Genomic DNA, 47,814 nt, shown 5'->3' on the forward strand with positions numbered 1-47,814 from the left:
AATCAGCGGGGGATAAGGAAAACCCCCACTGATTGAAGTTTCACTTTATATTTTTTCATTCTGGAAAGTGAGTGGTTAAGGTGGAAGAAAAAAATCGGCTGCAGAAAGTCTCTCCCATTTTAAAACATTATTCATTAGAGCCGCATTTTGTAGAGGATTTTGGGAGAGTTCAGAAGATTTACAGCAGCAAAGGCGTATTTGCTTTGAAGAAAATAAAGCCTCAGCGTGGAGCAGATTTTATCAGGCATGTACAAACACTCTTTCAAAAAGGCTATAACAGAATAGTGCCTATTTACCCAACGGTGGACGGAAGATATGCGGTTCTCCATCAAAATGAATTATTTTATTTAATGCCCTGGATGTCTAATGAAGAAAAGGAGGACAGATTTGAGCGGCATCAGCAGATGATTAGGGAATTGGCAAGACTCCACACATTGTCCTCACGGGAAGTTACTATAAAAAAAGAAGACCGTACTGAACATTACGAAAACACCCTTCAGGAATGGGGGAAGGAAGAGGAGTTTTTGGAGGGATTCATCGAGGCCTGCGAAAGAAAAGAGTATATGTCACCTTTTGAGCTAATGTTTTCTCTATACTACCATGATGTCAGCCAGGCACTGAAATTCTCCACAAACAAATTTAAGGATTGGTATGAAAAAACAAAGGAAAGTGAAAAAGCACGTACGGTCATTATTCATGGAAAAGTTTCCACCGAACATTTTTTATACGATGATAGGGGATATGGCTACTTCACAAATTTCGAGAATGCAAGACAGGGATCGCCGCTCCATGATTTACTCCCGTTTTTATCAAGGACACTGAAAACATATCCAAAAAGATCGGAGGAGTGTGTAGAATGGATTTATACTTATATGAAATACTTTCCCTTCAGGGACGACGAGATGCTGCTGTTTCTAAGCTACTTTGCTCATCCGGGTCCGATTATCAAAGCTTGCGAACAATATTATAAAGGGGAAGGAAAGAGAGGAGAAAGAAAGGCGGTTCAGCATCTGCAAAGGCAGTACTGGCTTTTAAAAAATATTGAATATGCCGTTATGAGAATTGATGAGATTGAGAGGCAAAAGCAGGAAGCAAAAGCGGCAGCAGAAGCTCAGGCACAGGAAGGAGCCCAAAGCTGAAGAATGCGGGCTCCTAAACCAATTTTAGATGAAAGGCGATAGCGATCAGGATGAACAGCGAGAGCAGCAGTACGTCGAAGGTAGTAGGCAATAATATGGTTCTTATGCCTTGAAAAACACAGAACGGGATAATGAATTGTGCACATATATTCCTGAAAGTTCTTAACCATGGAGGCAGTGTGTATGGATTATATTTTCTTCTCATTTATGCATACCCCTTTTTACAATGTTCTTATATATATCCTATGATTTTCTTTTCCGTAAAGTGCCTATTTTCATTTTTTCCCCCTGTAACGTTCACGCACCCGGCAATGAATAAGGGCAGATTGATCATCACTTCAATGGAGACAGTGAATAATATATAAAAAACTGGGATATCCTTATTGACTATAACAGTCTTTTTTCGGTAGTATATTTTATATATAACTTTATATCGATGCTAAGACAGGGAAGAGTACAATGGCCATTTGCCTTTTAGAGAGGAAAACCAGCAGCTGAAAGGTTATCCAGGCAGAACCGTTGGAAGGTCGCCCCAGAGCATCTTTTGCGAAAGGCTTAAGCCAAGTAGTAAAAGACGGGAAATCCGTTATCTGCATAAGTGTCAATCACTATACGAATGTCTTTTGGGCTTTTCTTTAGTGATTGAAAAAAAGGTGGTACCGCGAAACAAACTCCATTCGTCCTTTTATGGCGAGTGGAGTTTTTTATTTTTGCTGATTGCTTTTAGAAAGGAAGAATGACATATGGATAACAATGAATTAACAATGCCGACGAAATATGATCCGCTGGCGATTGAAAAAGGTAGATATGACTGGTGGCTGGAAGGGAAATTCTTTGAAGCAAAAGATGACGAAACGAAGCAGCCGTATACAATTGTAATCCCGCCTCCGAACGTAACAGGAAAGCTTCATCTCGGCCATGCATGGGATACGACCCTGCAGGATATCCTCACCCGTATGAAGCGTATGCAAGGGTACGATGTTTTGTGGCTTCCTGGAATGGACCATGCAGGTATCGCCACGCAGGCAAAGGTTGAAGAAAAACTTCGCAATGATGGAAAAAGCCGCTATGATCTGGGCCGTGAAAAATTTGTGGAAGAAACATGGAAATGGAAAGAGGAATATGCCAGCCATATTCGCCAGCAATGGTCAAAGCTTGGATTAGGGCTTGATTACAGCCGTGAACGCTTTACTCTGGATGAAGGCCTTTCAAAAGCTGTCAGAGAGGTTTTCGTTTCACTTTATAATAAAGGACTGATTTACCGCGGAGAGTACATCATCAACTGGGATCCGTCTACGAAAACAGCCCTTTCTGATATAGAAGTTATATATAAGGATGTTCAAGGCGCATTCTACCATATGAGATATCCACTGACAGACGGTTCGGGACATATCGAAATTGCCACCACTCGCCCTGAAACGATGCTTGGGGATACTGCTGTTGCAGTACATCCGGAAGACGAGCGATATAAGCATTTAATCGGCAAGACAGTTAAATTGCCGATCACAGGAAGGGAAATTCCGATTGTTGCGGATGATTATGTAGAAATGGATTTCGGATCAGGTGCAGTAAAAATTACACCGGCTCATGACCCAAATGATTTCGAAATCGGAAACCGCCACAATCTTGAAAGAATCCTTGTCATGAATGAAGACGGCACGATGAACACGAGAGCAGGTATTTACCAGGGTATGGACCGCTTTGAATGCCGCAAGCAGATCGTAAAGGATCTTCAGGAAGAAGGAGTTCTTTTCAAAATTGAAGAGCATATGCATTCTGTGGGCCATTCAGAGCGCAGCGGTGCAGTAGTTGAACCATACCTTTCAACACAATGGTTTGTAAAAATGCAGCCTCTTGCAGATGAAGCCATCGCACTTCAAAATAAAGAAGAAAAAGTGAACTTTGTTCCGGACCGATTTGAAAAAACTTATCTGCGCTGGATGGAAAATATCCGCGACTGGTGTATTTCACGCCAGCTTTGGTGGGGACACCGGATCCCGGCCTGGTATCACAAGGAGACTGGTGAGGTTTACGTAGGTCATGAAGCTCCTGAAGATAGTGAAAACTGGGAACAGGATAAAGATGTATTAGACACATGGTTCAGTTCTGCATTATGGCCGTTTTCAACGATGGGCTGGCCGGATACTGACTCTGCTGACTTTAAGAGATACTATCCGACAGCAGCTCTTGTAACAGGCTATGACATCATTTTCTTCTGGGTATCACGAATGATTTTCCAAGGTCTCGAATTTACAGGAGAGCGTCCATTTCAGGATGTATTAATTCATGGTCTTGTTCGTGATTCACAGGGACGCAAGATGAGTAAGTCCCTTGGAAATGGCGTTGATCCAATGGATGTTATCGACCAGTATGGTGCCGATTCACTCCGTTATTTCCTTTCTACAGGAAGTTCGCCGGGACAGGATCTTCGTTTCAGTATGGAAAAAGTAGAGGCAACCTGGAACTTTGCCAATAAAATCTGGAATGCATCCCGCTTTGCCTTAATGAATATGGATGGATTAACATTCGAAGAAATTGATTTAAGCGGTGAAAAGTCTGTTGCTGATAAGTGGATATTAACCCGTTTGAATGAAACAATCGAGACTGTTACAAGATTGTCTGACCGCTATGAGTTTGGAGAGGTTGGCCGGGTGCTGTATAACTTCATCTGGGATGATTTCTGCGACTGGTATATCGAAATGGCGAAGCTGCCGCTTTATGGAGAAGATGAAGCTGCCAAGAAAACGACGCGCTCCATTCTGGCATATGTTCTGGATAACACAATGCGCCTGCTTCATCCATTTATGCCATTCATTACGGAGGAAATCTGGCAGAACCTTCCTCATTCAGGTGAATCGATTACGGTTGCCCAGTGGCCGGCAGTAAAGGATGAATACACAGACAACCAGGCTGCAAATGAAATGAAGCTGCTTGTTGAAATCATCCGTTCTGTCCGCAACAGCCGTGCTGAAGTGAACACGCCAATGAGCAAGAAGATTAAAATGATGGTTAGGACGAAAGACCAGGAAATTCTTTCTACACTGGAAAATAACCGTGGCTATATTGAACGCTTCTGTAACCCTGAGGAACTGGTGCTGGCTTTAGAGGTTGAGACACCTGATAAGGCGATGACAGCAGTTGTGAGTGGAGCAGAAATTATCCTGCCGCTTGAGGGTCTGATTAATATTGAAGAAGAAGTGGCCAGACTGCAGAAAGAATGGGATAAATTAAATAAAGAAGTAGAACGTGTTCAAAAGAAACTTTCAAACGAAGGCTTTATTAAAAAAGCGCCGGAAAAAGTAATTGAAGAAGAAAAAGCAAAAGAACAAGACTACAGCGAGAAGAGAGCAGCTGTAGAAGCTCGCATTAGAGAGCTAAAAGGAGAATAATTAAAGTTTGGGAAGGCGGGTCCATATCAAGGATTCGTCTTCCTTCCTGTATAACGGAGGTGCATATATATGTTTACTGCTTATGAGGAAGCCCTGGAGTGGATTCATTCAAGGCTGAGGCTGGGAATGAAGCCTGGACTGCAGAGAATGGAATGGATGATGGAAAAACTCGGCCATCCTGAGAGAAGAATTAAGTCTGTTCATATTGGCGGAACGAACGGAAAAGGCTCAACAGTTACGTTTTTAAGATCCATTCTTCAAGAGGCGGGTTATTCAGTCGGGACCTTTACATCGCCCTATTTTGAGAATTTTAATGAACGTATTTCTCTCAACGGAACCCCAATTGGGGATAAGGATCTCATTCAGCTTGCCAATGATATATATCCGCTGGCTGTTGAATTGGAACAGACCGAACTTGGCGGTCCAACTGAGTTTGAAATCATTACCGCCATGGCTTTTCAATATTTTGGTCATATAAAACCAGTGGATCTTGTATTGTTTGAAGTGGGGCTTGGCGGCAGATATGACTCCACTAATATCATTTATCCCGTGTTATCAATCATAACAAGCATCGGGCTCGATCATACAGCCATACTTGGGGATACTTATGAGAAAATCGCTTATGAAAAAGCGGGAATCATTAAACCTGGGATCAGTGTTATTACAGCTGTCAAACAGGAAGAAGCACTCGCAGTTATCCATGATAAAGCTTCAGGCTTAAAGTCCCCGGTTTATCAGCTGGGGAAGGAATTTGCTATTTTGGATCATAAACCCCTGGTTCAGGGTGAGTTTTTCTCCCTTGAGACAGTCTTTCAGGAGTTCTGTGATCTTGAGACAGGAATGAGCGGGAAACATCAGACTGAAAATGCATCCCTGGCTGTAATGGCAGCAGAGCTATTAAATAAGTTTTATTCTTTCTTAATAGAGGAGAAACACATAAGAACCGGATTGAAAACAGCCTTCTGGCCTGGCAGATTTGAAATTGTATCTCATGACCCGCTGGTGGTAATAGATGGAGCCCATAATGAAGAAGGGATATCTGCTTTAACTGCTGAGCTGGAGAAGCGTTTTGGAGATCGAAGCAAAAAGATTATATTTGCTGCGCTGGCTGATAAAAAGCTTGATAAAATGATCAATAAGCTTGACTCTGCAGCAGACTCCATCACTTTTACAGAATTTCACTTTCCGAGAGCAGCATCAGCTGAAGATTTATATAATCTCAGTGAAAACAGCAGGAAACTATTTAATACAGATTGGAAAGAGCTATTGAAGACAGAAGTGTGCGAATCAGGAAAAAATAGCGTCCTTGTCATAACCGGATCCCTTTACTTCCTATCAGAAGTGAAGCCAGCTCTTTTGAAACTTTTGGAAAACAGACAATGAAAAAATGACAAAAGTTAGAAAATTTGATAAAATATTTTTATTATCAGACTATTTTCCTGAATAAATTGGAGGAGGGGGAAAAAGATAGTTAGTTCACGAGCCAAAAATTCAATATGGTTATTATGGATACTGTTATTTCCCGCAGGTTTCATGCTAACCTATCATTTTTACCCTCCCGATCTTTCAGGACAGGGAATCAGTTTATTTGCCTTTTTTATTTTAATGTTTCTCGTTTCTTCCATGCCGATGGTTGTCAATAATACACCAATTTTTTTGATACAATGGGTTTCCATGGCAGTCTTCTTAACTTTTGGTCTTCTTGCTGAAATAATTATGGTTCAGGTGGGTGTCCTGGTACTTCTCATAAGACTTAAAGTACAAAAAGACCAGCTGTTCCGTCTGCCGCTTAACTCACTTTTATTCTTTACGGTCTCTTTATTGAGCGGGCTGGCTTATTTTGCAATGGGAGGCAAAACAGGAATAGATTTGATTGCTGAACCCCGGTATTTCTGGGTTGCTGCCGCCTATCCGGTCATTCATTTTACACTAAATCAGATATTAATCAGTGTAATTCAGGCTGCATTGTACGGCAGAAGAATCTCCTTTCTGGAAAAAGACCTGATTTGGGAAACAGTCACTTCACTCATAACATTCCCGATTGGCCTTATCCTTTACATTCTTTATGCTGAAGTGGGAATTCTTGCACTCCTGATTGTAGGTGTGCCATTTGTAAGTCTTTCAATCATACTTCATCTTTATTACTCCAGTGAGAAGGTGATTGATTACCTTCAAAAAGCCTCAGAAATTAGTCATAAAATGGCTGAGCACCTTGATGTTAATGAGGTTATGGAGCTTTTTATTTTGAAATTGAGCGAAATGGTTCCTGTTGATTATGCCTATATCCTTGATATCAAAGACAATGATGAACTTCACTCCCTTTACCGGAAAGAGCATGAACTAATTAAGCCGAATGATCTTATGCCAACAAATAAAAATGAGGGAATCAGCGGATTGGTTTTAGAGACCAGAAAATCGGTCCTTTTTCATTCGAAAAAGAAATGGAAAGGCATTGCTAAGGAATTTTTGCCGGAAGATGCGGAGAGCATCATTTGTGTTCCAATAGTCCGAAGTAATGAAATATTGGGGATTCTGCTGCTTTCATCCACGAAAAAGAGGGTATATGAAAAGTCGCAGCTCATGATTGTCGATATATTATGTTCGCATTTTGCAATAGCCATTGAGAATGCCAGGCACTATGAAGAAACAAAAGCCAAAAGCGAGCGCTGTGCGCTAACGAAACTATATAATTACCGCTATATAGAAGAGAAACTAAATGAAGAATTCAGCAGATTGCAAAATGGTTCAAGGCATCTCCTCTCGCTCATCATACTCGATATCGATCATTTTAAAAAAGTGAACGATACGTATGGACATCAGAGCGGAAATGAAATCCTCTGCGAACTGGCTGATCGGCTGACAAATCTGATTGATACGGCTGGAATTGCTGCCCGATATGGCGGCGAGGAATTTATTGTCCTAATGCCTGATACCAGCAAAGAAGATGCAATAGGCTGGGCCGAGCTTATCAGACAGACCATTGCCAATCGGCCTTTCATACTCAAACAGACCATCGATGGAAGAAGTAGCAGCAGTACAAAAGTTTATATTACCGCTTCTATTGGGGTAGCTGCTGCACCAGAAGATGCCGATGATTCTCTGGCCCTCATACGCCATGCTGACAGAGCTTTATATGTTGGAGCTAAGCAGGCTGGGAGGAATAGGGTTGCGGAATATGTGAAGTGAAATCCTTTTGCCTGTCAAAAGGATTTTTTTATGAAAAAAACAAATCTTTGGACCTATAAAATATATAGTTTTTATAGGTAAATTGGTATAATGGGAGTAATGCATAATACTGGTAAAGGAGGGATTTAACTATATGGCAAAGAAAATACTGCTTAGTTTACTAACCGCTCTTATTATATGCTCCCTATCTATTCAACCTTCAATGGCATCTAAATTGAATGATGCCAAGTTAAACTTCACCGTGCAGCCTTCCCAGAATATAATCGTTAAACCAGCCGGCAAGCCGGCAGCAGCCAATCTGGATTTCAGAGTAAAGCAGAGCGGAACTGCGTCTGATAGTAATAGAGAACCAATGGATGTTGTCTTTATTATGGATATTTCCGGTTCAATGAATGATGCCGGTAAACTTGACAGCGCTAAAGCCGCAATGAAAAATGCTCTCGACCATTTTTTAGAGACTGCAAATTCCAAAGACCGATACTATTTAATCCCCTTCAATAAAAAAATCAGCGAGCAAGAGGGATTCTTTTACCCAACTGGAAATGCACTAAATGATCTTGGAATGATAAAAGAAAAAGTCAGGACTCTGTCAGCAATCAATGGAACAAATTATAAGGATCCGATAAAAAAAGCGGAAGAGCTTTTAAAAGGCGGGAATACGAATAATAATATTATCTTCCTGACTGATGGTGTGCCTACATATTCTGAGAATAAACAAATAAGAACTTTTAATAAAAAATCCTGTTTTTTAATATTTTGTGAGACAAATAAAGTAACAGAAGAAGTAACGTATATCGAAGAACTTCTAACGAAAGGCTACACAAAAAATGGGACTTTCTATCCTTATATCCCTTATCAATACTTGGCCGATGAATATTTTCTAGATAATAATAATAGGAGTTATTATCTGAAAAATAATAATGAAAACTATGCATCGACTCAAACCTCTATTAGAAAAGCAATTATTGATGAAGTAAGAAAACTTACTGTTAGTAATATAAAGCTATATTCGATCGGATTTGGCAGTGATAATGATATCGATATGACCTTTCTAAACGAGATGTCCAACTATACTGGAGAAACAGCCATTCAGGCAGGCACAGGAAATATTGGGGATATACTCGAACGAATTTCAAGCAGTGTCCTGAAACCTTCAATTACTGCAGAGATACAAATTGACTTAAATCGCTTTAATGGAAAGGTTTCTCTGGCAGAAGGCTCGAATGCCATCCAAACTGAAAATAACATTATAACCAAACAGGTCAATTTCAAATATGATATTGGGAAAGAAACAATAAGCGAACTGGATTTCAGTATTCCACTAAATTTTGCGGAAGAGGGAAAGTATCTTTTTAAAGATAATATAAAGTTAAAATACAAGGATTTGAATAATAAAGAACAAGTATTGGTCCATCCTGAACTGCAGATTGAAGTGAAAGATGATGCCCCTGCATCATTTAAAGGAACCATGCTGCTGGAAAAAGTGCAAAATGATTTACGTGACTTAGTCAAGGAAATGAATTCAAATACTCAATCTAATCATTTCAATATAAATTATAATTTGGAGCCAACAGGCATTCCCGATAGCAGAGTGGAAGGAAGCCTCAGGGATGTAGTGATTAAACAGCCGCTTCCTGATGGGATTCTCATTGCGGATCCTTCTGTGAAAGAAGAGATGATTAGTGGACAAAGATATGCAGTCCTTATTCTGGCAAATCAGCAAACCAGCTATAAAAATGGTGCTTTCACACCGGATCATCTTTCTGCAAAACTAGCATTAAAAGCAGATAGAGCTTTCTATGGATTAACAATGCCGCGTGCACAAGTGTTTTACACTGACAGCAGATTCCCGGACAAGCCTCAATCAACCAGCATTGCTGCTTCCAGCCAAGTAATTGATGCAAAGGTGAGATTATATAGTTTTAATAACATTGCTTATGATGGAGATGCGTCAGGCATCATTTCAAAAATTGATTTAAATAATCACGGCAGAAAACTGACGCAGACGGAGTTTCCGAATAATTATGGCCTTAAGAATAAACCTGTAAAGAATTTATATTTTCTTACAGAAACTCAAGTATCAGGCCTTAAAATTGAATACAGCGATGATAGTATTGCAATGCTTTATTTTGAACCTGATTTTGAGATGAAGGGCCAGGTTACAGGAAAGGTCCTGTCCCATAGGGAGGTTGTATACGAACCGATTGCCTTCAACTTAAGTAGGCTGGTTGCAGGTAAAGATGTAGGTTATTACTACGAAGTTGAGAAAGACGGGGAAAAAGAAGAATGGAAGCCTTTTGCCGCTAATGACAGTGTGCTTTTAGATGCTCCAGGAACTTATATAATTAAGGTTAAAGCAACTGGAGGATTCGCGTTTGGAAATGAAATCTCCAAGACAATTACAGTTAATAAAAGAATTGCAAGCCTATCAGTAACTCCAGATCCAATTGAAGTGGATGTCGAAAAGTCAATATCATTTAAAGTGGAAATTTCGCCAGCTGATGCATCCAATAAAGAACTCGAGGTGCTCATTGAAGATACATCTATAGCTGCATTAACCGATGGTTATTCAATTTTTGGAAAATCTGCGGGTGAAACGTATTTAATTGTCAGAACCAGGGACGGCTCAAATATTGAACAGAAAATTAAAGTGATTGTAACCGATCCTTATATTGCTTTAGATGAAATAAAGTTTAATAAAGCTGTATATAAAATTGCCAGGGGAGACAGTATCGCATTAAAAAGACTGCTGATCTTTAATCCTTTTAATGCCACAGATCAGGAAATTGCTGAAGTACTCTCAGAGATGCCTGATAAAGTCCGTGCTGTTCAGAGGGGGGCTGAGTGGTACATTGAGGGTGTGGAAATAGGATACTCCAGGGTAACTGCAGCTGCTGAAAAACAAAAAGATGGAAAGCAGCCGAAAGCTTCAGCTCTATTTGAAGTAGTGAATGAGGATGAACAAACTGATGATGGTCCTTCTGGAGAGGGTAAATGGTAAAAGAAAAAGGTGCTCATGTCAGCACCTTTTTCTCATTCTATTAATAGTTCATCAGAAAATATTTGAAGATGTTTTACAATTGGAAGAGTATCTATTCGCTGCAGAAGTACATTTTGATCGTAGTTCACAATAAAACGGGAATACTTATCCAGTTGAGATGATCTTGAGGGCAGCTCTTCGATGGACTTTACTTCACCGCGAATAGCGTTAATTATCAGCTTTTCTTTGGCAAAAATGCCTCCATTGATATAAAACAGCGAACCTACCCCATATAATTCTGCATCTTTCTCTGTATAGAAAAATCCTTTTAAAGGTTTTATTCTTTCATCTTCAGGGACATATGGCATTCCAGCTTCATCATCAGGATCGAAATTGCCGAATTCATTTATGCGTGTGAGCAGTAAATCATCTTTAGCCATCAGAACAAGCTGTTTTGTGTTGTTTTCCGATCCTAAAACATTTACATTCGATATTATTGCACGCTTGCCTGCGTATACAACAGAATCAAAGATTACCTGATCATTTTCTGAAGGCTCTCCAGTTTCATCACCATTTATTGTAAAGGATTCGTTGGAGATTATGGTTCCTGTCATTTCAATCGAAGTATTAAGAACATTAATAGCTGTGTTTTTGCCTGACAATATATCACCGTTTACTTTAATGCCTTTACTGAAAAGTTCGTCACTATTCTGAGCATAGGATTCTATAATAATATCCTTTGCCGAAATAATATTATCATTCACCTCAAGCTTGCCGTTAAAATTGACAAGGTGAGTTCTCCCGGTTACTAATATATCTTCATTTATTGTTAAATCTTCAAAATTCACGAGATAAAGGTCACCATCAACAATCAGCTTTTTATTCAATTCAAGAGAAGTTTCCTCTGCCATAATCACCACATCACCCTGAATAAGGCCGTTTAGCAGGGAAGCATCTTCGGGTGTGTTTATAAGGTAACTTTTAAAATCTGATTCATTATTAGTGCCTATTTCCTGCAAGATCTCGGGAAGCCCGGATTGCTTTTTTACTTGTTCCTCAATCAGAGTATTTATAGCGAAAGAAGAAAGAATTCCGGATTTTATCTCTTCTGAAAACGTATGGCCATTTCCGGTTCTGAAGGCAGGAATCCCATTTGATGATAGTAATTCATTGGTTTCTTCATTCATCGTTTTTTCAAAATCGATATTAATAAACTGGCTGTCATGCTTAAGCTCAGGTACATGGTCTTTATAAAAATTCTTTTTTTCGAGCAGCGGAAGAAGGTTCGCTGTTGAACTATATAAATCCCCATTAATTGAGGACATATTCGTATCCTGTTTCTGATTCCTTCCATCACGCAATTCGTATTCTGCATCATCATTTAATGTTAATCGGTTAGCATACACATTTCCGGAGAAGTTTGCTGAACCATTTAAAAATAGACCGGAGCCATTATCATCAGAAAAAGAGCCGGCAGCATATTTCAAAAAACTAGGAAGGGGAGACAGGATGAGCCTCTTCCTGAGAGTCCGTGTAATCTTACCTTCTGTTTCAACAGGATTTTTAGTAACTATAATGATATCTAATACTCTTGTGAAATCATTTCCCAGTTCAATATTAAATGTATCATAATCAGATATGTCATCCATGCAAGGTGTGGAAGAATCGATAAAGCTTGCACTGCTTCCTGACAGGTCAATGATATTCAAACAGCTTATATTTTCCTTTGTCCTATAAGGCAGGATTAAGTCATCTTTCAGCTTATTCTTCAGGTCTATATCAAAGTTACTCCGCACATAAAGTTTTCCTTCAGTGTTCTTTCTCCGGTAATCTTCAAGTGGAAGGTTCGGCAGAATTCCTGCCAATTCGGAGGTCATTTGATCGATTAGCTTTACAGAATCATATGTTATGGAAATATCACGTTCCCTCGTTTCCGTTCTTTTGGCCCCTCCCAGAGAAGCTGCCAGAATACTCATTCCCAAAACAGTAAATATAAGCGACATTAATAAAACAGTAATAAGGGTATTGCCCCGCTCATTTTTCAGCAAATGATCACCTCTTAAAATCCAAACTTACTATTAAGCTCTAATTTTTCTTCAAGCCTTTCATGATCGAGCTTTAGCATTAAATCAATCATACCCTGTGTACATTCTTCCTCATTTTTATTAGTAGACTCAGAACAAGAGATTTCTAATGCGGATTCGCTGAAATCAGCATTAGAAGTAATCTCTGCGCTATCAATTGAGATTGCTTTCCGGCTGCTGTCATTTTCAGAATCAGTTATTTCAATCCTGATTACCTGCTCATCTTCATTCGCAGTGTTTTGATTTATGGTATAGAAAGTCTGCTGTTCTTTCTCTTGTTTAGTTAAAGATGTACTTGATGAATTTACCAGCTCAATGCAATTTTTTTCGCCGCATTCTCTGACATAGTCAAAAGGAAAAGAATAAAATGTGTTCATGATCATTGTTGCTGTATAATCGGCATCATCTCTAAGCTGCCCCTCAATGCCAATCTTATTGTAGAGCTTGTACCCGGAAGTGAATACTCCATAAATAATCGGAAGGATAATGCTGCTTATAACCAAAACGGCAAGCAATTCATAAAGAGTGGCACCGCGCTCATCGAAGATCTTCACTTTTTATTTCTCCTTCTATTTCTGTAGATTCTTCTTTTCCGTTGATCTCCCAGGTCACTGTCGCTTCCAGAGGCACAAAAAAGGAAGAGTGTTCCCCTTTGGCGGGATTAGTATTCTCAACTTCGTTTTTTGGTAAATTAATAGTTATATTGTACTCAATATTATTTACTATAATTGGACTGCAGTTTGGTTCAGGAGTTTCACCATTCCAAAATATTTTATAAGAACGATCACAAATTAGAAGATTAAGGTAATGATCTTTGTCATTTCTAAACTCTTCTCTTACTTCAATAAAACTTTCTTTCTCAATATGCATTAGTGCATTTCTTGCAACATTGACAGCTGCCGTTTTCTTTTCATTCATATTGGTATAAGTGTAAGCCTGAGAAAAAAACTTCATGGTACCCATTAAAACTATCCCTAATATTGTTAGTGAAACAAGTACTTCCACAAGAGTTAAGCCTTTTGAACTAGTAAGCAATTTTTTAAATTTCATAGCCCACTCCTTCTTTCAAAATACCTATTTGTATTATACAATATTTAATAGCAAGATTTGTATTTATAGGTCGAATTATGCATTTTTTGAAAAGTTTATCTGTTAAGTCTTAAAAAGAAAGGAGAGATGGAATGGTCACCCTTGGTTTTGCTTTGGCATCTTTAGTTTTCATTATTCCTGCTGTTTATTTCATTCCTTCGGGCTTAACGAAAAAAGGAAATATGTATGTCATTGTGGTTTCCATTTTGCTGGGCATGTTTGGGCTGTCAGCAAAAGAGCTGTTTTCTGAATGGCAGGCTGCACTTATTCTTTTGCTGCTTTTATTGACAGGTACCTATCTGGCCAATAATAAAATCACAGGATTATTTCATACAGGTGAAGAAACAGGTGCTTTCTCTACAGTCATAATGGAAACAGGAATTGGGAATGAGAATTTGAATGAAAAAAATGCATCTGACCAGGAGGCAGATAAACCAGCTTTGCCTATACTGGTTCAGCAGGAATCAGAAGAAGGTCCTGCAGAATTAGACTTAATAGATTTTAGCAACGAAGAAAATACGAATAGTCAAATTGACTTAGTTATAGAAAATATTTTTGCAGATCCTTCAGAAGAAGTAAGTCATCACGATGATCTAAATTTGGATGAAATTGAAATTATGCTGTTAGAAGGAGCAAATGAGGATCATGCTCCGCAAATAGACGAAAAAGATACAGAGGAGAACACGTTGGATCCAGCCATTCCGGAGATCGATTATCTGGCAGAACTGGAAGATATGATGAATGAAGAAATGGGAAGTTCCGTTTATTCTGATGTGGTAATTAATGGAACAGAAGATCTGGCTGTTCAAGATGAGATAAAGGTTTCCGATAATGTACTAGAAGAATACTTTGAAAGTATTAATCCGATGGTCGATTCTGATGACACCAGATCTGTGATTCCGGCTGGAGAGCATGAATTCGATTCGGAGGATTCAAGTGAATATGACTCTTCCTCATATATTGATGAAGCGGCGTCTGCTACTGAAACCGAAATCGGAAGAGACGATGAACATGAGCGGGAAACTGCTTTAGAAGAGAAAATGCAGACTGCTGATCAGAAAAACAGAGCAGGATTCCAGAATCAGATGTTCCAGCTGATTGCACCACAGCTTGAGCTGGCCCGGAATAACCTGGATAAAGATAATTACGAAATGTTAGTAATTGGCTGCCTTAATCCTAATATGCAGCCATCTGATTATTACACATTTGCGAGATTACTATTTGATCACTATATCATTCATAAAGAGTTTGATAAATTATTGGAATTTACCGAAGGTCTTGAAGCCAGATTTTCTGCTTATCCTGTCCTTGTTGAGGAAATCAGATTTATCCAGAAGTCCTATGCTGCAGCCAAGATTAAAAACTATAAATAAGGTGATGTTAAGATGAAAAAAAGCACAGAAATTACAGGTCTGCCTATTATATCTATTCAGGAAGGCCAGGAAATTGGGACAGTGAAAACATTAGTCATAAATCCTGAAAAAGGTTCAATCGATTTCTTAACAATCGAGCACGAAGATTGGCAAGTCAGTGTAAAGGCCATTCCATTCAAAAAAATTATTGGTATTGGAGAATACGCGGTAACTGTAGAAAGTGACCGTGCGGTAATTGATTTAAATGAAATCCCAATTGCAAATCAGCTGGTAAACAAAAAGATTCGTATTACCCAAACTAAGGTGATGACACGAAAAGGACAATTATTGGGGGAAACAGCGGAGTTTTACACAGATGAAGATACAGGAAATATACTGGGTGTTGAAATTCAGCTTTCAGATGATTCCGCAGTATTAGCTGCTGAAGAAATCTTAACATACGGTAAGGATATTCTTATTGTAAAAGAAGACGCATCTGAAAGATTTCTAAACAGTGTATCATTGCTGGACCCTGTAATGAGCAATGAAGCTCTTCCAAGTGAAGGCGAAAACATGGATCAGATCCAATCATTGAAAAACAAACAAATGGAATTATTAGTAGGCAAAGAATTAGAAGCAGATATCTATGACTTAAATGGAAATATACTATTTCCGTCCGGCCGGGTTTTATCCGAGCAGGATGTACAAAAGGCACAAGAAGCAGGCCCTAATGTGGTTGTAAACCTGTCAATGAATGTGAACGCATAATTGAAGGAGGAAGCTCAATGTGAGGAATCCTCAGATTATTAAGCTGTTTTTGATTACGGCACTCTGTACCTCGTTTATATTTAGCTTTTCATATTTTGGAACTGCAGCATACGGAAAGATTTTTTCTGATCAAAGCGAATTTGATTCCGGAACTTTTATCGGAAACGAAGATGTAACAGGTATGGACAAGGCCCGGGCGTTATCCTATATATCTGAAAAACAGGCCCAATGGGTTAATGAAACGGCTTTGTCAATGCAATTTCAGGAAGTAACAAAAGAAGTCAAGGACATCCCGTCTTTTTATCAATTTGATCTACAACAAAGTATCTCTCTGGCACTTTCAGGCAAAAAAAATCAGCTTATCGCAAAAATAGATGAAGAAAAGCTTGATGCTATTCTGTTAGAAATACTCCCGGAGTTTTATGCAGAGGGCCTCGACCGCGAGACACTTATAGCTGACCTTCTGATGTATGCGTCCCTGCTTGAAAGTGGCAATCATACGATAAAACTGCAAAATTATTTATCCGGAGATCTTATTGAGGATGAGGTGATTGCTGAATCTTCAACTAAAATCTCCGGAAAAGAAAGTGTTATCAATATGTGGGAAGGCAATAAGGCCAGCATCGAAGTTGCTCCGCACTCGCAGATTTCTTTTCTTGAAGTGGCTGAAGAAAGAGGAGGTCTGCAGTTCGAGGCAGACGAAATGAGCATCATCTCATCTGCTCTATACAAAGCCCTGCTGAACACCAACTTTATGATTACAGAAAGGCATACTGGAAGGCTGCTTCCGGGATATATTGAACCGGGTTTTGAGGCCAGAGTGGACTCTGAGAAACAAATGGATTTCATTTTTACTAATCCAAATGATCATAAATATGTGATTAATTTTCAGCAGCTTGATAAGCTTTTGTATGTTTCTGTTAAGGGGCCTAAGACGATTTACACGTATCAGCCTTCTCTTAAAGATAAGCAGACTTTTAAGCCGAAAACGATTATTCAAATAGATGCCAAGCTGCCATTTGGACAAAAACGAATCGGAGCTGAAGGCAAAGAGGGCATCCTGATAAATGTATTTCGCGATCAGTTGGACGGGTCTGGAAAAATAATAAGCACCGAGAAAATTGCGGAAGACTTCTATCCGCCAGTACATGAGGTTCTCATATACAGTCTGGCTATTAAAAAAGATAAGGCGGACGCTGGTCCGGCGGAAATTGAGCCTGAAAACAGTGTAAGCATTGAGGATGAGAAATCAGAATCGGATGATGAAAAATCGTCAGCTGAACAGAAACCTGACAATAAGCAAAATGAAACAGACAGCAATAAAGGAACCGGTAAGAATGCAAATGAAAATGATGAAGATCTTTGGGGACTGGATAATGAAGCCGTCAAATAAAAAGGTAAGGCAGTGGTGGGTATGAAGCAGATGCGCAAGAGACTGGGAGATTTGCTGGTTGACTCCGGCCTTATCACCGGGGAACAGCTTCAAACATCTTTAAGAGAAAAGGATTCCAATCAAAAGCTCGGTGATGTATTGCTTCAAAAAGGATTTATTACAGAACAGCAGCTGATTGAGGTTCTTGAATTTCAGCTTGGAATTCCCCATGTCAGCTTGTATCGCTATCCCTTTGATACAAAGCTTTTCAGCATTGTGCCAAAAGATGTGGCGAAGCGGAATCTCCTCATTCCATTAAAGAAAGACGGAGAGAAGTTATTTGTAGCTATGGCAGATCCTATGGACTTTTACACAATTGATGATTTGCGGTTATCAACAGGCTTTCAAATTGAAGCAGCCATTGCCACAAAAGATGACATTCTCAGGGCAATCAATAAATATTACGATATGAATGAAGGGTTTGAGGAACTGCTGGGAACAGCGGGGAATCTGGATGCAGCAGAAGATAATCAGATGGCTGATGAAGATTCGCCTGTCGTCAGGCTTGTCAATCAGATCATTGCCAGTGCAGCTGCTTTAAAGGCAAGTGATATCCATCTTGATCCCCAGGAAACAAAGGTGCTGATCAGATACCGGATCGATGGCGTTTTAAGAACGGAGCGTGTTCTTCCTAAGCATATGCAGAGTGTGCTTTCAGCCCGCATAAAAATCATGTCTAATCTGGATATTACTGAACACAGAATTCCTCAGGATGGAAGAATAAAGATTAATATTGATTTTCATCCGGTAGACTTGAGGGTCTCCACATTGCCCACGGTGTACGGCGAAAAAATTGTGCTGCGTTTGCTGGATTTAAGCAGTGCGTTGAATGACATCCATAAACTTGGCTTCAATAAATTAAATCTTCAGAGATTCATAGAAATGATTGAAAAGCCTACAGGCATTGTTTTAATAACCGGTCCTACCGGTTCCGGGAAATCTTCTACTTTATATGCGGCCTTAAATCGCCTGAACAGTGAAGAAGTAAATATTATAACGGTTGAAGATCCCGTTGAGTATCAGCTTGAAGGAATTAATCAAATTCAAGTAAATTCCAATGTCGGGATGACGTTTGCAAAAGGTTTGCGGGCCATTCTGCGTCAGGATCCCAATATCATTATGGTAGGGGAAATCCGGGATAGGGAAACGGCGGAAGTTTCAATTAGAGCATCACTGACTGGACATCTTGTGCTAAGTACACTTCATACAAATGATTCATTAGGCTCCATCACCCGTCTTCTGGATATGGGTGTTGAACCGTTCCTTGTTGCATCGTCTTTGAGCGGAATTGTGGCACAGCGGCTCGTAAGGAAAGTCTGCCGAGATTGTTCCGAGGAGCAGCAGCCGGCTAAGCGGGAAATCGAGATTTTTGCAAAAAGAGGCATAAAACTGGAGAAGGTTGTGCGGGGGAAAGGCTGTTCCTCCTGCAATATGACTGGTTATAAAGGAAGAATTGCCATTCATGAAGTGCTGGTTATTAATGATGAGATGCGAAAAATCATTATGAATGGTGAATCATTTACAAAACTCCGGGATTACGCAATAAGAAATAAAACAGTTTTTCTTATTGATGATGGATTGCTAAAAGTAAAACAGGGCATTACAACTACCGAAGAAGTATTACGGGTAGCTATACCTGATTAGGAGTAATGTATGAAGACAAAAATAGATTATCTGTTGAGGGCAGCGTATGAGCTGAAGGCTTCGGATCTGCATTTGACCGTTGGGGTTCCTCCTGTCATACGGATTAATGGTGATTTAAAAAAGTATGGGAAAGAGAGTTTGCGTCCGGAAGATACCGAGGGTATGGCTAAAGCCATTATTCCTTCAAACATATGGAAAAAGTTTGAGGAGAATGGCGAGCTGGATTTTTCTTATGGAATACCCGGGCTATCCCGTTTCAGAGTCAACGCTTATTTTCAGCGGTCATGCATTTCACTGGCCATCCGTGTTGTTCCTACACGAATTCCTGCTTTAGAAGAACTGGGGCTTCCTCCTGTCTTAAAGAAAGTGGCGGAAAAGCCGCAGGGGCTGGTTCTGGTGACAGGGCCGACGGGAAGCGGAAAATCAACGACACTGGCTTCAATGATTCATTACATGAACGAGATGATGAGGAAGCATATTATTACACTTGAGGACCCAATTGAATATCTTCATAAGCATGGAAATTGCATTATTGACCAGCGGGAAGTGGGATTTGATACAAAACATTTCGCAAATGGATTAAGAGCTGCTTTGCGCCAGGACCCGGATGTAATACTTGTAGGGGAAATGCGTGACCTGGAAACCATCCAGACAGCCATAACAGCGGCTGAAACTGGCCATTTGGTGCTTGGCACACTGCATACCTCAAGTGCTCCAGCTACGATTAACCGAATTATCGATGTATTTCCGCCCTCCCAGCAGGCGCAAATCAGAATACAGCTTGCTTCTGTATTAGTGTCGATTATATCGCAGCGGCTTTTTCTCACAGCAGACAGGAAGGGCCGTCACGCAGCTACAGAAGTGCTTATGAATAATTCTGCTGTGGCAAACCTGATCAGAAATGAAAAGATCTACCAGATCATCAATGTGATGCAAACGTCACGTGCCCAGGGAATGCATACACTCGAGACAAGTATTACTTCTCTATTGGAGAGCGGAAAAATCGCCAAAGAATCAGCATTGCCGTATATACAGGAAAAGGTGACTGATCATGCCCCGCTATAAATACAGCGGGCGTGACCGCAAAGGGAAGAAAACTGGAATCGTGACAGCTGTTTCTAAAAGGGAAGCCATGCTTCAGCTGAAGGAAAGCGGTATAAGGATTCAGGATGTTCAGGAAGTACCGGAGACGTTTTTAACAAAAGAAATAACAATTGGCAATCCGGTCAAGCTCCAGGACTTTGTCATCTATCTGCGCCAGTTTGCCACCTTGCTGAATGCGGGGGTCACAGTGGTAGAATCAACGGCTATACTTGCGAAGCAAACTGAAAGCAAAGCACTTAAGAGGGCATTAATAGCTGTCGAACAGGATTTGCGTGATGGACTTCCGCTTTCAGATGCTGCATCAAGGCATAAAAAAATCTTCAGCGGAATGTTCGTCAATATGATCAAAGCAGGGGAAGCAGGCGGAAACATGGACGAAACGCTTGAAAGGCTTGCAGTCCATTTTGAAAAGCAGCACTACACAAAGCAGAAAATCATATCAGCGCTTGCCTATCCGATAACTGTCGGCATAATAGCTGTTGCAGTAGTTATCTTTCTGCTCGTTTCTGTTGTGCCTACTTTTGTGGAAATGTTTAAGGATTTCGGAGGAGAACTCCCTGCCATTACACAATTTGTTCTCAGCTCCAGTGAGTTTATGCAGCAATACTGGTGGTTTGTCATCATCTTATTTTTGGCTTTCTTTATGAGCATTGTGTTTATTCGCAACAATAAAGCTAGTAAATATTATCTGGATTATTTCCTGCTGAGGATGCCGATCTTCGGGAAGATTCTTCAGAAAGCAGCCATAGCAAGAATGACAAGAACCTTAAGCTCGTTATTTTCAAGCTCTGTGCCGATACTGCAGGCCCTAAGCATTGTCGAAAGCATTGTAGAAAATGAAGTAATGGCAAAGGTGATTGCGAAATCAAGAGATTCACTTGAGCAGGGGAAGTCTCTGACGGAACCAATGAAGAAACACTGGGTCTTCCCGCCGCTGGTATCGCAAATGATTGCGATCGGGGAAGAGTCCGGATCACTGGATGCGATGCTCGGGAAGGTAGCTGACTTTTACGAAAAAGAAGTAGAAAGCGCCACAGACAGATTAAAATCACTCATTGAACCGCTCATGATTGTCTTTCTGGCCAGCATCGTCGGGACTATAGTCACCTCTATTATGGTGCCGATGTTTGAAATCTTCCAGCATGTTGGATAAAAATTTACAAAATATTAAAAAATTCGACTGTTCATAGTTATAGTATTTAGTATAATAGTACCATAATAGGTAAAATAAACTACTAGTTTGAGAGGGAGAGTAAAAATGATTAAGAATTTAAGAAAACGACTTAAAGATCAAAAAGGTTTAACGTTAATTGAATTGCTTGCGGTTATTGTTATTTTGGGGATTATTGCGGCGATTGCTGTTCCGAGTATAGGTGGATTAATTAATAAGACAAAAAATGATGCTAAAGTTTCGGAGGCAGTTCAGATTGTAAATGCAGCAAAATTATTTGTGACAACAAATCCAAAAGCACAAGATTTAACCCATGAAGATTTGGAATCGTACTTAGAAAAAGTTAAAGATGATTCTTTTACTGTTAAAGTTACAAAAGATAAAGATAGTGGAAAATTTTCATATTCTTTAGTTGGTCATGAAGGTTCTAGTATAGTAAATAATAGTAGTACTGTAACTGAGGATGAATTACTCGAATTCAGTGGCAACGATCCAAAAAAGAAAGAAGAATCAGGCTCCTAATATAAATGTATAGCGTTTATATACTAATATTATTATTTGGTACCATCCTAGGCTCCTTCTACAACGTAGCAGGCCTAAGAATCCCGCAAAACCAGTCAATTGCAGCACCGCGGTCCCATTGCCCGCACTGTAAGCATACTCTATCACCTTTGGAGCTTGTTCCAGTCTTATCGTATATATTTCTTGGCGGAAAGTGCCGGCGCTGCAAGGCGCCGGTTTCAGCCATATATCCGGCTGTTGAGCTTTCAACAGGAATCTTGTTTGCCGCTGCACCAATGATTATGGGCTGGACTGCTGAATTATTTGTTGCCTGGACGCTGATTTCTCTTGTAATTATTGTGTTTGTATCTGATTTTAAATATATGATTATTCCAGATAAAGTTTTGCTGTTTTTTGCTGCTGTCTTAATAGCAGAACGCATTTTCATCCCGCTCTCTCCATGGTGGGACAGCTTAGCAGGTGCAGGACTCGGTTTCTTCCTTCTCCTGCTGATAGCTGTCATCAGCAAAGGCGGAATGGGCGGAGGAGATATTAAGCTGTATGCCGTCATAGGCATTGCTTTAGGTGTAAAGCTTGTTTTGCTTTCATTTTTTCTTGCTACATTATTCGGTGCCGCCATTGGCGGCCTTGGCATGATTTTAGGAATTGTCCAAAAAGGCAAGCCTATCCCCTTTGGCCCATTCATTGGGATTGGGACTTTACTGGCTTATTTTTATGGCAGAGAAATAATTGAGTGGTACTTTCATTCATTCTTATAAAGGGCATGGCATTTTGAAATAAGAGCTGGACTATTCCGGCTCTTATTTTTCCCTAGGCAAATCTTACATAAATAAGGAGTTTTTCATCATGGCAATGCGATTTCTTCCCGGAAAAAAGAAACATGTAAATTTAATTATCAAAGACCATGTTATTCGTTATGCGGAATTGAAAAGTCAGCGTGATTTGGATCTGGCAAGATGGGATGAACGGTTTCTGCCGCCGGGGATTATTAAGGATGGGAAGATCCTGGATTATGATACACTCACTCTTATCCTTGAAGAATGCGTCAATGAGTGGAAAATAAAAAACAGGCAGGTATATTTTACTGTACCTGATCCTTTTATTGTATTGAGAAAGCTGACCATACCGGGGGATGTCCAGGAGGATGAGATTAAAGGCTATTTATATATGGAACTTGGCACCAGCATACATCTGCCTTTTGAAGAGCCTGTTTTTGATTATCATGTTCTCAGTTCAAATCAGAAAGATTCATCCGAAATCCTGCTGTTCGCTGCTCCTGAAGAGATTGTCATGAAATATACCGAACTATTCGAGGATGCCAAACTCCGTCCCGCAGCTGCAGATATCTCTTCTCTCGCACTGTTTCGTCTTTATTGCAGCTATTTTGAAGAACAGCAATCAGAAGCTGTTATGCTCATTCAGATTGATCTGAATTCTGCAGTGTGCAGCATTTTTGAATCAGACATCCCGGTATTTATGAGAAACATCGCGATTGAGACTGACTTAACCAAGTGGGTAACAGCAGCAATGCCTAATGGGGAAAAGAAGCTGGAATACGGCGGCAAAGAAGAAGAAGTGCTGCATCCCCTATTGGATATTTACAATGACATTGAAAAAGTAATGAATTTTTACCGGTATTCATTAAATCAGGGACAGCGCCAAATTGGCAAGATCATCGTAACCGGCGACCACCCATGGTTTGAGAACATTCATAGGGATATAAAAAACAGAATGGAAGTGCCAGTTGCTTCTTTCCAGGACTGCTTGAACAGCGGACAGTATGAGCTGCTGAAGCAATCAGCTTTCCATGTGAATATTGGACTTGGCTTAAAAGAGGGATAGCGCATGCAGGTTGACATTAATCTTCTTCCTCAAAGGGAAAAAAGAACCAAAAACATCTATATTATTGTGGGTATTATTGTTGTCTTGCTTATTGCTGCATTCTTGTTTGTGTATTTAACAGTTGAAAAGAAAAACACTGAGATTCTTCAAATTGACAAGAGAATAACCCAAACAACTGAAATTCTTGAAGCTCAGCAGGCAAAGCTTGCAGACTACCAATCTTCCAATGCGGCAGAAGAGCTGAAAATTGCCATTGAATGGGCAGAAAAGCAGCCATTCGAATTGGTCTTCCTTATGAAACAGTTCACCAGGCTTCTTCCTGAACGAGGATTCGTGATTGAGTTTGAGCTGGATGAAGAAAATAAGGTCAATCAGATTGTTCAATTTGACGCGAAAAGCGAGGCTGCCTATTATTTGCATAGTCTGACAGAATTGCCTTGGGTTGATGAAGCGATTATAAGCGAAGCTAAAACTGCAGACATCTTAAAAGACGAAGCAGCTGAACTTAGAAAACAGGCAAACATACAGCCGAGGTATTATGCAGAATTTGAATTAAGAATTAACCCGGCAGTGCTTAATGAGACCGCCGATATGGATGAAACCAAAGGTACAGAGGAGAAGGATTCCTCCGCTCAGCAAGAGGAAGGGGCTGATTCTCCGTGAACCGGGAAATTTCCAAGAAACAGCTTGTATATGTTTTGCTTGCATTGGTTTTTATATCGGGAATAGGATTTGGAAGTTATTATCTCTTTATAAAGCCGGTGAACGAAAAAATGGACAGGAAGCAGTCTGAGCTGCAAATGGCCACTCAGCAATTAACCATTATCGAGAATAATCTTCAGCAGCTGAATGAGCAGACCGTATTGAGTACGGTAGAGCTTCAAAAGCAGGTTCCTGTCAAAAGGCTTCTGGATCAGCTTCTTTTGGATATCGAAAAATCTGAAATTATTTCAGATGTTAATATCATAGAAATGAAGATGAATGGTACTGAAAGTGATGAAGAAATCGACCTTTCTGAAGAAGAAGAAAATCAGCCTCAAGAAGAAAATTCTGAAACGGAGGATTCGAAAGAAATCTCAGAAACAGATCCATTGATAGAAGAGAAGCTGCCAAATGGCATTAAAAAGGTTTCGATTGTCCTAAACGGGCAGGCAGATACTTATTTTGAAATGGAAAGTTTTATTAAGAATTTATTGGATTTAAAAAGGGTCCTAAAGGTAGAAAGCTTGAAATATACGGGCTTTGATGAAATTGTGAGTGTTATGCAGGAGGACCAGATGGTTGAATTTGAATTGGCGATAGCGGCCTATTACTACCCTGAACTGGCAGAGCTGCAGAAAGAGCTCCCTCCTTTGGATACTCCGAGAATATCCAATAAAAAAAATCCATTAAGCAGCTTCTCTGAACTGGAAGCTGAGGAGGATAATCAAACACCTTAACCAAAAAACGAAGAGAGGTCTAGTATATGATAACTGCTGCTAGACTAAACAATAAGGGGTTTACATTGATTGAAGTGCTGGCCGTCATAGTCATATTGGGCATCATTTCTTTAATTGCCGTCATTTCAGTTAATAATGTCGTTCAAAGAGTGAAAGATCAGGCATTTGTGGGAAATGCTCTTGCATTAAAGGAATCAGCGGAACTTTATATAAGAAATGAAATCATCAGCGGAAGTATGCTGCCGGAAAAAGTAACATATTCAATGCTCGCTGATGCTGACTTCATTGAACCAATCAGGGACCCTGATACAAAAAATCTGCTGCAGCCTTCTGAGAGTACCTATGCTGTTGTCAGCGGGAAATCGATAGCCGCTGTTTGCTTTAGAGGAGAAAAGCGGAGTTTATGCTACTCAGATGGCAATGAAGGTATTCCCATAAATAAATTGGATCCCGAATTCATTACTGAGAATTAGCCGAAAATCCGAATGAAAAATTTGACGAAATCCTTACGTAACAAGACGACAAAAGTCTTGTTATTTTTTTTTTCCATTATGTTAGGATGGAAACAATTCAGGAAACGGTGCGGAAGGGAGGATGAGATGTGGACAAGTCTAAAAGCGAAAAAACAATCACGATAAAGATTAATGGCAAGGACCGTCCGTTTCAGGAGAAAAAGGAAGAAATGAAGGAAAAATCATGGGATCCGAGACAGCTGGATAGACAGAAAAAGCAGGATCAAACTGAATTTTTCGCTTCCATACAGACAGCTGCCGGCAAAGAGGCGGATGACAGCTTTGACTGGATTCTGCCTGAGGAAACGGAAGATGCGGATATAAAGGAATATAAAATAGCAGCTCCTCCTAAATCACCAGCTAAAAATAGTCTGAGTACACTTGCCAGGAAATTCCGGGGAAGAAATAAGCAAGGATTCTTAACTTCCATTTTTCTCGCTGTCTTTTTTGCGGTCCTTCTTGGGACAAGCTTCGGATTCATCATGCTGAAGCTGGTATTTACAGATCAGGCTGCTGAAACTGTGGCGGCGCCTCCAATCAATGAAAAGCCGGCAGAAGCAAGTCAGCAGACTCCTGCAGGATCGGCGGGTTTAGAAACGATTGCAACATATGTAGTTCAAGGTGGCGTTTTTTCGAACAGCGAAGCAGCACAGCAAATCAAGGATGCCAACTCTCAAAAGGGGGTTTATAGCCAATCCATAACAATGGGAGAGCAGACTTATCTTTTCTTAGGGGTATCAGACAGCCTTGATGAGGCGAAGGAAATAGGAGCTGATCTTAAAAGCAAGGACATTGATGTATTTGCTAAAGAAGTAACCTTTGAAGGCAAAGCAATTGAAGGAGTAAATGCCGAAGAGAAAAAACTGGCTGAAATTGCTCCTGCTTTATATCAAAGCCTGTCAGAAGGTGCAGCCAGTGCCACTCTCGGCAGTTCCATAACTCCTGAAACGGCTGAAAAAATAGAAAGCTACAGAAAGACAGTGAATGAACTGGAAGCGGATCAAATTAAAAATAAAAGCCTGATTTCGGTTAGAGAAGAACTATTGAATGCCTCAAAGCAACTGGAAACTTACCAGCAGTCAGGTGATGCTGCATCAGCCGGTAAAATTCAGGAGCACCTGCTTGGGTTTCTTGCCGCTTATCAGTCACTGCTTCAGTCAGGCGGGCAGTAAGGACCCGGCATATTGTGCCATAAGGTTATAAGATTCGAATATTTTCTGGGAAATATCACATATTAAGCGGAGTCTGTTCGGGAAATTTAGACAGACTCTTTCTTTTTGTCATTATTTGATATGAAAATACCGAAATATCTTCTTTAAAATTGTTTGTCTGGCAATTTTTTGATACGATTAACCTGTATCTCCCAATATGATACATAAAGGTAAGGTGATTACATGCAAAACCTCATTTTAGCCTCTTCTTCCCCGCGGCGAAAAGAACTTCTTGAAAATCTTCATTTGCAATTTGAAGTCTCCAGCAGTGATGTCGATGAAAGTTTTGATCCAGTGCTGACACCAGGAGAGATCGTGAAGGAGCTTGCCCATAGAAAGGCAAATGCTGTATTTAATAAGCACCCTGATTCATATGTTATTGGGTCAGATACAGTGGTTGTTAAGGACGGCGCTGTTTTAGGAAAGCCAGGCAGCAGCAAGGAAGCCTTCACTATGCTGAAAAGTCTGTCTGGAACCATTCATTCTGTTTACACAGGTGTATCAATCTTGACGCCTGAAAAAAATGCTATTACATTTTACGAAAAAACTGATGTGGTGTTCTGGGGGTTAACAGATGAAGAAATTAACTCTTATATTGGCACCGGTGAACCCTTTGACAAGGCAGGGGCATATGGGATACAAGGCATTGGCAGCATGCTTGTAAAAAGTATAAGCGGAGATTATTTCTCTGTTGTCGGTCTTCCTGTCTCAAGAACGGTTCGTGAACTGAGGAAAGCGGGTTATTCGCTTCCTTAATATACTTCATTCATCTTCAACTCCCTGAGCCCAGAGTTTAGGGAGGACAATATGCAAACAGATTCTCTTTTAATTAAAGATTTTCCTCAGGATGAGCGCCCTCGTGAGCGCTTTGTCCAAAATGGTCCAGAGAGCTTGTCCAATCACGAACTGATAGCAATATTACTCAGAACAGGCACGAAAGATGAATCAGTTCTGCAATTAGCCAATAGGCTTCTTACCCATTTTGAAGGACTTCGGCTGTTAAAGGATGCATCCCTGGATGAAATAACGTCCATTAAAGGAATAGGATCGGCTAAAGCAATTCAGGTGCTGGCAGCAGTTGAAATTGGCCGGAGAATTTCAAAGCTCACATATGATGACAGATATAGTATCCGTTCGCCTGAGGATGGGGCAAATTATGTCATGCATGAAATGCGATTTTTGTCTCAGGAGCATTTTGTATGCCTTTATTTAAATACAAAAAATCAGGTGCTTCATAAGCAGACCATTTTTATTGGGAGCTTGAATGCTTCAATCGTTCATCCCAGAGAGGTCTTTAAGGAGGCATTTCGCAGGTCGGCTGCGTCCATCATATGTATTCATAATCATCCGAGCGGCGATCCGACTCCAAGCAGGGAAGACATTGAAGTAACCAAAAGACTTGCAGAGTCCGGAAAAATAATCGGCATCGATGTGCTGGACCATCTGATCATCGGTGAAAATAAATTTGTCAGTTTAAAGGAAAAAGGGTATTTATAACACTATGTTTTTGTTTGACGTTAAGATATAATATTGGTTATGATTTTTGAGATGCCTTGCATTTTTGGAGGCGGATTGTACTAGAAAAATAAAAGAAAATTCCATTAAAAAACCTTACTTAGGAAAATGAGCAATTTGTATCAGAAAGGGAGATACCATTTATGTTTGGAATCGGTACTAGAGACCTTGGAATAGATTTAGGAACAGCTAATACGCTTGTCTATGTTAAAGGAAAAGGAATTGTTGTCAGAGAGCCGTCAGTAGTGGCACTGCAGACAGATACTAAAAATATTGTAGCCGTCGGTAATGACGCTAAAAATATGATCGGCCGTACTCCCGGCAATATTGTTGCGCTGCGTCCAATGAAGGATGGCGTTATTGCCGATTATGAGACCACCGCTGTCATGATGAAATATTATATTAAACAAGCCAATAAAAATAAGAGTTTCTTCTCAGGGAAGCCATATGTAATGGTTTGTGTACCATCAGGTATTACAGCCGTTGAAGAGCGCGCTGTTGTCGATGCAACCCGCCAGGCAGGCGCCCGCGATGCTTATACCATTGAAGAGCCGTTCGCCGCAGCAATCGGAGCTAATCTTCCTGTTTGGGAACCTACAGGAAGCATGGTAGTTGATATTGGTGGAGGGACTACTGAAGTTGCCATTATTTCCCTGGGGGGGATTGTTACAAGCCAATCGATCCGCATTGCCGGTGATGAAATGGATGATGCAATTATCAATTATATCCGCAAAAATTACAATCTGATGATCGGTGACCGTACAGCAGAAACAATTAAAGTGGAGGTAGGCTCTGCGGGAGATCCGGAAGGCGTCGAAAACATGGAAATTCGCGGACGCGATCTGTTAACAGGATTGCCAAAAACAATTGAAATTACTGCTGAAGAAATCTCAAAAGCTTTGAATGATACAGTATATGCTATTGTGGATGCAGTAAAAAATACTCTTGAAAAAACCCCTCCTGAACTGGCAGCAGATATTATGGACCGGGGTATTGTCCTGACTGGCGGAGGAGCGCTTCTGCGCAATCTGGACAAGGTGATCAGCGAAGAAACGAAAATGCCTGTCCTTATTGCAGAAAATCCATTGGACTGTGTTGCAATTGGGACCGGAAAAGCGCTTGACCATATCGATTTATTCAAAACAAAAGCTAAAGAATCCAGGTAACAGAGTTCTGAATAAGAAAAAATATTAAAGCCCATTCACTTCTCTCAAGTGTATGGGCTCAAATTTGGTTTTTTATTGAGCATAAAATGATATCTTTGCAGATATATGTTATATTTTGTTGAGCAGTGCCTAAATGGCGCAGGATTTCCTGAAAAAATACTATTCGAGGTGTAAAGAATGCCACAGTTCTTTCTGAACAAACGCCTGATTATTTTGCTTGTCAGCATTATTATTCTCGTGGCATTGATTGGATTTTCTTTAAAGGATAGAGAAAATTTGACCTGGCCTGAACAATTTTTAAAAGATACTACCGGGTTTATACAAAATGCTGTTTCCAGCCCTGTGAATTATGTGGCGGGATTCTTTGAAAATGTCGAAGACTTGCAAAATACATACAAAGAAAATAAAGATCTGAAAAAAAGGCTGGATGAACTTGCAAGACTTGAGTCTGAGGTTCAGAGGCTGAAAAAGGATAATACGGAACTGCGGGAGATTTTGGATAAGAAAGATTCTTTAAGTGAATTTGAGCCAAAGCAGGCAACAGTAATAGGAAGAAATCCCGACAGGTGGCATGAATTGCTTATTATAAATAAGGGGAAAAATGCCGGAATAGAACCGAACATGGCGGTCATTACCTCAAAAGGCCTGATTGGCAAAGTAAAAAGCAGTAATACATTTACTTCAACCGTCCAGCTTCTTAGTTCAATGGATCCGACCAATCGCATCTCAGCTAAGATTCAGGCAGGCGAGAATAACTTTTTCGGTCTGATTGAAGGCTATGATGATGATAAAGGTCTTCTTTTGCTTAAGAAGATTCCTTATGATGCGAAGGTTGAAAAGGATCAAAACGTTATTACATCAGGTCTGGGCGGTGTTTTCCCTGAGAGCCTTCCGATTGGGAAGGTTGTAGATGTAGTTCCGGATGAATTTGGTCTGACTCAAACCGCATATATTAAGCCAGGAGCAGACTTCTATGATATCGGACATGTAATGGTCGTTAAAAGAGGGGCATCCCAGCCTGAACTAATGGAAATGATTGATGAGAAGGAGGAGGAACTGTGAGAAGATTCCTTCTTCCTCTCATTCTCCTGGCCTTATTTATTGGTGAAAGCATATTTGTTCAAGTAACTCCGCATGATTTATTAGGCAGTGGAAAAATAGCCGTTCCCCGTTTTTTAATGGCTGCCTTGCTTTTTTTGACTATTTTTGGCTCAAAAAAGCACGGAATTCTTTACGGCCTATTATTCGGGCTCCTTTTTGATATTGTATATGTTGAAATTATCGGAATTTATTTGTTTCTATTTCCGGTCATTGCTTTTATTACAACTAAACTAATGAGAATTCTTCAGACGAATATAGCGATGGCTTCCATAATTGTGCTTTTGGGCATCACCCTCCTTGAGGCCGGTGTTTACCAGATGAACTTATTAATTCACCATACAGATATGGAATTTGCAGTCTTTCTTTCGGCCCGTCTCCTGCCTACTCTTATATTGAATGCCATTTTTATTATTATAGCTGTCTACCCATTTAAAAGACTTTCTGAAAAATTTGCAGACAGCTTAAACGAATAATTGTTTGAAGTGTTATAATTTCACAATGAGAGAAAGAAACCGGATTAATCCGGTTTCTTTTAAATGAATAATTTTCAGTAAAAAAGGGATTTAGAAGGTTTCTGTCGAATTCTACCTTTATGGGCAAATAAGGATAAGGAAAATCGACATATTTTTTATAAAATCTCTCCTCGGGCTGTAATTGAAGTAAATGCCTGCTTAAAAATAGAGTGCATCAGCACGAATGTGTTTCTTATCATTGAGGTGAACATCTTGAAATGAAAAAAAACCAAAACGTTACTATAAAAGGCACGAAAGATGGACTGACTTTGCATCTTGATGATTCCTGCTCTTATGGAGAGCTGAAGAAAGAGCTTGACAGAAAGCTTTCAGAAAACTCCAGATCTGTTGAAGACCGGCTTCTTTCCGTTAGGGTACAAGTCGGCAACCGTTATCTAACAGAAGAGCAGCAGGAAGAATTGAAGGAGTTAATCAGGCAAAAGAAGAACCTGATCGTTGAGTCTATAAGCTCCAATGTCATTACCAAAGAAGAAGCTGAAAAACAGAAGGAAGAAAACGAAATTGTATCTGTTGCGAAGGTAATTCGTTCGGGACAGGTTCTCGAAACTCCTGGAGATTTGCTTCTCATCGGAGACGTAAATCCAGGAGGCACTGTTATGGCAGGAGGAAACATCTTTGTAATGGGGGCTCTAAGGGGCATTGCACATGCCGGATGCCATGGAAATAATGAAGCCGTGGTGGTAGCTTCGCTTATGAAGCCGTCCCAGTTAAGAATCAGCAATTGTATTAACCGTGCCCCTGACAATGATCAGGAGGAAGAAAAACGGGAAATGGAATGTGCTTACATTGATGAAAATGATCAAATTACAGTAGATAGATTACAAGTTTTGATGCATCTGAGACCTAATATAACTAGATTGCAAGGGGGAAGCTAGGATGGGAGAAGCGATTGTCATTACGTCCGGAAAAGGCGGAGTCGGAAAAACGACTACTTCCGCAAATGTAGGTACTGCTCTGGCCCTTCAGGGAAAACGAGTGTGCCTGGTGGATACAGACATTGGCCTTCGAAATCTTGACGTGGTAATGGGGCTAGAAAACCGCATTATTTATGATCTGGTCGATGTCGTGGAAGGCCGGTGTAAAATACATCAGGCTGTGGTTAAAGACAAACGGTTTGAAGATCTGCTGTATTTGCTTCCTGCTGCTCAAACAAGTGATAAGACGGCTGTTACACCCGAACAGATGAAAAAGCTGGTCGATGAATTGAAGCAGGATTATGATTATATTGTCATTGACTGCCCTGCCGGAATAGAGCAGGGGTACAAAAATGCGGTTGCCGGTGCAAATAAAGCAATTGTTGTAACCACTCCGGAAGTTTCAGCTGTGCGTGATGCCGACCGGATTATCGGCTTGCTTGAGAAAGAAGAAAATGTAGAGGCTCCTAAACTGATAATAAATAGAATTAGAAGCCATATGATGAAAAATGGCGACATGCTTGATGTTGATGAAATAACTGCGCATTTGTCGATTGATTTAATCGGAATTGTGGCAGATGATGATGAAGTAATCAAGGCATCGAATCATGGTGAGCCTATTGCTTTAAACCCTAACAGCAAAGCTTCGGTTTCCTACCGTAATATCGCCCGCAGAATCCTTGGTGAAGCTGTACCCCTTCAGCCTCTTGAAGAAGAGAATAAAGGTGTATTTTCAAAACTGAAAAAGTTTTTTGGAGTAAAATAATAATATCTATTGAACCAAAGCCGGGGAGCCATCTCCGGTTTATTTTTTTATTCGGGACACCACTTCAAGTCATACTCTATTTGGACAACTCATAAACTTGTACAAATAGAGTTATATAGAAATGGTGGGGATATCATGAATTCAAGAGCGGATGAAATACGAAAGAGAATCGAGCGGAGAAAAAAGGACAAAGAGAGATTCTCGAAAAAGAAAGATTCAACGGTTCTTTGGACAGAAGATGAAGAGCGGTACGGGTTTAATAAGCTGCCCTCATACGAGAGCAAGCTTGAAGAGGGAAACCACCCTTTATTTCGCAAGGAACTATTTCTTTTCAAATTGCTTGCTTCTGCCTGTATTTTTTTATTCGCTGCCATTCTCTTTAAAAACCAGGCAGCTACCTTTGATCCTGCAAGAGATTTTGTAAAGACAGCCATGGAGAAGGATTTTCAATTCGCCGCAGTTTCCGGCTGGTATGAAGAACAATTTGGTAAACCGCTTGCTCTGCTGCCATTTTCAAATGGCAAAAGTGATGAGAAGAACGTTGAAGAAAACAGCGAATATGCCTTGCCTGCTTCTGCAAAGATCCTGGAAGAATTTGATGATAATGGACAGAGAATAACAATCGAAACAGGAAAGGAAGCTTCCATTGAGGCAATGAGTGAAGGGCTTGTCCGGTTTGCCGGAAAGAAAGATGGTTTTGGAAATACCGTCATTATTCAGCATGGTGATAAAAGTGAGTCCTGGTATGGCAATTTAGCTGAAATTAATGTGAATTTATATCAATACGTCGAAAAAGGTACAGGTATTGGTACGGCGGGTGACGCCGGCGATTCTGAAAAAGGCTCTTTTTATTTCGCGATTAAAAAAGATGATGATTTTATAGATCCGATCCAGGTGATCCCATTTGAATAAAATAACAGGGTTAATCACACATATTCATATTCATCCTTTGTTATGGGCGATTATCGGACTGTCTGTTGTGACAGCTCATTTTGTGGAATTATGCATGCTGCTCCTGATTATATTTGTTCATGAAATGGGGCATGCCGCTGCTGCATCCCTTTATTCCTGGAGAATAAAAAAGATTGCCCTCCTGCCATTTGGCGGTGTAGCGGAAATGGATGAACACGGGAACCGGCCGCTGAAAGAGGAGATTATAGTCATTATAGCAGGGCCGCTTCAGCATATATGGATGATGGGGGCGGCGCTGTTATTTTATGAGTTTTCCTGGCTGTCTGCTGATATGTTTCATCTGTTTATTCAATTTAATTTAATGATATTAATTTTTAACCTGCTCCCAGTCTGGCCATTGGATGGAGGAAAGCTTGTTTTCTTATGGCTTTCTCTTAATCAGGCATTTCCGGAAGCGCACAGAAAAACACTTTTCATTTCGGCTGCGGGTCTAATCAGTTTCATTATACTAACTTTGCTGACCTCTCCGGTTAACTTGAATATTTGGGTAATCCTCGCTTTTTTAGTGTTTTCGCTATATCATGAATGGAAGCAGAGCCGATTCGTGTTTATCCGTTTTCTTCTCGAAAGGTATTATGGGAAGCACAGCGACTTTCGGACATTGAAGCCAATCGTTGTCCGGGAAGAAGAATTGGTTATTGACGTGCTGGAAAGATTTCAGCGGGGATGCAAGCACCCCATCATTGTTGAAAAGGATGGGAAAGAAAAAGGTGCATTAGATGAAAATGAACTGCTGCATGCATGCTTTGCGGAAAAAGTGCTGACAGCTAAAATAGGTGATTTGCTTTATGTTTACTGAAGACCAAATTTTGATTAACATGAATAAATAATGTTTTAAAGTGAGGAAATCGTTTTGAATAAGTTAGTTGTAAATTATGCATCAAGAGAGCGACGGTTTGTGCTTTTAAAAGATAATAGGGTCGAAAAGCTAATTATTGACCAGCCGAAGCATCGTTCATCAGTTGGGGATATATACTTAGGCACCGTTGCAAAAGTAATGCCTGGGTTGAATGCAGCATTTGTAGAGATAGGTGAAGATCAAAGCGGATTCCTTCACAGGGACAAACTGGCATCTTATGTATGTTCTGCCGAGGATTTGTATGTAAAGGAAAAGCGGAGCATCTCTTCTTTTGTCCATCAGGGAGAGAGAATACTTGTTCAAGTTGAAAAGGATGCTGCGGGCACGAAAGGACCAAGATTGTCTGGTTTAATTGAATTTCCAGGAGAATCACTGATCTATATGCCAAACGGCCGATATGTTGCTGTTTCCAAGAAAATTGAGGATAGTAAAGCAAGAGAAAGCTGGCGTCAATTTGGATATCGCGCTAAAGAAGAGAATGAAGGTCTGATTTTCAGAACATCCTGCGTCAGCAGGAAAGAGAATGAGCTTATGGATGAACTGGAAAAGCTCAGGGTTGAGTACAGGGACCTTTTAAGGGAAGCGGAAATGAAAAAGAAGCCGGGAAAAGTGTATGAAGCGGATTCTTTTATTAAGGAAATAATCGAAGAGGCGAAGAAATTGGCTGACGGTGAAATCGCCGTGGACGATTTATCACTGAAGAATGTGCTCGTGAAAAACACAGGCCTGCCAATTCAGCTGTACACGGGCAAGGAAAATATCCTCGCTGCTTTTAATGCTGAAGCTGAAATTGATAAAGCGCTGAAACGAATTGTCTGGCTTGAAAATGGCGCATATCTTATTTTTGATGAAGCAGAAGCTTTAACGGTCATCGATGTCAATACCGGGAAGTTCGCCGGTAAACAGGACCGCAGGGACACTGTGCTAAAAACCAATGAAATGGCGGCCGAAGAAGCTGCAAGACAGATCAGGCTCCGGGATATTGGCGGCATGATCCTAATCGATTTTATTGATATGAAAGAAGCATCCGACAGGAAACATATTCTTGCCAAAATGGAAAACGCGCTGAAAAAAGATGAAAGACGCACGAATCTTGTTGGATTCTCCCCTCTTGGGATCCTTCAGATGACCCGCAAAAAAACAAGACCGGCCATTTCTGAATCACTTACTGAAAGGTGCCAAGTATGCGAGGGAACCGGAAGAGTGCTGAGTGCTGAGACCATTGCCTTCAGGCTGGAAAGAGAACTGTGGGAACATCGGGGCAATGACCATGAAGCTGTCCTGATCGAAACCACTACAGACACAGCAGCGGTATTCTCAGGGGAAAATGATGACCATAAAAAGAGAATCGAAGACAGCATTGGCTTGAAAATTATTTTTTCCATTAAGGAAAATAGCAAGCCGTTTTATGAAATCCGAAAGTTTGGCAGTGCTAATGAGCTCGGATAGTTCAAAGCAGGCTGACCAAGGCGCTTTCGCTTTTCTTAGTGCAGTATTTCCCACTTCCCTAATTGCCCCATAAGCATTATAATTGTAAAGGCACGCAAAAGAGTTACTTTCAGGTGCAAACAAAGAGAATCATATAATTCTTATTGACATGATTAATCATTATATGATAGTATTTTCATGTTATGTTTGTAGCGCACCCGTGCTACAACCGCACAGAACAGGTACATAAGCCCGCATTTCGTGTCGGCGCCTGGGATGGCGAGTCTTAGTCTAAGAGGAGGTGCAGTTCATGTACGCGATTATCGAAACTGGCGGAAAGCAATTACGTGTAGAAGAAGGTCAAGCTATCTACATCGAAAAGCTTAACGCTGAAGCAGGCGAAACAGTTACTTTTGGAAAGGTTCTTTTCGTTGGCGGAGACAGCGTAAAAGTAGGAAGCCCTGTAGTTGAAGGTGCTACTGTTACAGCTAAAGTTGAAAAACAAGGCCGTCAAAAGAAAATCACTGTATTCAAATACAAAGCGAAGAAAAACTATCGTAAGAAGCAAGGTCATCGTCAGCCTTACACTAAAGTTGTGATTGAAAAAATCAACGCTTAATCAGGCGATTTAAGATGATTGAAGTAATGATTATTCGTAAAGATTCCGGAAATATTCATTCGTTTGAAATAAGCGGTCATGCATTCTTTGCAAACAGAGGCAAGGATATTGTCTGTGCAGGCGTATCTGCCGTTTCCATCGGGGCCATTAATGCTGTCCATGCCCTAACCGGCGTGACACCAGAGATCAGCCATGGAGAAGGTTTTCTCCGCTGTGTTCTTCCTGATCTTCAGGATGACATGAATGAGAAAGTGCAGCTTCTGCTTGAAGGCATGGTTGTTTCATTGCAGACGATTGCAGAAGACTACGGAAAGTATATACAAATTACCTTCAAAAAGCAGGAGGTGGAATAAATGCTATTAAAATTAGATCTTCAGTTGTTCGCTTCTAAAAAGGGAGTAGGTTCTACAAAGAACGGCCGTGATTCAATCTCTAAGCGTCTTGGCGCTAAGCGTGCGGACGGACAATTCGTTACTGGCGGCTCAATCCTGTACCGTCAGCGCGGTACTAAGATCTACCCAGGTGTAAACGTGGGTAAAGGCGGCGATGACACACTATTCGCGAAAGTTGACGGTGTTGTTAAATTCGAGCGTCTTGGACGTGACCGTAAGCAAGTGAGCGTATATCCTGCAGCTCAAGAGGCGTAAGCCTTTTCGAGAAAACCCTAGCCCCACAAGGTTAGGGTTTTCTTTTTTTGGCAAAAAAACCGCTGGTGCACTTCAAATAGTATCTGATGAATTTATAGCAGCTGAAGACTGCAGTTCTTCATCACATAAGCAATATTTTCTTATTTATCATAAATTTGCTTACTGTACCTATGTTTTTTGATATACTTACAGCAAGCACAGTCTTCTGACAGCCTAATAACCATACAGGAGTGCATATATGGAAAAAGACTGGAATATGATTGAAGTGCTGCGTCATGCCCGGCATGACTGGCTGAATAAAATACAATTAATTAAAGGTAACCTTTCTCTTAATAAGATAGACAGGGCTAAGGAAATCATAGATGAAATTGTGGTGGAAGCACAGCAGGAGGCAAGACTTTCGAATTTGAATCTTCCTGGTTTTGCTGCGCTTTTATTAACTTATAATTGGGAGAACCACTATCTTCAGCTTGAATATGAGGTGCTCGATGATCCCATTGCCGGACGGTTGGATGACTCTGTCCTTTCTGGGTGGACAGGCTCTTTTTTGGCCATTTTGGACTCATCAGTAAAGCCTTACCATGATAATCATTTATCTGTATCCATCAGGCATGAAAAAGAAGGGGCTCGTTTCTTTTTTGATTTTAGCGGAATACTAACAGATATGGATCAATTGGAGAAGTTCTTTAAAAAGAAGAACACTGACATAACGGCTGCTGTTCAGGAATTAGCTGAAGAGGAGCTTGCACTGGAATTATTTGTGCCATTCATTGCGAATGGAAGAGAGTGATTTCCGCCAAAAATAGCAATACTAAGTGTGAAACTCTGCAGGCTGGGCACTTCTTAAGTGTAAGAAGCGGATCCGGTCAGTGCCGGTAATCTGGCTGAATGCCAGACAATCGGGACATACTGCAGACGGGAGGAATTTATATATGTTTGTCGATCAAGTCAAAGTTTATGTTAAAGGCGGGGACGGTGGCAACGGAATGGTTGCTTTCCGCCGAGAAAAATATGTGCCGAACGGAGGCCCGGCCGGCGGAGATGGCGGCAAGGGTGCCAATGTTATTTTTGAAGTGAATGAAGGATTGCGCACGTTAATGGATTTCCGTTATCAGCGCCATTTTAAAGCTCCCCGCGGTGAGCATGGCATGTCCAAGAACCAGCATGGAAGAAATTCAAAGGACATGATTGTTAAAGTACCACCGGGAACAGTCGTAACAGATGCCGAGTCAGGGGAAGTAATTGCAGATCTGACTGAGCACGGGCAAAGAGCCGTTATAGCAAAAGGGGGCCGTGGAGGCAGAGGAAACACCCGATTTGCAACTCCTGCTAATCCTGCTCCTGAATTGTCCGAACACGGCGAACCGGGCCAGGAAAGAGATGTTGTGCTTGAGCTCAAGCTTTTAGCTGATGTTGGTTTAGTTGGTTTCCCGAGTGTGGGAAAATCGACTTTGCTGTCAGTTGTATCATCAGCAAGACCGAAGATTGCGGAATACCACTTTACGACAATTGCTCCCAATCTGGGAATGGTTGAGACTGAAGATGGACGAAGCTTTGTTATGGCAGACTTGCCTGGATTAATTGAAGGCGCCCATTCGGGAGTAGGACTTGGCCATCAGTTTTTGCGGCATATTGAAAGAACAAGGGTTATTGTTCATGTTATCGATATGGCTGCTGTTGAGGGCAGAGATCCTTTTGAAGACTATCTAACGATCAATAAAGAATTAAAAGAATATAATCTGCGTCTCACCGAAAGGCCGCAAATTATTGTGGCTAATAAAATGGATATGCCTGATGCAGAGGAAAATCTAAAAAAATTCAAGGAACAGCTTGATGAAGATTATCCGATTTTCCCGATATCCGCAATAACGAGACAAGGATTAAGGGATTTATTGTTTACCGTTGCAGATAAGGTTGAAGAAACCCCTGAATTCCCGCTGTCACATGAAGAAGAGGAAGATACAGGTGTCCACCGCGTTCTTTACAAGCATGAAGCTGAGCAGACTGAATTTGTCATCACGAGAGACCCTGCAGGAGTATTCGTGGTATCAGGCGATGCTATTGAGAAACTCTTTAAGATGACAGACTTCTCAAGAGATGAATCTGTCCGCAGGTTTGCCAGACAGCTGCGCGGCATGGGTGTGGATGATGCTCTTCGTGAAAAAGGAGCAAAAGACGGTGATATCGTTAAGCTGCTTGATTATGAATTCGAGTTTATTGACTAACCTTCTCGATTGACGGGGTGGAGAAATGAGAAAAGATAGATTCGATAAGAAATTTTATTTGGTTCGCGAAGATGTTTTGCCTGAAGCCATGAAGAAAACATTGGATGCGAAGGAAATGATCGAAAGGGGAAAGGCCGAATCGGTTTGGGATGCTGTCCAGAAAGTTGATTTGAGCAGAAGTGCTTTTTATAAATATAGAGACACTGTGTTTCCTTTCCATACGGTTGTCAAAGAACGGCTGATCACTTTATTCTTTCACCTGGAAGACAGGTCAGGGACTTTATCACATTTATTGGGCGTTGTGGCTTCATCGGGGTGCAATGTCTTAACAATTCACCAGACCATTCCCCTTCAGGGAAGGGCAAATGTCACGCTTTCCCTGAATGTAACTGAAATGGGCATCGAGATTGAGGAACTATTGGCAAGGCTTAGAAAATTGGAGTTTGTAGAAAAAGTAGAGGTGCTGGGAACGGGTGCATGAGAAAATGTGCTCTGTACCCTGCCCTTTTTTCATTTTTTATTTTGAAAACCACATACATATGTTAAAGTAATAAAGTATAAGGGGAATTTTCAGTGATTTAAAATAAGTCTGAATAAAGAAGGAGGTAATTACCGTGAAGTTAGGATTTTTAGGACCTAAAGCCACTTTTACAGATATTGCAGCCAGGAGCTTGTTCCCTAATGAGACAGCCGTTGCCTACCCAACGATACCTGCCTGTTTTGATGCTTTAAATGAGAATGAAATAGAGCTGGCGGTAGTTCCTCTTGAGAACGCATTGGAAGGCTCAGTGAACATTACACTGGACTATTTAATCCATGAAGTGGAATTTCCGATTATCGGCGAACTGACAGCTCCGATTCGCCAGCATTTTATGGTTCATCCAGTTCATGTTAAGGAGTGGGATAAAACCGATGTGGTTTATAGTCATTCCCATGCTATTGCTCAATGCCATAAATTTCTGCATAAAGAGCTGAAAGGTATCCCTTGTGAGAGTACTACTTCCACAGCAGCCGCAGCTCAATTTGTAAAAGAAAATCCAGACATGCGGGCAGGCGCCATAGCTAATGAATTAGCTGCAGAAGTATATGGATTGGCGATCGTCAGAGAAGATATCCATGATTTTGATTATAACCATACAAAGTTCATTGTTTTAGCCAATAAAGAACTGTCAATCAGCGAAGACCGCAAGGAATTTGCAGGGCACAAGACGACTGTTATGGTGACGCTGCCGGCTGACAGGTCAGGGGCTCTTCATCAGGTACTTTCGGCATTTGCCTGGAGGAAGCTCAACTTGACTAAGATTGAATCAAGACCGATGAAAACGGGATTGGGAAATTATTTCTTTATCATTGACGTGGATATGAAACTGGATGACGTCCTGATCCCTGGAGCAGCTGCTGAACTGGAGGCATTGGGCTGCAGTGTTAAGGTTTTGGGCAGCTATCCGTATTTTCAGCTTCGGAATAAGAACAGCAGAGTTCTGCAGGAATAAACAAAAAGGATCCGGCAAATACATTTCCGGGTCCTTTTTGTATTTAAAGCTATTCCAGGTTAATAAGAAATCCCGCTTCTTTTAATATTTTCTCAGCTTCATCGAGTTTCCGTTCGGAGGCTGCGGATAGAGTATGGAGGTGGATGCCGTCTGTTAATTCTGATAAGAAAGAAGCCTTTGTGAAAGTGATTTTATCCATAAATTGCTTGACTTCCTGGCGGGTAGATACCATAACCGATGCAGTTAAGTCACCATAGACGGGATGTTCAATTCTTACATCTTTTACAGTAACTCCATGATCGACAAGCAGATTCAATTCCTCTTCAGTCCTCTCGGGGTCATGATGACAGGCAATGACCCGCTCCGCTGCTGATGCGGGAGAGGCCTGATGAAGATACATATACCCCTGACTTGTGGCAATGATTGGCTCTTTTCTTGCTTTTAGAAGGGTGATATCCCCAACAATTACCTGTCTGCTTACATTTGTTTTTGCTGCAAGGTCGCCACCTGTAATGGGCTGTCCGCTTTCTTTCAGCAACTGAAGCAGAAAGGTCCTCCGCTCTTCTCCGAGCACCTTTTTTTGTTCATTCATATTTTCTCACCCTTATAATCCGATAATGTCTCATTCTAACATAAGGAACGGCAGAAGAAAAAATTAGAGCGGTACGAGTTCCCTGGCCATGATAGCAAGTTTTTCCCCCAATGCCTTTGCATCCTCAAGCGATGTATTCCATCCGAAAGAGATCCTGATAAATTCTTTGCCTTTTTTATCTGTAACTCCCAGTGCCTCCATCGTTTTTGAGACAGTTTGCAGGCCAGTACTGCATGCACTTCCTGTAGATATGGCAAATCCAAGTCTATTGCATTCGAGCATGATGTATTGACCTTCCACCCCTTTTAGCCGAAGTCCCAAAGTAGATGGAAGCTGGTAAGAGCCTGTAAAATCGTATATTACGAATTTCTCCTGTGCAGGTTCAATTTCCTTCAGCAGAACTTCCCGCAGCATTTGGAAATGGCTGTTATGCTTGCTTATATTTACATAAGCTTTCTGTGCAGCCACTGTCATACCAACAACCCCCGGAAGATTTACGGTGCCAGGCCTGAATCCCTTTTCATGTGAAACTCCGGGTATGAAGGAGCTCCACCGCATACCTGGTTTTAAGTAAACCCCTCCGACCCCTTTTGGCCCGTAAAATTTATGTGCAGAAAAGGACAGGCTATCTGCAAAGCGGGCGACTTCTTTTAAATCTGATTTGCCAAACGTATGGACACAATCACTATGCAGCAATATTTGCCTATCCCTGCAAATCCCGCTGATCTCAAGGAGAGGCTGCAATGTGCCGATTTCAGAATTGCCATGCTGTATGGTAACTAAGACGGTATCATCCCTGACGGCGGAACTTAATTTTTTCAGGTCTATACGGCCATCTGAGCCAAAAGGGATTTTTGTGATTTCATAGCCTTTCTCAAGACGCAATTTCTCTAAAACGCTATGAATGGATGAATGTTCAGCGATTCCCGTTATGATATGTTTACCTGATTTTTCAGAAGCAGACAGCAACGCAGCTATTGCAAGAAAATTGCTTTCCGTACCTCCGCTGGTAAAATAGATTCCTTCACTCTTAACGCCTAAAATTCCAGCCAATTCCCTCCTGCAATTTTCAAGGAGCCCTTCTGCTGCGCTTCCGGTATCATGAAGGCTGCGGGAATTGCCAAAGTATTCAGTTGAGGCTTTTATATAGGCATCTGCCGCTTCCCGGTCGAGCGGACATGACGCTGCGTAATCGAAATATTTAATGTTCCCCACCTGCTTTCTCTTCTTAATAAAAATCGTTCAAAAAGTCAGAAGTTCCTCTTAAACTATGAAAACCACTTGTCATAATTCTAAATCTGTGTAAATATAGGTGTCAAGACACCTGTAAAAACAGGAGGTAAAAAACATGAATACCGACGTTTTAATTATTGGAAGCGGGGTAGCCGCTCTGCAGTTGGCAAAGAAGCTGCGCCAGGACTTAAATGTGATTATTCTCACAAAGTCGACTGTGAAAAATGGAAACTCATATATGGCACAGGGCGGCATTGCAGCTGCCCTGGGAAAAAATGATCACCCATCAAAGCACTACATGGATACACTCGAAGCAGGAAGGTTTCATAATGATTCTGATGCAGTGCTGTCCCTGACCAGTGAGGCGCCATCCCTTATAAAAGAGCTGAATCAGGAGGGATGCCTGTTTGATATGGATTCTGAAGGATCCATTGCGTTAGGAAGGGAAGGGGCTCATTCAGAAAATAGAATTGTCCATGGAGGCGGAGACAGCACAGGAAAAACGGTCATTGATTTTATGCTGTTGAAGCAAAATCCCAACGTTCGAATCTTAGAAGATATCCTTGTTTTCCAATTGCTCATAAATGAAAAAGATGGCAGGTGTATAGGGCTAAAAGGAAAAGATTCTGCTGGTGTCATTCATCGATTCTTTTCCTCTCATGTTGTGCTCGCTACGGGGGGCTGCGGCCAGCTGTATGAATATACCTCCAATGCCGACACCGTAACTGGAGATGGGATTGCCTTAGCATACAGGGCCGGGGCAAAGATAACTGATATGGAGTTCATACAGTTTCACCCCACACTTCTCTATAAAAGCGGCAAAGCACTGGGGCTGATCTCTGAAGCTGTAAGGGGAGAGGGCGGCCGTCTTATTACAGAAGACGGGAGCCTTGTAATGGAAGGTGTTCACCCACAGGGGGATTTAGCTCCTAGACATATAGTGTCACAGGCCATTTATCATTCGCTGGAGGAAGGGAAAACCGTGTTCCTGGATATCTCTTCAATCGAAAACTTTAAATCCCGATTTCCGACTATAACAAAAATATGTGAAGAAAACGGCGTAGATTTAGGTTCTGGGAAAATTCCGGTTTCTCCCGGAAGCCATTTTTTAATGGGGGGAATAAAAACTGATTTATTGGGCCGCACCAGCATTCCTGGTCTGTATGCGATTGGTGAAGCTGCCTGCACAGGCATACATGGCGCTAACCGGCTTGCAAGCAATTCCCTGCTGGAAGGGCTGTACTGCGGCAAGCGGCTTGCGGTATGGCTTAATGAACAGCCTTATAGTGATCCTGTTGAAAAACAGCAAATTCATAACCCGGAATTAAGGTGGCCATATAAAGAAAATCTACCTTCAATTGAAGAAGTTAAAATGAACATGATGAAAAATGCCGGGATTATCAAAACAAAGGAAGGGCTCTTCGCTCAGATGGCCTGGCTTGAAGGCTGCAAAATTGAAGAATGGATAAAAGCAGATCTTGAACATTTATCAATAGAGGAAATAACACGGGCTTTTATGCTGATTGCAGCCTATCTGATCACAGATTCTGCATTAAGGCGAACAGAGAGCCGGGGTGGTCATTTTCGGCAGGATTATCCTTTAGAAAGCCCTGAATGGCTTGGAAAAAGGATTATACACTGCCGAAAAGCTGAAAGGAATGGTGAAAATGAACAAATTAAAGCTGCGGTTGCAACTTGAACAATATTTTCTTGAGGACATTGGTGACCGCGACCTGACTAGTGAACTTATTTTTGGAGATGGCCAGACAGGAAAAGTCATTTTTCTGGCAAAAGACAATGGGATTTTTTGCGGTGAAGAAATAGTCAGGTCAGGATTTAAGGTGCTGAACCCGGCGGCTGAAGTCAATATAAAAGTAAAGGATGGAGAATGGATTGAGAAAGGTCAAATCCTTGCTGAAGCCCGAGGGCCAGTATCGGATTTATTAAAAGGAGAAAGAGTTATTTTGAATCTGCTCCAAAGAATGAGCGGAATAGCAACAAAAACAAGTGAGGCTGTCCGGGTTCTGGACAGTTCACATACAAAAATCTGTGATACAAGAAAAACTACTCCAGGCCTGAGAATGCTTGAAAAATATGCAGTCAGATCCGGAGGGGGATTTAATCATCGATATGGCCTCTATGATGCAGTCATGATTAAAGACAACCATATTTCTTTTGCCGGCTCAATTGCGAAAGCTGTGGAAGAAGTGCGTTCAAAAATTGGGCATATGGTAAAAGTCGAAGTCGAAACGGAAACAAAAGAACAAGTCCTGGAAGCAGTTGAAGCAGGTGCAGATGTAATCATGTTTGACAACAGGAGTCCGGAAGAGATAAAAGAGTGGATCAGTAGCGTGCCGAATGGAATAGTGACTGAAGCATCCGGAGGAATTACCTTGGATAACCTTCAAGCTTACAGCGATACAGGGGTTGATTTCATTTCCCTCGGCTTTCTTACCCATTCTGTAAAATCGCTTGATATAAGCGTGAAGGTTATTGTGGAATAAATTGTTGAAAAAGGGGTTTGGAGCAAATGAATATTTTTCAGACAGCAGAAAAACAAGCAAATATTCTCCCGGAAAAATATCGGTTGATGACTGTAAAGGAACTGGAGGATCGGGTAAGAGAGATAAAAAATAGATTTGGGAATAAGCTGTTCATTCCGGGTCATCATTATCAGAAGGATGAGGTCATACAATTTGCGGATGCTACAGGTGATTCACTCAAGCTTGCCCAGCTTTCACAGGAGAATACAGAGGCAGAATATATTGTATTTTGTGGAGTCCACTTTATGGCTGAAACGGCGGATATATTAACATCTCCACGTCAAAAGGTAATTTTGCCTGATATGCGTGCAGGCTGTTCCATGGCTGATATGGCTGATATCAGCCAAACAGAAAGAGCCTGGAAGAAGCTGCAGAGTATGTTTGGCGATACTATGCTTCCTCTAACATATGTAAACTCTACTGCGGCCATAAAGGCTTTTGTTGGCCGTTATGGGGGAGCGACAGTTACTTCTTCGAATGCTGAAAAAATGGTGAGCTGGGCGTTTGAACAGAAGCCGAGAATTCTTTTTCTGCCTGATCAGCATCTTGGAAGAAATACGGCTTATAACCTGGGAATAGCTCTTGAGGAAATGGCTGTATGGAACCCCATTACAGATCAGCTGGAATATGAAGGGGAGCTCGAGGACATAAAAGTGATTCTTTGGAGAGGCCATTGTTCTGTTCATGAAAACTTTACTATTGAAAATGTCCAAGAAGTCCGAGAACAATATCCCGATATGAAAATCATTGTCCATCCCGAATGCAGGAGAGAAGTGGTGGAGCTTTCCGATATGGCAGGATCAACCAATTTTATAATTAATGCTATTGAACAATCAGAGCCTGGATCTTCCTGGGCAATCGGTACAGAGATGAATTTAGTTAAAAGGATTATCGCTCAGCATCAGGATAAAAAAATTATCTCACTTAACCCGCATATGTGTCCTTGCCTGACCATGAACAGAATCGATTTGCCTCACCTGGTTTGGTCTCTTGAAGCAATCGGAGAGGGTGAAAGCCAAAATCTGATTCAGGTTGAAGAGCCAACGGCGGCGTATGCTAAACTGGCACTTGACAGGATGCTTGAACGTCCATAAATGTGGCGCAAAGTCTGCAGGCCACTAAAATTGAATACTGACGGCAGCTATGCCAAAATAAAAAAAATTCTCCACTGCAGGAGGATTTTTTTATTGCCTTACTGCTCATTGCCTTTGACGGGTACCTGCATGAAACGATGAATCATAATTCCCGGAAAAAAAGCATATCTTTTTGTGTAGATTGTTAGCAATTTGCCCAATCCTTCATACACTATATGGACTCATCGAGATTAACGGGCACTAATCTGCACCTTTCACATAAATGGATGAAATGCCCGTAAATGCTGATTAGGGCACAGACTGAGAAAGCCGCGCCTGCGGCAAATTCTGTGTGACCCACATCATGTGGACCTAAGGACAGCCATCACAGATGGAAGCATCACCTTAAGCATAGGAGGGAATTCAGAGTGAAAATCCATATCGTACAGAAAGGGGATACTCTTTGGAAGATTGCCAAAAAGTACGGCGTGAATTTTGAAGAGCTGAAAAAGATGAATACACAGCTCAGCAACCCTGATATGATTATGCCCGGTATGAAAATAAAAGTTCCTGCAAGTGGAGGCTCTATTAAAAAAGAAGCTCCTATTGGAGGAAAACCGGAAGCAAAAATAAATTTGGGTGCCAAAAAGGAAATGCCAAAATCAGAACAGCCTATTACCAAAGAGAAGCCTATTACCATGCCGAAAGCTGAAGCACCAAAAAAGGAAATGCCAAAAGTAACGGCACCGAAGGTTGAAATTCCGAAAGAAGTGCCTAAGACTGCACCAAAAGCAGAGGCGCCTAAGGAAGTTCCAAAAAAACCTTATAAGCCCAAAATGCCAACACCTATTATGCCGGAAATTGATATAAATAATTATTACATGATGAATATCCAGCAGCCGGCGCCGCAGCAAAAGCCGCTGCCTGCAAAAGAAGTTAAACCGCAGCAGCAAAAGCCGCTGCCTGCAAAAGAGGTTAAACCGCAGCAGCAGAAACCGTTGCCAGCAAAAGAGGTTAAAGCAAAGGAAAAACCAGTAAAGCCTGCAGAAACTAAACCACAGCAAAAACCATTGCCAATTTCAGAATCTAAGCCGCAGCCCCAGCTCCCGCCTAAACCAGTTAATATCCTTCCGCAGGTGAAGCCGTCTTCAAATCAAGAAAGCCCTGAATCGCCGGAAAGCGAATCATCTCTTTATACAAATACACATCAAGGAGGTCAATATCAGCCGATGTTTCCTTATAATCCATGTTACCCGCAAATGCCGTTCCCT

Annotated in this window: 45 protein-coding genes and 2 other annotated features; of the genes, 39 read left to right on the forward strand and 6 right to left on the reverse strand. The window is 41.1% G+C overall.

Going from position 1 to position 47,814, the window contains the following annotated elements; all coding sequences use genetic code 11:
* The first annotated feature begins 80 nt into the window (after nt 1-80).
* Nucleotides 81-1,139 carry a spore coat protein YsxE gene (gene ysxE / locus CHI10_RS15050; protein WP_095245053.1) on the forward strand — a complete coding sequence of 353 codons (1,059 nt, stop codon included), beginning with the start codon at nt 81-83 and terminating at the stop codon, nt 1,137-1,139.
* Between the two features lie 13 nt (nt 1,140-1,152).
* On the opposite strand, the gene CHI10_RS22710 is transcribed toward ysxE, so the two are convergent.
* Entirely contained in the window at nt 1,153-1,344 is a 192-nt protein-coding gene (locus CHI10_RS22710; RefSeq protein ID WP_095245054.1) for a hypothetical protein, read from the reverse strand.
* A 227-nt stretch (nt 1,345-1,571) separates the two neighbouring features.
* Nucleotides 1,572-1,827, forward strand: a binding site (T-box leader).
* Between the two features lie 55 nt (nt 1,828-1,882).
* Between CHI10_RS22710 and CHI10_RS15060 the strand changes: the two genes are divergently transcribed.
* The 4 genes from CHI10_RS15060 to CHI10_RS15075 all read left to right on the forward strand — a co-directional run bounded on the left by CHI10_RS15060 (nt 1,883) and on the right by CHI10_RS15075 (nt 10,715).
* Nucleotides 1,883-4,528, forward strand: coding sequence for a valine--tRNA ligase (locus CHI10_RS15060; protein WP_095245055.1), 2,646 nt, complete (start codon nt 1,883-1,885; stop codon nt 4,526-4,528).
* Nucleotides 4,529-4,597: 69 nt separating this feature from the next.
* The gene (locus tag CHI10_RS15065) at nt 4,598-5,911 is read left to right on the forward strand and encodes a bifunctional folylpolyglutamate synthase/dihydrofolate synthase (RefSeq protein WP_095245056.1); all 1,314 of its coding nucleotides are present in this window, start codon (nt 4,598-4,600) and stop codon (nt 5,909-5,911) included.
* A gap of 150 nt (nt 5,912-6,061) precedes the next feature.
* Entirely contained in the window at nt 6,062-7,714 is a 1,653-nt protein-coding gene (locus CHI10_RS15070) for a sensor domain-containing diguanylate cyclase (protein ID WP_095245057.1), read from the forward strand.
* 133 nt (nt 7,715-7,847) lie between these two features.
* On the forward strand, nt 7,848-10,715 hold the full coding sequence (locus CHI10_RS15075; RefSeq protein ID WP_095245058.1) for a vWA domain-containing protein: 2,868 nt from the start codon (nt 7,848-7,850) through the stop codon (nt 10,713-10,715).
* Nucleotides 10,716-10,747: 32 nt separating this feature from the next.
* On the opposite strand, the gene CHI10_RS15080 is transcribed toward CHI10_RS15075, so the two are convergent.
* The 3 genes from CHI10_RS15080 to CHI10_RS15090 are packed head-to-tail and all read right to left on the reverse strand — an operon-like array spanning nt 10,748 to nt 13,828.
* Nucleotides 10,748-12,742 (reverse strand): hypothetical protein, encoded by a 1,995-nt coding sequence (locus CHI10_RS15080; protein ID WP_095245059.1) that lies wholly within the window; start codon nt 12,740-12,742, stop codon nt 10,748-10,750.
* 11 nt (nt 12,743-12,753) lie between these two features.
* On the reverse strand, nt 12,754-13,332 hold the full coding sequence (locus tag CHI10_RS15085; protein WP_095245060.1) for a hypothetical protein: 579 nt from the start codon (nt 13,330-13,332) through the stop codon (nt 12,754-12,756).
* Nucleotides 13,316-13,828 (reverse strand): type IV pilus modification PilV family protein, encoded by a 513-nt coding sequence (locus CHI10_RS15090; protein ID WP_076257344.1) that lies wholly within the window; start codon nt 13,826-13,828, stop codon nt 13,316-13,318. The genes CHI10_RS15085 and CHI10_RS15090 overlap by 17 nt, the downstream gene beginning before the upstream one ends.
* Before the next feature lie 131 nt (nt 13,829-13,959).
* Here CHI10_RS15090 and CHI10_RS15095 point away from each other — a divergent pair, with 131 nt between their 5' ends.
* The 30 genes from CHI10_RS15095 to pheA all read left to right on the forward strand — a co-directional run bounded on the left by CHI10_RS15095 (nt 13,960) and on the right by pheA (nt 41,102).
* Entirely contained in the window at nt 13,960-15,240 is a 1,281-nt protein-coding gene (locus tag CHI10_RS15095) for a hypothetical protein (RefSeq protein ID WP_095245061.1), read from the forward strand.
* 12 nt (nt 15,241-15,252) lie between these two features.
* A complete protein-coding gene (locus CHI10_RS15100) occupies nt 15,253-15,987 on the forward strand; it encodes a PRC-barrel domain-containing protein (protein WP_095245062.1) in 735 nt (244 codons plus the stop codon).
* A 19-nt stretch (nt 15,988-16,006) separates the two neighbouring features.
* The gene (locus tag CHI10_RS15105) at nt 16,007-17,380 is read left to right on the forward strand and encodes a VanW family protein (protein ID WP_095245063.1); all 1,374 of its coding nucleotides are present in this window, start codon (nt 16,007-16,009) and stop codon (nt 17,378-17,380) included.
* 21 nt (nt 17,381-17,401) lie between these two features.
* Complete coding sequence (locus CHI10_RS15110; protein ID WP_095245064.1) at nt 17,402-19,063, forward strand: GspE/PulE family protein; 1,662 nt, start codon at nt 17,402-17,404, stop codon at nt 19,061-19,063.
* Between the two features lie 9 nt (nt 19,064-19,072).
* Nucleotides 19,073-20,128: a type IV pilus twitching motility protein PilT gene (locus CHI10_RS15115; protein WP_095245065.1), complete on the forward strand. Its 1,056-nt coding sequence runs from the start codon at nt 19,073-19,075 to the stop codon at nt 20,126-20,128.
* On the forward strand, nt 20,115-21,320 hold the full coding sequence (locus CHI10_RS15120; protein ID WP_095245066.1) for a type II secretion system F family protein: 1,206 nt from the start codon (nt 20,115-20,117) through the stop codon (nt 21,318-21,320). The genes CHI10_RS15115 and CHI10_RS15120 overlap by 14 nt, the downstream gene beginning before the upstream one ends.
* Before the next feature lie 105 nt (nt 21,321-21,425).
* Nucleotides 21,426-21,860 (forward strand): type IV pilin protein, encoded by a 435-nt coding sequence (locus tag CHI10_RS15125; RefSeq protein ID WP_095245067.1) that lies wholly within the window; start codon nt 21,426-21,428, stop codon nt 21,858-21,860.
* 5 nt (nt 21,861-21,865) lie between these two features.
* The gene (locus CHI10_RS15130) at nt 21,866-22,618 is read left to right on the forward strand and encodes a prepilin peptidase (RefSeq protein ID WP_095245068.1); all 753 of its coding nucleotides are present in this window, start codon (nt 21,866-21,868) and stop codon (nt 22,616-22,618) included.
* 88 nt (nt 22,619-22,706) lie between these two features.
* On the forward strand, nt 22,707-23,702 hold the full coding sequence (gene pilM / locus CHI10_RS15135; protein ID WP_095245069.1) for a type IV pilus biogenesis protein PilM: 996 nt from the start codon (nt 22,707-22,709) through the stop codon (nt 23,700-23,702).
* Between the two features lie 3 nt (nt 23,703-23,705).
* On the forward strand, nt 23,706-24,365 hold the full coding sequence (locus CHI10_RS15140; RefSeq protein ID WP_095245070.1) for a fimbrial assembly protein: 660 nt from the start codon (nt 23,706-23,708) through the stop codon (nt 24,363-24,365).
* Entirely contained in the window at nt 24,362-25,141 is a 780-nt protein-coding gene (locus CHI10_RS15145; protein ID WP_095245071.1) for a pilus assembly protein PilO, read from the forward strand. Before CHI10_RS15140 ends, CHI10_RS15145 begins: the two co-directional genes overlap by 4 nt.
* A 26-nt stretch (nt 25,142-25,167) precedes the next feature.
* Nucleotides 25,168-25,614 carry a type II secretion system protein gene (locus CHI10_RS15150; protein ID WP_095245072.1) on the forward strand — a complete coding sequence of 149 codons (447 nt, stop codon included), beginning with the start codon at nt 25,168-25,170 and terminating at the stop codon, nt 25,612-25,614.
* Nucleotides 25,615-25,742: 128 nt separating this feature from the next.
* The gene (locus CHI10_RS15155) at nt 25,743-26,825 is read left to right on the forward strand and encodes a hypothetical protein (protein WP_095245073.1); all 1,083 of its coding nucleotides are present in this window, start codon (nt 25,743-25,745) and stop codon (nt 26,823-26,825) included.
* 222 nt (nt 26,826-27,047) lie between these two features.
* The gene (locus CHI10_RS15160; RefSeq protein ID WP_095245074.1) at nt 27,048-27,620 is read left to right on the forward strand and encodes a Maf family protein; all 573 of its coding nucleotides are present in this window, start codon (nt 27,048-27,050) and stop codon (nt 27,618-27,620) included.
* A 51-nt stretch (nt 27,621-27,671) separates the two neighbouring features.
* Nucleotides 27,672-28,361, forward strand: a complete 690-nt coding sequence (gene radC, locus CHI10_RS15165; protein WP_095245075.1) for a RadC family protein — start codon at nt 27,672-27,674, stop codon at nt 28,359-28,361.
* Nucleotides 28,362-28,522: 161 nt separating this feature from the next.
* On the forward strand, nt 28,523-29,545 hold the full coding sequence (locus tag CHI10_RS15170) for a rod shape-determining protein (RefSeq protein ID WP_095245076.1): 1,023 nt from the start codon (nt 28,523-28,525) through the stop codon (nt 29,543-29,545).
* 177 nt (nt 29,546-29,722) lie between these two features.
* Nucleotides 29,723-30,607, forward strand: a complete 885-nt coding sequence (gene mreC / locus CHI10_RS15175) for a rod shape-determining protein MreC (RefSeq protein WP_095245077.1) — start codon at nt 29,723-29,725, stop codon at nt 30,605-30,607.
* Nucleotides 30,604-31,119, forward strand: coding sequence for a rod shape-determining protein MreD (gene mreD / locus CHI10_RS15180; RefSeq protein ID WP_095245078.1), 516 nt, complete (start codon nt 30,604-30,606; stop codon nt 31,117-31,119). Before mreC ends, mreD begins: the two co-directional genes overlap by 4 nt.
* A gap of 257 nt (nt 31,120-31,376) precedes the next feature.
* Nucleotides 31,377-32,054, forward strand: coding sequence for a septum site-determining protein MinC (gene minC / locus CHI10_RS15185; RefSeq protein WP_095245079.1), 678 nt, complete (start codon nt 31,377-31,379; stop codon nt 32,052-32,054).
* 1 nt (nt 32,055) lies between these two features.
* Nucleotides 32,056-32,859 (forward strand): septum site-determining protein MinD, encoded by an 804-nt coding sequence (minD, locus tag CHI10_RS15190; protein WP_095245080.1) that lies wholly within the window; start codon nt 32,056-32,058, stop codon nt 32,857-32,859.
* Nucleotides 32,860-32,994: 135 nt separating this feature from the next.
* The gene (locus CHI10_RS15195; protein ID WP_095245081.1) at nt 32,995-33,771 is read left to right on the forward strand and encodes a M23 family metallopeptidase; all 777 of its coding nucleotides are present in this window, start codon (nt 32,995-32,997) and stop codon (nt 33,769-33,771) included.
* Nucleotides 33,764-34,630, forward strand: a complete 867-nt coding sequence (locus CHI10_RS15200; RefSeq protein WP_095245082.1) for a M50 family metallopeptidase — start codon at nt 33,764-33,766, stop codon at nt 34,628-34,630. The genes CHI10_RS15195 and CHI10_RS15200 overlap by 8 nt, the downstream gene beginning before the upstream one ends.
* A 54-nt stretch (nt 34,631-34,684) precedes the next feature.
* A complete protein-coding gene (locus CHI10_RS15205) occupies nt 34,685-36,139 on the forward strand; it encodes an Rne/Rng family ribonuclease (RefSeq protein ID WP_095245083.1) in 1,455 nt (484 codons plus the stop codon).
* A 196-nt stretch (nt 36,140-36,335) separates the two neighbouring features.
* Nucleotides 36,336-36,415 (forward strand) — a sequence feature (ribosomal protein L21 leader region).
* 13 nt (nt 36,416-36,428) lie between these two features.
* Nucleotides 36,429-36,737: a 50S ribosomal protein L21 gene (rplU, locus tag CHI10_RS15210; protein WP_095245084.1), complete on the forward strand. Its 309-nt coding sequence runs from the start codon at nt 36,429-36,431 to the stop codon at nt 36,735-36,737.
* Between the two features lie 14 nt (nt 36,738-36,751).
* Nucleotides 36,752-37,090: a ribosomal-processing cysteine protease Prp gene (locus tag CHI10_RS15215; protein WP_095245085.1), complete on the forward strand. Its 339-nt coding sequence runs from the start codon at nt 36,752-36,754 to the stop codon at nt 37,088-37,090.
* Nucleotides 37,091-37,384 carry a 50S ribosomal protein L27 gene (gene rpmA / locus CHI10_RS15220; RefSeq protein ID WP_009333115.1) on the forward strand — a complete coding sequence of 98 codons (294 nt, stop codon included), beginning with the start codon at nt 37,091-37,093 and terminating at the stop codon, nt 37,382-37,384.
* 238 nt (nt 37,385-37,622) lie between these two features.
* Entirely contained in the window at nt 37,623-38,174 is a 552-nt protein-coding gene (locus CHI10_RS15225; RefSeq protein WP_095245086.1) for a sporulation initiation phosphotransferase B, read from the forward strand.
* Between the two features lie 142 nt (nt 38,175-38,316).
* Nucleotides 38,317-39,609 (forward strand): GTPase ObgE, encoded by a 1,293-nt coding sequence (gene obgE / locus CHI10_RS15230; RefSeq protein WP_095245087.1) that lies wholly within the window; start codon nt 38,317-38,319, stop codon nt 39,607-39,609.
* 25 nt (nt 39,610-39,634) lie between these two features.
* Nucleotides 39,635-40,090, forward strand: coding sequence for an ACT domain-containing protein (locus CHI10_RS15235; protein WP_053434259.1), 456 nt, complete (start codon nt 39,635-39,637; stop codon nt 40,088-40,090).
* Nucleotides 40,091-40,223: 133 nt separating this feature from the next.
* Nucleotides 40,224-41,102, forward strand: a complete 879-nt coding sequence (gene pheA / locus CHI10_RS15240) for a prephenate dehydratase (protein ID WP_095245088.1) — start codon at nt 40,224-40,226, stop codon at nt 41,100-41,102.
* A gap of 49 nt (nt 41,103-41,151) precedes the next feature.
* Here pheA and CHI10_RS15245 read toward each other — a convergent pair whose 3' ends face one another.
* Nucleotides 41,152-41,694 (reverse strand): transcription repressor NadR, encoded by a 543-nt coding sequence (locus CHI10_RS15245; protein WP_095245089.1) that lies wholly within the window; start codon nt 41,692-41,694, stop codon nt 41,152-41,154.
* 63 nt (nt 41,695-41,757) lie between these two features.
* The gene (locus tag CHI10_RS15250; RefSeq protein ID WP_286137378.1) at nt 41,758-42,909 is read right to left on the reverse strand and encodes an IscS subfamily cysteine desulfurase; all 1,152 of its coding nucleotides are present in this window, start codon (nt 42,907-42,909) and stop codon (nt 41,758-41,760) included.
* 133 nt (nt 42,910-43,042) lie between these two features.
* Here CHI10_RS15250 and nadB point away from each other — a divergent pair, with 133 nt between their 5' ends.
* The 4 genes from nadB to safA form a co-directional block, all read left to right on the forward strand.
* Complete coding sequence (gene nadB, locus CHI10_RS15255; protein WP_095245090.1) at nt 43,043-44,626, forward strand: L-aspartate oxidase; 1,584 nt, start codon at nt 43,043-43,045, stop codon at nt 44,624-44,626.
* Nucleotides 44,595-45,431, forward strand: coding sequence for a carboxylating nicotinate-nucleotide diphosphorylase (gene nadC, locus CHI10_RS15260; RefSeq protein ID WP_095245091.1), 837 nt, complete (start codon nt 44,595-44,597; stop codon nt 45,429-45,431). The genes nadB and nadC overlap by 32 nt, the downstream gene beginning before the upstream one ends.
* A gap of 26 nt (nt 45,432-45,457) precedes the next feature.
* Complete coding sequence (gene nadA / locus CHI10_RS15265) at nt 45,458-46,564, forward strand: quinolinate synthase NadA (protein WP_095245092.1); 1,107 nt, start codon at nt 45,458-45,460, stop codon at nt 46,562-46,564.
* 407 nt (nt 46,565-46,971) lie between these two features.
* The coding region (safA, locus tag CHI10_RS15270) for a SafA/ExsA family spore coat assembly protein (protein WP_142301779.1) at nt 46,972-47,814 on the forward strand (843 nt) is incomplete at its 3' end.

Origin of the sequence: Bacillus sp. 7894-2, assembly GCF_002272225.1 — a bacterium.
In the GTDB taxonomy this organism is placed as follows: Bacteria; Bacillota; Bacilli; order Bacillales; family Cytobacillaceae; genus Cytobacillus.

Coding starts and splice junctions, on each gene's coding strand:
- CHI10_RS15150 (WP_095245072.1), top strand. CDS start 25,168: ATGATAACTGCTGCTAGACTAAACAATAAGGGGTTTACATTGATTGAA.
- CHI10_RS15160 (WP_095245074.1), top strand. CDS start 27,048: ATGCAAAACCTCATTTTAGCCTCTTCTTCCCCGCGGCGAAAAGAACTT.
- CHI10_RS15095 (WP_095245061.1), top strand. CDS start 13,960: ATGGTCACCCTTGGTTTTGCTTTGGCATCTTTAGTTTTCATTATTCCT.
- CHI10_RS15170 (WP_095245076.1), top strand. CDS start 28,523: ATGTTTGGAATCGGTACTAGAGACCTTGGAATAGATTTAGGAACAGCT.
- rpmA (WP_009333115.1), top strand. CDS start 37,091: ATGCTATTAAAATTAGATCTTCAGTTGTTCGCTTCTAAAAAGGGAGTA.
- pilM (WP_095245069.1), top strand. CDS start 22,707: ATGGCAATGCGATTTCTTCCCGGAAAAAAGAAACATGTAAATTTAATT.
- CHI10_RS15075 (WP_095245058.1), top strand. CDS start 7,848: ATGGCAAAGAAAATACTGCTTAGTTTACTAACCGCTCTTATTATATGC.
- CHI10_RS15090 (WP_076257344.1), bottom strand. CDS start 13,828: ATGAAATTTAAAAAATTGCTTACTAGTTCAAAAGGCTTAACTCTTGTG.
- CHI10_RS15065 (WP_095245056.1), top strand. CDS start 4,598: ATGTTTACTGCTTATGAGGAAGCCCTGGAGTGGATTCATTCAAGGCTG.
- minD (WP_095245080.1), top strand. CDS start 32,056: ATGGGAGAAGCGATTGTCATTACGTCCGGAAAAGGCGGAGTCGGAAAA.
- nadB (WP_095245090.1), top strand. CDS start 43,043: ATGAATACCGACGTTTTAATTATTGGAAGCGGGGTAGCCGCTCTGCAG.
- CHI10_RS22710 (WP_095245054.1), bottom strand. CDS start 1,344: ATGAGAAGAAAATATAATCCATACACACTGCCTCCATGGTTAAGAACT.
- CHI10_RS15235 (WP_053434259.1), top strand. CDS start 39,635: ATGAGAAAAGATAGATTCGATAAGAAATTTTATTTGGTTCGCGAAGAT.
- rplU (WP_095245084.1), top strand. CDS start 36,429: ATGTACGCGATTATCGAAACTGGCGGAAAGCAATTACGTGTAGAAGAA.
- CHI10_RS15215 (WP_095245085.1), top strand. CDS start 36,752: ATGATTGAAGTAATGATTATTCGTAAAGATTCCGGAAATATTCATTCG.
- CHI10_RS15130 (WP_095245068.1), top strand. CDS start 21,866: ATGTATAGCGTTTATATACTAATATTATTATTTGGTACCATCCTAGGC.
- nadA (WP_095245092.1), top strand. CDS start 45,458: ATGAATATTTTTCAGACAGCAGAAAAACAAGCAAATATTCTCCCGGAA.
- CHI10_RS15115 (WP_095245065.1), top strand. CDS start 19,073: ATGAAGACAAAAATAGATTATCTGTTGAGGGCAGCGTATGAGCTGAAG.
- CHI10_RS15125 (WP_095245067.1), top strand. CDS start 21,426: ATGATTAAGAATTTAAGAAAACGACTTAAAGATCAAAAAGGTTTAACG.
- CHI10_RS15140 (WP_095245070.1), top strand. CDS start 23,706: ATGCAGGTTGACATTAATCTTCTTCCTCAAAGGGAAAAAAGAACCAAA.
- CHI10_RS15110 (WP_095245064.1), top strand. CDS start 17,402: ATGAAGCAGATGCGCAAGAGACTGGGAGATTTGCTGGTTGACTCCGGC.
- CHI10_RS15100 (WP_095245062.1), top strand. CDS start 15,253: ATGAAAAAAAGCACAGAAATTACAGGTCTGCCTATTATATCTATTCAG.
- CHI10_RS15060 (WP_095245055.1), top strand. CDS start 1,883: ATGGATAACAATGAATTAACAATGCCGACGAAATATGATCCGCTGGCG.
- CHI10_RS15245 (WP_095245089.1), bottom strand. CDS start 41,694: ATGAATGAACAAAAAAAGGTGCTCGGAGAAGAGCGGAGGACCTTTCTG.
- CHI10_RS15070 (WP_095245057.1), top strand. CDS start 6,062: ATGCTAACCTATCATTTTTACCCTCCCGATCTTTCAGGACAGGGAATC.
- CHI10_RS15120 (WP_095245066.1), top strand. CDS start 20,115: ATGCCCCGCTATAAATACAGCGGGCGTGACCGCAAAGGGAAGAAAACT.
- mreC (WP_095245077.1), top strand. CDS start 29,723: ATGCCACAGTTCTTTCTGAACAAACGCCTGATTATTTTGCTTGTCAGC.
- nadC (WP_095245091.1), top strand. CDS start 44,595: ATGAACAAATTAAAGCTGCGGTTGCAACTTGAACAATATTTTCTTGAG.
- CHI10_RS15195 (WP_095245081.1), top strand. CDS start 32,995: ATGAATTCAAGAGCGGATGAAATACGAAAGAGAATCGAGCGGAGAAAA.
- CHI10_RS15225 (WP_095245086.1), top strand. CDS start 37,623: ATGGAAAAAGACTGGAATATGATTGAAGTGCTGCGTCATGCCCGGCAT.
- obgE (WP_095245087.1), top strand. CDS start 38,317: ATGTTTGTCGATCAAGTCAAAGTTTATGTTAAAGGCGGGGACGGTGGC.
- radC (WP_095245075.1), top strand. CDS start 27,672: ATGCAAACAGATTCTCTTTTAATTAAAGATTTTCCTCAGGATGAGCGC.
- minC (WP_095245079.1), top strand. CDS start 31,377: ATGAAAAAAAACCAAAACGTTACTATAAAAGGCACGAAAGATGGACTG.